This is a genomic window from Sporocytophaga myxococcoides DSM 11118, from assembly GCF_000426725.1.
GTDB classification, from domain to species: domain Bacteria; phylum Bacteroidota; class Bacteroidia; order Cytophagales; family Cytophagaceae; genus Sporocytophaga; species Sporocytophaga myxococcoides.
Genome location: NZ_AUFX01000013.1, coordinates 115,343 through 158,475 on the forward strand (window position 1 = coordinate 115,343; position 43,133 = coordinate 158,475).

Sequence of the window (43,133 nt, forward strand, 5' to 3'; positions counted from 1 at the left end):
TTATTTTCTATAACTTCTGCCAGGTTTCTTTCCTCCTTATTACCTGTCACCACTACTGGCAATCCTAATGAGTTTATCATTAAAAGGGTAGCTTCAGAAAATTTCTCCAGACAGAACATTCTCTTTTCTTCACTGGCTCCGGGGTGTATAACAATATATTCATTTTCCATAATCCCCTTTCTCTTCATTAGTTCTGTCAGGTTTGTATCATAATATTCAGGAAGACAAATATTCAATTCTTTATTTGTGGTAAAACTTCCCGTATATCCTACCAAATCCAGCTGTCTTGTAACTTCATGTTTTATTTCTGTAAGAGGCTCTGTTTCCGGTACCCAGTCAGAAATGAGTTTATAAGGATTTTCACGACAATACCCTAATACTCTTGGAATTCCTGCCAGATGGCATAGCATAGCTGCTGGCAAAGGATTCTGACTATATACTGTAAAAATTATTGCACCATCATACTTTTCGTTTCTCAAGAATTCAATCATTTCTAAAGTTTGCATAGTAGAGATTTCACCTATATTTTTAACCCAAGGTGTGTCGAATACTATGATGCGGTCAATAGTAGGAATAAATTGCGCAATTGCTTTTCCTGAAGAAGAAGTTAGTAAAGTAATTTTTCTCTCCGGAAAACCTTCTTTTAAAGCTTTAAAAGCTGGGGTTGTCATAAGGACATCCCCCATGTTATCCAGACGAATGCACAGTATATTCCTAATATTCTGCCAATCTTTAAAATTTTCCATTTGATTCTATTTACGCATTTATCATACATTTATACAGCTTTAGAAGAAGGGCTGGAATCTTTAATTTTATTTATAATATTCGTTGTCGATTTATCTTCAATAAAACCTACGACCCTCACTTCTCCTCCAAACTCATTTACAATACTTGCTTCAGGAATGATTTTTGTCTTATAATCTCCACCTTTGACAAAAAAATCAGGTTTTATTGCCTGAATTATTTTTGAAGGTGAATCTTCTTCAAAAGATATTATAAAGTCAATTGTTGCTAAACCTGACAATACACTGATTCGATCTTCCAGACTATTTATCGGACGATCCTCCCCTTTAAGTCTTTTAATACTTATATCACTATTTAAGCCTACAATTAATATATCACCGAAACTCTTCGCCTGATTTAAAAGATCTATGTGTCCCTTGTGAAGAATATCAAAGCAGCCATTAGTAAAAACAATTTTTTTTCCGCTTACTCTGAATTTTTCAATTTTGCCAACAAGGCTTAACAACGAATTGAAATATTTTGGATTTCCACTAAAATAGCCTTTCAGTTCCTCAGCGCTGCAGCTACATGTTCCTTCTTTCTGAACAACAATTGATGCTGCAGCTGAGGCAATTTCCAAGGCTGCTTTGGCATCATTTTTACAACACAAAGAAAGTGCGAATGCACTTATAAATGTATCTCCTGCGCCTATGGCATTTCTATTGTCTCCAGGTATAGCTTTAATCCAAAAAGGTTCTTTACCTTTTTCAAATAAGAAAGATCCATCTGCATCCATTGTAGATATTACAACTTCAGCACCTGTAACTTCAAGCAATTTTTCACCTTTGACAGATACCTGTTTAATTCTGGCATTGTTAGTTATTTTAGAAAGATTTAAAAGGGTTACAGTCTCTTCATAATTTGGCTTTACAGCCTTAGGCTGTATGGATTTAAATTTTTTTAAATCTTTTGAGTCTATGACGAATATTTTTTCTTTTTCTGACTTTAGTTTCCTTAGATGCTTTATAACTGATTCAGTTAAAATTCCATACCCATAGTCAGAAAGTATAACAGCGTCAACACTATGATAAATCTTTTTTATTCTATCATATAATACTGATTCGGTTTCCGAAGAAATAGAATCTGTATTTCCTTCGTCAATTCTTAGAAGTATCGAGGATGATGCGGTGACTCTCCTTTTTGATAAAGTACTTCTATTTTTTTCCTGGATAATATAATCGGTATTAATCTTATTACTTTTAAGTACATCGATAAGCTCTTTACCATCATTATCTTTACCGAGCACTGTAATAAAAATTACCTCAGCACCTAATGCTGAACAATTTATTGCTGTATTGGCAGCTCCGCCGCATTCGTGAATTTGCTCTTCAACATTAATAATAGGAACCGGAGCTTCCCTGCTAAGACGCTCAGAATAACCTTTTATATATGTATCGAGAATGGCATCTCCAACGATCAATATTTTTTTACCCTCAAAATTCCCTATCAAATTATAGTATTGATTATTCATACCTTAAGCTTTCTGTTTAAATCAACAATACTTTCCAATGCATCTTTCAAATTCTCAGCAACAAAGTCTGGTCTCCTATATGGACCTAACAGCCATTCTGTTTCATTCCCATTGTTTATGAGTATCGTTTTACAACCGGCCCTGCTACCTGCTTCCACATCATTAAGAATATCTCCTATCATCCATGAATTGGATAAATTTATATCATGAATGTTGGCCGCTGTTAATATCATGCCTTCTTTAGGCTTTCTGCAACTACAGTCTCTTCGGTATTCAGGGTGAGTACTACCTGGATGATGAGGACAATAATAATAACCATCTAACCGGATTGAAAATCGATTTAAATAGGTGAATAAATATTCACCTACATTTTTAACTTCTTCTTCTTTGCAATATCCCAGGCCAACTCCAGACTGATTGGTAACCACTATAATTTTAAACCCCATGTCCTGTAATTCTTTTAGCCCCTTAAACGCATTTTCAAAAACAACAATTTTTTTTGTATCCACATTGTAGGGAATGTCTTTTATCAGTGTCCCATCTTTGTCAAGAAATATTGCCCTTTCCATACCAGTATGTTATTAAGGCCATGAAGTTTCACGCATTGGAATAACCATTACTTCAGGAATAACAGATCCTTCAGGCTGCATCAAAACATGTCTTACAGTAAATGCAACGTTTTTCGGATCTTGTAACAGGTTAGGATCTACATCAGGGAAGCGTTCAAGAATAAAAGGTGTCTGCATACCTCCAGCTACAACAGCAGTAACTTTTAGATTGTCTTTTCTTGCTTCGACATGCAAGGCATGACTAAAACCTAAAAGTCCCCATTTACTTGCATGGTAAGCTGATGCGTTTGCCCAGGTTCTCTTTGCTGCTGTTGATACGATATTTACAATATGCCCTTTACCATTTTTTAGCAAATGAGGATAAGAAGCCTTTGCAACATTAAAAGGTCCGGAAAGGTTTACCTTGATTACCCGATTCCATTCTTCATAAGTCAGCTCGTCTACTGATTTGGTATAGTCAACACCAGCATTATTAATGACAACATCCAGCTTCCCATGATCCTTAATAATTGCAGCAATTACATGCTCCACATTTTCCTGATCACCGACATCCATTTTATAGTCACATGCTCTTCCTCCCGAGCTATTGATTTCGTTTACAATTTTTTTAAGATTATCCTGGTTTATATCAACGGGGATAATAATTGCATCATCAATGGCTAACATCTTACCTATTGCCGCTCCCAGCCCCTGACCCCCTCCAGTTACGAGAATTACTTTATCCTTTAGCATAACTTTAAATTTGATTTAATTTCTTTTCTTTTAATGTTTTTGATTTCCCAATGTTCCCCCAAAATTCGCTTATAGAATTTTGAATTTTTCCGAAACGGCTAAACTGTGCCCCAAGTATTTCTTCATAGATTTCAGATACCATTTTGCCTACCCGATCCCACGTGAATAATGTATTTACTCTTTTTACAGAGTTGAAGCAAAACCTTTTCATCAACCCCTTATCTGATGAAAGGTCATACAACCTTTTACCCAGTAGTTCAGGATCGTTGGGTGGAACAAGAAATCCTGTTTCGCCATGTTCTACGCTGTATTTGATCCCTCCCACATTAGATCCTATTACAGGTGTCCCGCATGCCATAGACTCCAATGGTGTAATGCCAAATGGTTCATACCACGGCGTAGTTACAAAAACATCTGCAGCGTTATAATAATGTTTTAATACTTCCCTTTTCTTTCTTCCGGTAAAGAAAACATTTGAAAGAACATTCTCATTTCTTGCCAAATCCATAAGTCTTGATATTTCAGGAGTTTTAGAAGGATCAGGATCATCTGATTCCCCTCCGACAATAACCAATCTTACAGGATCATCCTTTAGCTTCAACAACTCTTTCAAACCAAGCACAACATTATCTATGCCTTTCCGTTTTACCAGCCTTCCCAATTGCAGAATTAAAAACTCTGAAGGATTAAAACCCAGCTTTAACTTTGATTGATATTTGTCAATAGGAAAGAATTCTGCTTTATCAAAACCACATGGTACGATACGAACTTTATCAGTATCTGCCATATAATGAATAACCAAGTCTTCCATATCCTGGGGACATTCGGCTATAATAATATCTGCATCCTTAGCTACCTGTTCTTCAATACTGAAGCGCTCATCAGGAAATCCATCATCTTTCCCCTGATACAATCTTCTGATTCTTCCCAATGCATGAAAAGTAATAACAAATGGAATTGAAAGTATATTTTTGATTAATGAGGCAACATATCCGGACATCCAGAAATGAGCGTGTATCAATTCATAGTTGATTTTATTTGAATCAATAAAATGAATCATTCCTGATGCAAATTCATCCATATAGACAAAGATATTCTCCTTAGGAAGAATTACTTTGGGCCCTGCTTTTATATGTACTATTCTAACACCTGGTTCCATCAAAATTACCTGACCTGTATCTGCATTGTCCCACCTTGTAAAAATATCAACTTCGTAGCCATACTGAACAAGTTTTGATGCAAGTCTTGAAACATAAACATTTTGTCCTCCACTATCTACCCCCCCTATTAAAGCAAGAGGAGAAGCGTGCTCACTTATAAATGCTACTTTTCTTTTCATAACTTTAAACCTCGATCTCCTCTCTGTTTTTCAATACTGCATTAAAAGTATCAAGCCAGTCAAGCTTAAATCTCTCTATACTAAATTTAGATAAAGCAATAGACTTTGCTCCATCCCCAAGTAATTTGGCTTTCTGAGGATCATTCAACAAAGATTTCATTTTGGCAATAAGGAAATCTACATCCGTATGAATATATCCAGATATATCGTTTACAATAGTTACAGGCATTTCAGTGCTTGCCAATCCAATGATCGGAATCCCAACCATCATTGCTTCACAAACAGAAAGCCCCAGACTGGTATATCTTATTGGATTAAAAAAGAACCGATATTGAGATATGAAAGATGCAACTTCCGTATTTTTAATCTCGCCAAGTCCGCCTACTTCGTGAGATCCCATACCTATGATATCTATCGGAACTTCATTTCTGACCTTATGAAATATGTCAAGCCCCAATCTTCTTCCTCTTTTCACAATGCCGTTTATTACAACTATACCCTTGTCAAGTTCTCCACTGTAACTTACATGAGGAGGTACAAGCACACCATGCTCAATTACCTTAGAAGGTGTTCTGTTATTATCCCACATAAGATTGTTGTAGTGAGTTACATGAACCAGCAGCATCTGAGGATCATCTACGATATGTTTGGTATCCGTAGGTACATCTCTTGGTGGATCATGCTCAAGATATATCTTAGGTAAAGCACGTTGTTCCGGGCTTAAAATTTCGTGCTGATCCTGTAGGTAACTCTTCTTTGATTGAAAAAGAATTATATCAAAGTCCATTTCTTTTACCTTTTCAACAGGAACATTATGAACGTTACTTCCCCAAGGAAACGAATCAGTTTTTCCACCATAACCTTCTTCTCCACCAGGTTTTACAGGAAGATAAAATTCTGCATTTGACTGAGTAAGGTAATACAGATAACTTCCATGAATATGCCATGTAAATATTTTTAAAGGCTTTCCTTTATTTATCGTCATACTTATATATTTTAATCGATCCCACTTCCAACCAAATTGTATTTCTATGACATAAGTATATCTTCTGTTCTTTTTAATACATATCTAAAATTCTTTGCTTGATGAGGCAAAATAATTTGATGAATCTTTTTGTTAAGAGGAGCCCATCTTTTTGGATCTGAGTTAAGAAATATCACAAGACTTTTGGTTCTGGTTGCAGATGCAAGATGTGAAACTCCAGTATCATTAGAGAATAGTAATTTTGCATTTCTGATCAAAGAAGTGAGAACTCCAAGACATGTTTTCTCAACCAAGTCTATAGGCCTGTATTTCATAAGGCCCTTAACTTCCATGGCTATCTTTTTCTCTTCTTTGGTTCCTGTCAGCACTACTTTGTATCCTTTTTTAGAAATCATATCTCCAATGTTTGCAAAATTTTCAGGCTTCCATCTTCTGGTAGTATCTCTTGAACCCGGATGCAGAACTACATAATCCCCAGGATTTAATTTATACTTTTCAACCAGATTATTGAATAAAATATTTTCATCCTCTTTAAGAGGAAATTCCAACATCTTACCATTTGCCTTAATTCCCAGGAACTTCATTAGAGAAAGATGTCTATCTATCTCCGACAACCCTTCAGGATATTCCATATACAATTCATTATTTGGACAATAATCTCCTGACTTAAAATATCCTGCTGTCCTCTTCGCTCCAAACATCTCCACCATCGGATTTACAATTGATCCATTACCTTGCATCTGAATGATCAGATCAAATTCAGATGTAAGGACCTTATCAGCAAATTTTATAAATTCAACAGGTTTATATTCTTGTTCTGGTAACCCGGGGAAACCTGGAAAATTAATAAATCCTGAAAAGTACATTGGATATCTGTCGACAAAAGCTTTAGCCCAAGGCAGGCCGATTAATGTAATTTCTGAATCAGGGAGATATTTCTTTAATGCTCTTACTGCAGGTATTGCACATAACATATCTCCCAACTGCAGTGCTCTGAAAATTGCTATTCTCTTTGGATTCAGTCCCCTCAAATCTCTCATGCTTGTATTCCTCTCTATTGTTTCAATTATTTAATCAGATCATTTGTTATTTCTAAGGAAGAACAAGGGTGTACTAAACAAAAAGAGATAGAATAGAAATATGATATACTGCCTTTGAAGATTTTAAATACTTAAGTATTTATCGTGTTAATGTCATTGCTGCTTTGTAAACTTCTTCCACTGATATAGATTCTATGAATGATTGTTGATGTTGACACTTTTCAGTATGAGGTTCAAAGGGATAAGGATCAACAGGAGCTATGCCACAAACAGAACACTTAATATCCCACCCTATAACAGGTCTATGTTTCTCTCTTGTAAGTGGTGCCCAGTTGATAAGGTTCGGAGCCCAGTACAATCCTACCGTTTTTGCTTGTGCAGCTATAGCTACATGAAGGGCTCCTGTATCTATAGAAATAACAAGAGAAGATATATTATATAAAGCAGCAAGCCCTCCTATTGAAAACTTGCCAGAAGAATTATAAATATCAATACCAGACATATTAACAATCTCGTCATTGTATTTCTTATCTTCTTCGGAGCCTGTCAGTATTACGATGAAACCAGAATTAACAAGAAGTTTGCTCAGATCAGAGAACTTCTCTTTTGTCCACATTCTTCGTATATCTTTCCCACATGTGTGAATAGCAATAAACCTGTTTTTGATATTATTTGCATTTAAAAAATCTTTAGCCTCTGAATAATCTCTCTGAAACAGATTGATTTTAGGCGGAGATAGATATAACGGAGCACCAGCCAGAGAAGCTACCTCCAGATATCTGATAAGTTCTGATTGATAGTAATGAAAGCTAAGGCTACAATCTGGTTGATCAGAATCCTCACAACTTAAACCAATTGTATATTTTGAATTTAACCTCTTCAAGAATGGAATAGCAGCGTTTCCCTTTCCTTGAAAACTAATAACCAAATCAAAATTTTCCTTTTTGATGGATGTAAAGAATGACTCTACTTCTATAGAATTCTCAGTCATTCCAGGTTCTTCCCTCAAACCGTTCATTACAGGAATGACAATAACACGGTTTATACACGTTCTCTTTAAACCGCCTTCATTTTTCTCTTCCAAAAAAAATTTGTGCCACTCCTTCCCCAATAAAATAATTTCAGCATTGGGAAAGAAATGGCTCAAAGATTGAATCGCAGGAAGTGTAACAATAAAATCTCCAAGAGCATTTGCCCTGAGAATTCCTATCTTTTTCACTTCCTTTTTATCAATACTCCCCGAAGGAAAACCGTACTTCACTATAGTTATTTTTATTTGACTTTTTCTTTAATCAATTTTTCTTTTTGATATAAACCAACAAGTTCCGCTTCTTCAATTATGTGTCTCTTCGCTAATTTAAGAACAGTCTCTTTATTAGACTCAGGAGCAATAGCCAGTACAATATCCAAGGCATATAGTTTAAATACATACCTGTGTATATTTTCCGGAGGACATGGACCTTCATAACCAAATGTATTGCCGTTACATAATCCCTCAATGGAACCAGGAGAAACCATTCCTTCCTCAAAACCATTAGAAGTTGCGGGTATATTAAAAACAAGCCAATGAACCCATGGAATGTTCCCCTCAGTGTCAGCATCTTCTACAGTTAAAACAAGGGTAGATGCATTTGATGGAATATCTATAAATTGCAAAGGTGGACTGATATTTGGGCCTTCACAAGTATACTTCTTTGGAATACTTACTCCATTTTTAAATTCTGAACTTAAAAGTTTCATAACTTCTCCCTTTTATATTAATCTTATAAAAAGAAAACATGGTAATAATGCTTATGTTATTTGTATTCAGTTTAGGCCTGAAGATGTGTTAGATCATTGAATTTTTCAATACAAAAAAAGGGAGAACGATATTTTACCACATATAACCCCATGTTACTATGATCAAAAAGATTCATATTGACAAGATCAAGCTCAAACAGAGTCGCTAAAAGAATCCTCATAATCCTGCCGTGAATACAGATAAGGATATAATCATCAGATAGATTGGACATTAAGCGTTCTACAAATGGTTTGATTCGCGCAGATACTTCAATTGGGCTCTCTCCTTCTGGCATCTTAATATCTATTTTACCTTCTTTCCATTCACGAGTCAATTTATTATAAGTACCGACAGGATCTGAACTAGAAGCTACTCCATCATATATACCATAACTGATTTCAACAAGTTGAGCACATGCTTCATGAGGAATTCCTTGCTTAATAAATAGTTCAACAGACTGAATACTTCTTTTAAGTGTTGAAGTATATAATTTTGTAAATGGAATATCTTTATAGGTTTCATAAAAGCATTTTGACTGCCAAAGCCCTTTGTCATTTAGCGGAAGGTCTACTCCTGAACCTTGCAAAATGTGACAAGCATTATTATCAGTCTCTCCATGCCTTACTATATATATAGTTTTCTCCTTCATGTTGTTACTTTCCCGTAAGTGAATTTGGAGCATCAACCGGCTTGGACTCCGGAGAGCCCTTTTGACGCAGGAATATTGAGAGTATTACAATTGAAAATACAGATATAAATTCACTCTGCCAGTTTTGAAAGGATTCAAACCATAATTGATTATTTGCAAGATATTCCACAAAGGTTTCCACAGGTCTGCCTAACAATTCCTGTTCTTTGTTATATTCGTTATGACTTCCTACTGCGTGCAGAAAAAAAGAAATAAGAAACAAAAAAAGAAATGCAAGTGTCAATGAGTTCTTATACCATTTAAGCCATATTCCTCCCTTTTTAACAGGCCATGGAGCTTCTGAATGAGCAACAGGCATTCGATCTACCTCTTCTTCTTTTGTCAAAGATTTAGATTCTGCTGATCCTTTTTGCTTTAGAAAAACAGTAAGCCATACATATGTTCCCATTTGTAGAAATTCACTTTCCCAATTCTCAAAAGTAGTTTGAATGAAATGACCTGATAAGAGATAAGAACTCAACCCCATTTCTTCCCCACCTAAATCAGCCAGTTCTTCATTATATTCCTTCCAGCCTGTAAGTATCTGACCTGTAATAAAAATTAGAAAAAACAGAAAGAGACAAATGGATAGACCGTTTCTTTTGATAAATGAGGCGTTTTCGTTTTTCATATCTTGGCAAATAAAAATTTAACAAAATTTAAACCTCATTTGTTTTGCTTAAGGAAGAGACACATAAGCCCTTTTCTTTTATAACCTCGTATATGCCCCATAAAATCAGGTGGAAATTTCTGATCCTTTTCATTTTCTCGTATTCAATTAAGGCGACAGCTCAGAAAAACCTAATTGATGTACCCACTTCAGAAATTGTGGAATATAAAAAAACATTCCTTCAAACACAGAGCAGCATCACTAACAGGAATATCTCAACTTCTATAATTGCAACTCTTGGATTAAAGAATAATTGGGAAACGGGATTAATGTTCAATCAACTGACGGTACACACAAGGTCCAATAGCAGAAAACTTAATATTGATAAAGAAGAGCCATCTCAAAATCCTGATGTCTTTTTGCATATACAAAAAATTTTCCGAATAAATGATTGGTATAAAGTGGTATTGGAAGTCGATCAGGAATAAGTATTAATAGTCTTTCTAAGCCATCATTTGTAAATTTTTCATTTTTAAATAACAGGTTTACAATTCCTGATACAAAAAATTTTGTGGTAATTGGGGCTTATTATGGCAATCAGGAATATATAGGACATAACAACAATATCGGAATGCTTCTGGGTTTGCAAAAAGTTCTTATTAAAGACAAATTGACTTTTATTGCAGATTATATTACAGGTCAAAACGCTGTAAGTGTAATTAATTCAGGATTACAAGTTAGTCTGAACGAAAATTGGAAAATAGCTTTAGCAGCAGAATTTCCTGCTCCTCATAGTGATAATCATCATGGCATGATCATCCAGTTTTCCAGACATTAATCTCATATACATTCATATAAACATTAAGGAAAAACAATTTAAAACCAGGATCTGTTTTTTCTAGTAATAATCGTAGATACAATTATGACAAAAAAACTTAAAAACCTGGAAGATCTTTTTGAATATGAACTTAAAGATCTATATAGTGCGGAAAGACAATTGATTCAGGCTTTACCAAAAATGGCCAAAGAAGCCAAGAACCCAACTTTAAAAGAAGCCTTTGAATCTCATCTTGAGGAAACTAAAGGACAAAAAGAAAGACTTGACAGGGTTTTCGCACTTCTAAATATAAAACATGGCAATACTAAATGCCTTGCAATGGAAGGTCTCATTGAAGAAGGAAAAGACTTGATTGACGAAGATGCCACTCCTGAAGTGAAAGACGCAGGCCTTATTGCTGCTGCTCAGAAAATAGAACATTACGAAATTTCCGGATATGGAACTGTAGTCCATTATGCTGAAAAACTTGGGCATAAAGAAATACATCAATTGCTTTCTGAAACATTGAATGAAGAAAAGAAAGCTGACACAAAGCTTAATGATTTAGCGAAGAAATCAGTCAATCAAAAAGCAATTGTATAATATACAATAATGCTAACATCCTAAAAAATGACCTTGAAATAAAACTCAAGGTCATTTTTTTGCCTTAACGTCAGATTAAAACAAGGCCAATTATGTTCCATATTAAAGTGGTACTATATAAACTTCGATTGTTATGTCAAATACAAATAGAAAACTGGGATTGGCAATGGTTGGACTGGGAAAATATAGTACCGGTCAGTTAATGCCTGCAATAGTTCAAAGCGAATCATTCAGATTGAGAGGTATTGTTACAGGCTCTGAAGAAAAAGCTCAGGAGTACTCCACCAAATATGACATACCAGAAAAAAACATATATAATTACGAAAATTTCGATTCAATAAAGGACAACCCAGATATTGATATTGTGTACATAGCATTGCCAAATTCAATGCATGAAGAATATGTGATAAGGGCAGCTTTAGCGGGCAAACATGTGATAACAGAAAAGCCTATGGCCACATCTGTAAAGCAATGTGAAAGAATGATCAATACATGTAAAAATGCTAATGTTCAATTATTTGTCGGATACAGGCTTCATTTTGAGCCTCACCACCTGGAAGCTATGAAGGTAGGACAAACCGAAGCAAAGGGCAAACTAAAGAAAATAATAGGAAGCTTTGGATTTAAGATAGAAGACAATGGTCAATGGAGGCTTCAAAAGGACCTTGCCGGAGGAGGCTCTCTGTTAGATGTAGGAATATATGTAATACAAGCTGCAAGGTATGTAGTTGGAAAAAATCCTATTGCAATCAAAAATGTAAAAATTGAGAATACCATTTTTGACCGACCAAGTGAAGTAGATGGTGATGTCACTTGGGAAATGGAGTTTCCTGATAATGTTATTGCTTTTTGCAGTTCAAGCTATACAAAAGAATCTGACAAATTATTTATAGAAGCAGAGAAAGGTTGGATTGAAATAAGTCCAGCTTATTACTATTATGGTTTGAAAGGCGCAACAGAACAAGGCACTCTCAAGATGGAAAGGATCAATCAGCAGAAAGCCCAGATGGAAGGAATTGCTGATACAATTATTAACGGCATTCATAACAGAGCTTCAGGGATAGAAGGGCTCATCGATGTTCAGATAATTGAAGCCATTTACAAATCAGCTAAAACAGGAGAAAAAGTAACACTGGAATATAATATTAAGGAATATATCCATGCCCGTTAGCTGTCTGTATAAATGCCAGATAAAAAAGGAAACACTTAGTCTCCTTTTTTATCTTATATTATGTCATATTAGATATCCCTTCTTGTTAAAGAAGTCTAATCAACTTTTTTATATACCTGACTTCTTTATGTTATTAATTGCATCAGAATCAGCGATACTCTTCATAAAGATATCAGCCAAATCTTTGTTCCAAAATAGACCGAGAATTGTCTGATCTTCACATTGAAGATATACACCATAGCTATCAATTTCTTCGCCTTCCACATCGGAACTTATGTCATCTACAGCTTTGTCAACAAAGAGTTCTCCTTTTTTACGTTCTACTCGATATTCAGAAACTTCACCAGTTCCTTTTTGAACTTCCTTTTTTTGATTCCATAGCTTAGTTATTTCATAATACTCATACTCAGCAATATAACAAACTTGATTTTGGAAAGAGTTCTTCTATATAAATCAACAGTTTATATTTTAAGATATTCCGGTGCATTAATTCTTCTATCAGGAATTGTAGTTTCAAGTTCCTGATGATAAACACCACTGGGAAAAACTCCGCAACCTCCATGCTTCTTCATCACCCTTAACTGAGCAAGTACATCTTCTCCACAATGATGAACAGGTAAATCTTTCCAGAAAGAAAACCCTCCTACGTCCCTCAATTTTCTTGTATCATACATTACACAACCTCCTACCCAGGCTATTTTATATGGTTTGGGAGATTCGGAATGAAACTTTTCATGTCTTTGAACATGCAATATATTTGCGGCATTATGCAATTGATATCTTAGCCATTCCTTTGTTCCTGGCTCAATAGTTTCGGGACTAACCTTTTCCTCCCATAATTCCATTGCTTGTTCATATGGTCTCTCATCATTCAGATATGAGAGTCCTATCACTGCATTTCCGGTAAAACCACATTGTTCTTTAATCAACACATCTTTTAAATTCTTTATGACATATGACTCTAATATAAGGTCATCGTCCAGATAGAGACAATATTCATTATTGGCATGATCAAGCAAAAATTGTCTTTGATGTGCAAGACCTCTCGTAGGTAAATTTTTAAGGATGGTTACAGAAGTTCCACGAGAACGATGTAAATTTATTACTGCCTGAAGTGATGTACTTTCCTCATTACAATTATCCTTAGATTGGTCTGAAATAATAATTTCGTATTCTTGTTCTGTTTGAAAAAAAAGGCTGGTCAAAAGTACTGCAAGTGCATCAGGTCTATGATATGTAGGGATCAGGATAGTAATCAGGTTCATGTATTTTAAAATTGTACCACTGCTCTAACCATGAGTACTATCAAAGGTTTTTTAGTATAAGAAATTGAAGAAATAATGTCTTATCTGAATGAAATCTACCAGCCCCCCGCTCGATCCAAAGGTCTCATAGTACCGTTAATACCATCTCTCGCCGGAATAACTGAAAAGTTCTCTTAATATTCCATTCTGAAAGTCCTTTGATAAGGTAACCGGTTACATTTTGCTGAGGATGTAGTTAAGGAAATTTGTTAACCTAATGATCAAGAGGATTGTTTACAGAAACTTTTTCCGGATAAGAGCCTGTTTTAATTTAGGATGGAAGTTTAAAATGATAATAGTATGATAGATCCTGATAAAAAAGTAGAAAAAGATAAGGCTAAGAATGCGAACCTTTATCAAAGCTCTCAGCATCCCCAGCACTTTGAAAATGAGGGAGGAGAATATATTGAAGCTGACCCTAATGAAAGGAAAAAAGATGAACCTACTAAAGGCGACGACAAAAAGTAAAGCCTATTTTAATAAAAAGAAAAGTGTATTAAAAAGAAGGCTAAGAGTAATTGTCTGAACATTATGGATACAGGTTTTATTAAAAAAGTATATTCTTATTTCAAGGATGAGGTGCCCAAAGTTGTAGTAATCACAGGAGCATCTGCAGGTCTGGGAAGAAGTATTGTGAGAGAATATGCAAAATTAGGTTGTTCCATAGCACTTCTGGCCAGAGGAGAAGACGGACTATTAGGAGCAAAGGAAGAAGTCGAGAACCTGGGGGGACAAGCTTTGATAAAACAAGTAGATGTTGCTGATGCTGCTAAAGTCGAAGAAGTCGCTGAGGAAATTGAGAATCAGCTAGGCCCTATAGATGTTTGGATAAATAATGCTATGGTCAGTGTTTTTTCACCAATAAGCGAAATGTTGCCTGAAGAATACAAGCGTGTTACAGAGGTAACATATCTTGGTCAGGTATATGGGACATTGGCTGCATTAAAACGCATGCGCAAAAGGAATAAAGGTTCAATTATTTTTGTAGGTTCCGCACTAGCTTACAGAGGTATACCACTACAATCCGCATACTGTGCTGCAAAGCACGCCATTGAAGGATTTTATGATGCTCTTAGGGCCGAATTGATCCATGATAAGAGCAAAATTAAGACATGCATGGTACAATTGCCTGCCATGAATACCACACAATTCGAACTGGTAAAAAGCCGTCTTCCCCATAAAGCCAAGCCAATGGGAAAGATATACCAGCCTGAGGTAGCTGCGAGAGCCATTGTATATGCTGCGAAGCATAACAGAAGAGAAATATATGTTGGCTATCCTACTGTTTATTCGATATTGGGAAACAAGATTGCCCCTTGGCTTGGAGATTATGTTCTTGCTAAAGAAGGTTATACAGGACAACAAACAGATATCAAAGAAAACCCTGAAAGATTAAATAATTTATATACTCCTGTCCCAGGCGATCATGGATCACACGGTTCTTTTGACAATGAGGCTGCATCTAAAAGCACAGAAGTCTGGCTTAGCATGAATAAAAGTAAAGTTTTTATAGGATTAGGAGTTATTACTACCATTGCCTGGATACTAAAATTGAAAATGAGCCGCACTCCTAAGTTAAAACAGCCTGTCCTGAACAATTTTGCAGTGTAGAAGTTTGTATGATGCACTTCAAGATTTTTTTATATGAATAACGACCATATTCTGGCAGAACCTCTTGTCTTAAATAACAGGACACAAAATGATGTCAAAGAAGATATTTTAGCTCCACTTACTAATAAAGCTCTAATCAACTGGCAGATAGCGTTCGCAATATCTGTTTTGATGATCCTGACCGGAGGTTATTGTCTTGCTATGACATGGTGGGATGGCGTGGGGATGTGGGGAGAAGACAAGACCATTAATTGGGCCTGGGATATTACAAATTTTGTCTGGTGGATAGGAATCGGTCATGCCGGCACTTTAATATCTGCCATACTCCTATTGTTTCGGGCTAAATGGAGAAACTCCATCAACAGAGCTGCTGAAGCAATGACCATCTGTGCTGTACTGTGCTCAGCTCTATTTATTGCCGCTCACCTCGGAAGACCATGGCTTTTGTACTATATAATACCTTATCCGAACAGACAGGAAATCTGGGTAAACTTTAATTCTCCACTTGTCTGGGATGCATTTGCAGTAACAACGTATCTAACTGTTTCTGTTGTTTATTGGTATTTTGGACTGATACCTGATCTTGCCTTACTTGCAAACAGAAGCAAGGGTATTGTTAAAAAGGTATATGATTTACTGAGCTTTGGCTGGAACAACAATATAGAGCTTTGGAGACGCTATGAGCCAATGATGCTTGTATTGGCAGGAATGGCAACGGCATTGGTTGTTTCAGTACATTCCGTTGTTTCAATGGACTTCTCCACAGGCATTGTTCCAGGATGGCATTCAACTATATTTCCACCTTATTTTGTTGCAGGAGCAATCCATTCAGGTTTTGCAATGGTACTCACTTTAATGATTCTAGTCAGGAAATTAATGAAACTGGAAAGTTACATTACAATATTGCATATAGAGAACATGAATAAAATAGTCCTCTTTATGGCAGGGCTAGTAGGGATTGCTTATTTGACAGAAGTTTTTACTGCCTTTTATTCAGGTAATGGCTTTGAGATCTATCAAATGCTATATAAGTTAATGGGTAATTATGCTAAGTATTATTTTATGATCAACTTGTTTAATTTTATACTCCCCCAATTATTATGGAAAAAAAGTTTAAGACGAAATATCTTATTTAGTTTTATTCTTTCCATTATTGTAAATGTTGGTATGTGGATGGAAAGATATGTGATAATCGTGGTCTCGCTATCAAGAGATTTTCTACCTTCTTCCTGGTCTGTATTCACACCTACAATTTACGATATCGGCGTCTTTATTTTCTCTCTCGGACTATTCTTTTTTATGTTCCTTTTATTTATCAGATACCTCCCTGTAATAAATATTTCGGAAGTGAGGGCCATGGTTTAACTTTTAAAATCATAATATAATCAAAGAATAAAATCTTTAACATATATCCGATAACCTGAAACTGATTTAGTTTATGAGTGATAAAGACAAAGACTTAAAGGGCAACGATGATAAGTTAAGCTTATACAGCTCTTTGTTCTTTAAGATAATGTTTAACAATGCAAAGGCTACATCTATAGTAATAATGGACACTGAAGGTGTTATTATAGATGTTAATGAGGCTTTTATCAGAACTTTTGGATATTCGAAAGAAGATTTAATTGATAAAAATTTTTCAATTCTCTTTATAGAAAAAGATAGAAATAATGCTGTCCCTCAGAAAGAATTATCAAGAACAATCAGAACAGGTTCTTCTCTTGACAATAATTATATCTTGCACAAGAATGGCTCTCAATTGTGGGTACATGGAGAAAACATCTATACAAAGGATGATAAGAACAGAACTTTTCTTATAAAACTTATACAGGATATTACTGAGCAAAAGGTATTGGAACATGAATTACAACAGAGAAACAGTGATTTAAAAAAGATAATAAATGATCGGAATAATTTTGTTTATACTGTTTCACATGATTTGATCACACCTATTAACAGTATAGAAGGATTAATCAAATACCTTGAATCTGTCATTAGTGATTCATCTGAATCAAAGTTTTTCATAGGAAAGATATACCATTTAATTGCGAGCTTCCGGAATAAAATCCGGGAACTGTCTTCCATTGCCCGAGAACAGGAGACTGAAAAGATACAAGTTGATGATATTAATATAGATGAGCTTTATGAAGAGGTATTAACAGATTTTAAAGATGATATAGAAAAAATTAAAATTGAATTTATAAAAAACTTTAACGATGCCCCAATCATAAGATTTTCAAAAAAGAATTTAAGAAGCATTTTAACCAACCTTTTATCTAATGCCATAAAATATAGATCACCTGACAAAAATTCTGCTGTTCATATTACTACAAAGAAAATGGAGGGTGCATATATTTTACTAAAGATAAGAGATAATGGTATAGGTATACCTAAAGAAGTCCAGGAGCACATATTTCAAATGTACAAACGAGGTCATCATCATGTGGAAGGATCAGGAATGGGAATGGCTATAATTAAAAGAATAGTAGAAAATGAAGGAGGAAAAGTAGAACTGGAAAGCACGCCTGGAGAAGGAACAACAGTCAAAGTGTATTTTCCGATTTGAAAAAGCTTTAATTTTTATACTTTATGCTTTATACTTTGATGTAAATTTTAAATATACTTCCCTTTCCTACTTCACTATCAATTTCAATTTTACCTCCATTATTATCAATAATCTTTTTTACAATATTCATACCCACTCCGGAACCCTCAATCTCTGGATTTAGTCTTTGGTATAACGCTCCAACTTTTTCCTTGTCTTCTTCTTTTATACCTAAACCATTATCCTTTACCTTTAATATAATATAGTTATTTATTTTCTCCGTACTTACAAATATTTCTGGCACTCTGTCTGTAGCTTTAAATTTTATTGCATTAGATAAAAGGTTATGCATGATGCTCCTTAGATTTTTTCTGGAAAATTTTATGGTGGGAGTCATTGAAAAGTCTGACGAAATAGAAGCTTCAGTTTTTTTAATCTCTTCTTTTAAATTAAACTTTACCTCTTCAAATAATTCTTCAAATTCAACAGGAACAAGTATTCCGCCCTCTTTTTCAATTTTAGCAATGGTCGAAAGGTCATTAATAGTACCCTTAAATTTATCGATGGATTCTCTCATCATTTGAACTGTTTCATAAGTTTCCGGAGGGGATCCAGCGTTATTCTCCATTACCGAAATTAAGCCTTCAATATTATTTATAGGTGCCTTCAAATCGTGAGAAGCAGTATAAACAAAAGTATCAAGATCCTTATTCACTTTATTTAACTGCTCATTTTTATCACTGAGATTTTCTTTCATTTTCTTTTCCTCAGTAACATCCTGAAAAACAATAAGGATCTTTTGCATTTTCTTCCCTTCCTCAATTATTTGTTGGGCGTTTAATTGAAAAAATTTTTGCCCATCAGGAAGAGTAAACTCTATTTCATAACCTTTAATTAAGGAACTTTCCGGAAGGATTTTTTCCAATAAATCCCTGAATTTATCAATATTTGAAGTAAAATATTCAATTTCAAAAAAAGACTTTTTATTGATCTCCTCTTGATTAGGATTGAAGAACTTATGAAATGAATTATTTGCCATTAGAATCTCCAGATTACTATCCAGAACGACTAAAGGGTTATCGATGGTTTCAAGGACACTTTCAGAAAACTTTTTTGAATGTTGAAGCGAATCTTCAAGCTGTTTCTGTTTATTGATGTCATAAATATATTTTATAAAATAAATCTCACCTCCATCATCGACAATTATGCTTTCACCCTGGCACCATATAAGACTTCCATCTTTATGAATAATATAATTATTATCTAAGCCAGAACCTTTTTCTTTTGCTGCCTCCAGTTCTTTCCAAGGTTTATTTGCCTTCAGATCTTCTTCCGAAAAGAGAATAGAAAAATTTTTACCAATAAGATCATCCGCACTATATCCCAATTGTTCCTCTATCCCATGGCTCATTTCCATAACTATACCATCTTTATCAAGAAGAAGTATACAAGCCAATCTTGAATTCTCAAGCATTGAATCCAGAAATGTAGATTTGTTTATGCGGATATTATTTGCGCTATGAGCTTTTGCCATATTTAAACGATCAGATATCTTATAATCAACACTTTTTATACAAATTATGCCTATTGATAACTACTGATAAGATATTCTGTTAAGAAACTCAGCATCTTTATAACAGAAGTGCACAATTTCTAAATAAATCCTCCTACCTTATGGCTTGATGCTTCACAAAGACATTTTCTCCTATCCGCCCTCTTTGATTAAAAAAATAAAAAATGCAAATTTATGTTCCAAACTACCTCTAACCCGTAATTTCTACAATCTGCAACAACAGGCAACTAACTGTAAAACAAACAACTAACCTGCCAAATGAAATTACAATTCATACAACCAAGACAAGAGCTAAAGCCCTATATTACAAAGATTTGGTTGTTTGAAAACAACAGCGGATTTATAAATCACGGGACATTGATTGCTCCAAATGCCAGAGCGAAAATTATTATCCCATACAAAAGTGAACTAACAACAACTGACAACAAAAAGACAGGCATTTGCAATGAAGGTGATATCTATTTTATCGGAATAAGAGATGTGCCGGTTACACTTGGAACTCCAAAGGGAGCAACTGGTTCAATCGGTATTGAATTGACTACGGACGGTGCCTACAAATTTATAAATGTCCCGATGTATCAACTTACCAACAATCTATTTTCCTTTTCAGATTTGTATGGAAAAGACTCAAAAGAGTTGTACCCAAAAATCACAGACGAAGATGACCCAAAATTAAAGGTCAATATCATTCAGGAATTCCTTATTAAGCAACTCTCTAAGGACACAAAAAACAATCTGTTAGTAAACTACTCAGTCGGTTTAATTTCGTCCCTGCATGGATTAACAACCATAAATGAGCTGGAGAAAAAGACAGGTTATTCAAAACGCTATCTGGATTTACTTTTTAAAAATTACCTGGGTATTTCGCCGAAAACACTAGCGACAATCTATCGTTTTCAACATTTCTACAAACATTTTTCAACGAATGAAATTAATTCCGATGACTTATATTACGATCAGTCACATCTTATAAAGGAGTTCAGACGCTATACGGGCTATTCCCCAAAACAATTTTCAAAATTCAACAATGATTTTGGGAAGCATTTTTAGGCTATTTCCCTTTTTTACAATTTTGCAGGATATCGTTTGATTTATTTTACCATCGAAAAATTTAGTCAAACAATCAGAATAACAATCCATGAGCAAAAAAATCAGTTCAGAAACCAATGCTATCAATTGGTTCGAAATTGCAGTGAAAGATATTTCCAGAGCAAAAAAATTCTATGAATTAATATTAGAAACAGAATTATCAGAAATGGAAATGATGGGTATGAAGATGGCTATGTTCCCATCTGATAGTAGTAATGGGAAAGTTGGAGGTGCATTAGTTCAAAGTGAGATGCACACACCAAGTGCTGCAGGTTCAGTAGTTTATCTTAATGGAAATCCTGATATTCAATTGGTACTAAACCGAATTGAAAAATCTGGAGGAAAAATTACAATGCCTAAAACCTTAATAGACGAACAAACGGGATATATGGCATTCTTCACAGATACTGAAGGAAACAATATCGGATTACATTCAAACAATTAAAAAAATCAAATTAGAATATAATGAAAGCAGTAGTTATCGGAGAATCATCAGGAGCTTCTATGGACGTGATCATGGCTGTTTATCCAAGACATAAAGTAGTTGTTGAAAAATACATCAATAGAGGCGACGTGATTGGTATTGGACCTTTTAGTGACAGGGGAAATATGGCCATTTTCAAAACGCGGGCAGCAGCAGAAGAGTTTGTAAAAGAAGACCCATTTATTCTTGAAGGACTTGTTAAATCTTTTGTCATCCGAAATTGGGATGACACTTTGCTTCCTTCTTAAGGGGTAAACATTGATCTAATCCTTGATGTCATTATTAGAATTTATACTCTATAAATAAAGAGAGACGCCATGCTGGCGTCTCTACAAATTCAATTTTAATTTTTAAAAGTCTTACAACTTATAACTTCATACTTAAAACTTTTTCCTATTGTCTTATCATTTTCTTTACAAGGAATGCATCTTCTTTGTTAAGCAAGTTGACATAGTATAAACCAGGCTTCAATGAGCTGGTGTTAATCATTATAGAATTCTCGCCTTTCCCTACTTTCAATTTCTCTTCAGAGATCATGATACCATTGTTATCATATACCCTCAAAGAACCATTAAAAGCAATATCAGCATTAAAGGTAAGTGTGGTTTGATCAGTTGCAGGATTTGGGCTGATATTTGCAGATTCTTTAATCGAAGTATGCTGATCTGCAATTCCTGTTACACTTTGAGTAGCAGTGAAACTACCCAACATTCCCATAGCTGCGTGAGGGGTGCACTCATAAGAATATTCTCCTTCAGTTTTAACAATGTAATCAAACTCATCGCCGCTTTTTGCAATGACAGCATCCCATGATTGTGCTGCCGCTGGAATACTTGTTGATGTAGTTGTATGAAATCCGCTTACCCATTTAAACCTAATTGTATCTCCAACAATTACATTTAAATTAATTGGTGCAAATTTATTGCCGCTTTGTCCAACTAGTACAACATGAATCGCTGCATTACTTGAAAAAATGACTAATGAAAATAAGAGAGCTGTAAATATTTTTTTCATGGTAAAATAATGTTTATAAGGTTATAGATTAAATACATCCTATGTAAAAGAAATATTTTAAAATTAATATTTTCCATGCTAATGATCCCAGAATCATTGACAATATAATTATATACATTTCTGTTAGCATCAATTAAAAGATAAATTTTCTTTATTCATGTCACCTACACTTAAATCAAGATAAAGTAACCCTCAAAATTAAAATATGTTTAAACATAAAACACATCTATTCCATCTTAAGCAGCCAGACTCACCGGATGAAAGCTTTCTAATTCATAATGTATCGCGCAAATGGTGGAGGTTTGAACTTTGAGGTCTTTGATAATATATTTTAAATAAATATTTTATCAGAGAGAAAATATATGGGCTAGGATCTTATACACAAAGTTTAGTGTAAGTGGATGGTTAAGTCAGTTCAATTCCAAAATAATTATTGAGATATGTAAATTATTCCTCAGACTCATATGAATTCTCAATAATCATTTTTTGAGCATTCAGTATTCCCTCATATTTACTAAAATATTCATCTTTATTTTGCTCATAAAACTTGGGATCTTTGCTATAATCATAAGACATTCGATCCCTCAGTCTTCTCAATTCAAATAAGAAAACGTCATAGCTTTTAGCTTTATCCTTTAGATCAAATAATCCTTCTATAGATGCCGTAAATGCTATGAATGCACTTATAAACAGTATTAAATTCGAAGAAGCCACTTCCAATTCCTCAGGCTTCTTCCAGCCTACAATAATTGTAATTGAAGCACTTCCGAAAAATGTCAAAACTCTGGAAAACTTATAGAAAGCTGCATATCTTCTTTTTTTGTTTCTGGTTTTATCAATCCACAATTGTACACTTTTATAGGTCCGGTCATTATTTAGCTCATTTGCTTTCATTTGTTTGAGTAGTTAATTTCCTTCGTTGAAATTGCTTCGGATTGGTTAAACTTACTTTTGCCGAATTCAATTAATTAGTACTCAATTATCTACAAAGAAGAATGTTTAGAACTTATGACTTAGAACTTTTTATACATTAAAAATTCTTCATTTCAATTGGTCTCAATGAGAAGCATTTCCGTCCCCTCCAGAAACTTCCCCACTTACCCAACTATAAGCCCGAACGCTAAAAACGGAGATTTTAAATCAGAGAAAATTGGATTATATTCATACCTTTTTAAGGTGTTGATAAAGGAGTTATGAGAGAAAAGGAAATAAAGTATTTTCTTTTTGATAAGAATCAGGAAATGGTAAATGCCTGGAAAGGATTCTTCGGAGAACAGTCTGATGTTGAAATTATCCTTGGTGATTTTAATTCGATCAAATGTGATACTATTGTGAGTCCCGCAAATTCATTCGGATTTATGGATGGAGGCATAGACTATGCTATTTCAGACAGACTGGGATGGGGACTACAAATCAAACTACAGCAAATAATTAAAGACCTTCCGGAAGGAGAATTATTAGTTGGGCAAGCATTGATATTGGACACTGAAGACAAAGACATTCCTTATTTAATATCAGCACCAACTATGAGGATACCTACAAACTTTAACATTGCGACATCTATAAATGCCTATTTAGCTATAAAAGCAACTTTAATAAAAGTTAAATCACATCACAAGATGAATAGGATCGCCATTCCCGGCTTTTGCACAGGAACTGGACGGATGAATAAATTGATAGCAGCCAAACAAATGTTTATGGCTTATAAGGAAATTGTATCGGGAGAAAGAATGGATTTCAAAGAATTTGGAGAAGCGCAAAAATATCATTTCGGATTAAATCCTGAAGGAATGATATGGATACATTGAAAGTGCTATATGCTCAACTATCGGACTTGAAATCTACCGAAAACTAAAATGTACCAACATATTTTTGAAAAGGTGAACTACGAAGAATTAAGTAAGGACAACAAAATAAAATCAATTGTACGACACCTTTCCGACAAGTTTGGAGGACAAAATTTTAAGATCAAAGACTATTGGGACGGGGATCTGTGCGCAATTGGAATGACAGACAATGAAGAAAAATATTTGATTTATGTTTCAGTTTTCGGTGATAATGACTTTTATGTGTCCCTTGAAAATTTAAGATCCGAGGATGATTCTGATTCACCTTATGAACCTGCTGGTGATTTTAATGACGTGACGTGAATCTAGAGTACCTTGAAAAAATCTTCGTTAGACATTTACGACTCTAAAACCAATCCTCACAGACTAACGTCTACTCCATGAAAACCTGCATTCTCTCCTTCTTTATTTTATTGACTGTTCAAAAAAAGCCTTCAACTATAATAATTGAAGGCTTTATTATCCAATTCAAACTCCAATGAATTACTGCAATTCTTCTATCTGTTCATTTTCATTCACGTCTTCAAGATAGTTGACGTTGGAAAAATTAAATCCGAATAGATTTAAAAAGTCTGATTTATAACCTTGTAAGTCACCAATTGATGGCAGAGTTTCGCTAGTAGCCTGCTCCCATAATTCAGCCACTTTATCCTGAACATCAGCTCTCATTTCCCAATCGTCTATTCTGATTCTCCCTTTATCATCAGTAGGTATTTCCAGTCCAGTATACAAACGTTCTCTGAACAAACGATCTATCTGCTCAATACATCCTTCATGGATCCCTTTTTCCTTCATTGTTTTGTACAGAAGCGAGATGTATAGAGGAATTACAGGAATAGCAGAACTCGCCTGAGTTACCAATGCTTTGTTCACAGAAACATATGCCTTTCCGTTTATCTTTTTTAACGTATCGGTTATTTTAAAAGCTGTCTGCTCAAGATGATCTTTGGCTTTTCCAATTGTTCCTTTGCGGTAAACCGGCTCGGTAAGTGCAGGTCCTATGTATGAGTATGCTACAGTTGTTGCATTGTCAGACAGTGCTCCCGCATTTAAAAGGGCATCCATCCACATTTGCCAGTCCTCGCCACCCATTACAGCTACAGTATTTTCAATATCTTCTTCAGTAGAAGGGTTTATAGAAATGCTGGAAACAACGCCAGTATGAAAGTCTACTGTTTTATTGGTATAATTTTGTCCTATAGGTTTTAGTACTGAGCGATGGGTAATCCCGGTTTTAGGGTTGGTTCTCACCGGAGAGGCCAAGCTGTATATTACAAGGTCGACTTTACCCAGATCCTTTTTTATAAGATCAATGGTTTTATTTTTGATATCATCTGAAAAAGCATCACCATTTATACTTTTTGCATAAAGGCCTGCTTTTTTTGCTTCTTTCTGAAAGGCTGCACTGTTATACCATCCTGGTGAAGCTGTTTTGCCTTCCGCTGGCGCCTTTTCAAAGAAAACTCCAATTGTGGAGGCTCCGGCTCCAAAAGCACTTACAATTCTTGATGCAAGGCCAAAGCCAGTTGAAGCACCTATTACAAGTACTTTTTTAGGCCCCTTAATCTGTCCTTTAGGTTGTGTGTACTGTATTTGATTTAATACGTTTGCCTCGCATCCTTTTGGATGAGCTGTCAAACATATAAACCCTCTCATTCTCGGTTCAATTATCATATCTGATTATAATGTTAAACGTCCTAACTCCGAAATATAAGGAAAATACTTAAAATAAAGACAAACTTCGGTTTAGAATTAGCAGGTATGGGTGTCTAATAGGTTAGTTTGAAATTAAGCTGCACCTTTCAACAAAACCTTAACCACTTGTAAATCTTTAATATACAGTGTAAAATTATATTTAATGAGGTTCTAATAAATAAGACATCACAGCAAACAGAGTCTCTTGCATTTTATTTTCCAGTCAAATTTCCTTCCCGGTCCAACTTAATGATAAGATTAGTAAAGAAATCCGTTTTGCTCGTCGATTGGGTAATCGGAATTAGTAATAGAAGAAAGCAGCAACAGTTTGGGCAATAGCAACAATTTTTTTCTACAAAGATCTTGCTCTCACCCACACTGTTGCTGAATTCTAATGACCGTGCCCTTCCTCCTCCGAATTATTTAATATTGAAAGTAAAGCATACGCCCCTTTAATTACAACATTAGTATCTCCAGTCTCAAAACCTTCCGGTAAATGAACTTCTGTATATCCATTCTGAGATACACCTTTCTTAACTTCTACTGATTTGAAAGAATATTCTTCTGAAACGCCTTTTTTCTCTTTGTCTTCCTCCGCTTTATCATTTTCCTTATGCTGCCTGATTTCTTCATGCTTATCATGACCATCACCTTTAATGAATATAAAGTATTTTCCTCCGGAAGAAATCACAGCTTCATCTGGTAATGCTGTTGTCAGATTATCTGTAATCTCAATAAATGCTTTCAGATAAGTGTTGGGTAAAAGATTCCTGTCTTCTTTATCTAAGTGCGCATGTACCCTTACTGTTCTGTCTTCCCCAATCTTTCTATTTATAAGATAAACAGTAGCTGTTCTCACCTTGTGCTCTTCATTTACCAGTTGAAATTTTATTTTCTGACCTTCTTTCACTTTAAAAATATCCTTTTCAAAAACGGTGAGCTCTGCATGCAAATGGTCAGTATCCACAATCTCACAGATCAGATCTTGCGGATTGACATATTTTCCGATATTTATATTAACAGCGGTAACATAACCACTAATAGGTGAAACAATTGAGACAATGCTTTTGATTGTTCCATTTTCAACCGTAGATGGATTGATACCAAGAATAGACAACTTCTCCAGCAACCCCTCATGCATGGCTTTAAGACTTTGGTATTCCGCGGTTACCTGCTGTAAAGTTTTTTGAGAAGCTACATTGTCCCTTGCCAATTCTTCCTGCCTCTTATATTCCTGTTCGGCGAAGACAAGTTTACTCTTATTATTAAGATAGTCCTGTTGAATCTGTATAAAATCAGGATTTTGTATAGTCACTAAAACTTCTCCCTTCTTAACCTTCATACCTTGCAGCAGATTGGTTGATTTTACAAATCCACCCATCATAGCTGCAACTGTAACAAGGTTCTGAGGAGGCACATCCAATAAGCCATTTACCGGCAAAGTCGAACTGATATTTTTCATTTCAACTTTGCCAAAAACAATACCGGCATTCTTATACTGACTGGCAGTTAGTTCAACATTGTTTTCTTCCTCATGATGCTCTTCATTTTTATTCTCCGTATCTAAGTTACAGCCAGAGATAAAAAACATGTATGTAAATGCAATGATATATATAAACTTGTTCATGACGTAAATTATTTATTACCAATCAGGTATTCTATAAAAATAATGGCGTGATTATACTGATTTAAAACATTCAGATAGCCTTGCTCAATAGTAACTGCTCTGGCAATACCCTGGGAAAACTCCAGATATCCTATATTACCAGTGCGATAATTTTTCCAGGCGCTATTTTCCAGAACCTGAGCTGTAGGTAATACATTGCCTTCATAATTCGCCAGACTTACCTTGTATTTCTCATACTGCTGATAAGCATTCTCATATTCTCCCTGAAGATTCCTTTCAAAAGCTTTATGACTGGTCTTGGCTGCGTTTAAAGAAGCTTCTGTTGCCTTTATTCTGGACATTTGAGGTTTAATCCATAATGGCACAGAAACACCAACCATTACCCCTTGAAACCGTTGGCCTTTGCCCGCAATAACAGACAGATCTTGATAATCTGTAGCTCCATAAAGGGTTTGGGAAAAGTATCCAACATTTAAATCCGGAAGCATCCTTGCCTTTTGAAGTACCTTATTGGCATTAGCCACTTGCACTTGTTGCTGAAAGTAATTTAAGGTAGGATTAGCCCCTATTGCACCTGTGTCTTCCATTAAAACCATAGGTCTTTTATCCAATGATGATTCTATTGAAGTAACAGGCTCTGCACTATTTAATAGGGTCTGAAGCTGTGTCTCATAAATCTTTATATCAGCATTCACCTGAGTGATATAAGTTCGGTTTTCATAAAACTGGCTTTGTGCAGTAGCTTTTTCAAGTGTATTGGTTTCTCCTGTCTTTAAACGAAGATCTGCAGCATTCAGAAAGTTCGAGTAAAGCGTATCCAGCTTAAACTGCAATTGCATTCTGGCTTTGGCAAACCTCAGATTATAATAGGCAACTTTAATCCTATAGTCCAGGTCATTCTTTGTTACAGCAAGATTATACTCTGCACTTTTCGTCGTAGCTTTGTAATATTGAGCCTGACGGTGCATAACCATTGGGAAAGGAATATCCTGAGACAAGGTTACGTTATTGTCATTATAAAAACTATTATACTGACCATACATAAGTGTCGCATTCGTCTTAGCGATCTCTGTTGCCGTTCCTTTCAGTGCTTTATTATACTCTACCTCATACTGAGCAGACTTAATCGAGTTATTCTGTTCATGAGCCATTTGCAGCGCTTGTTCTAAAGTAATGCTCTTGGGTGTTGTTTGTGCTTCTGCACTACTACTGGATAAAAACAAAAATACTGGAATCATCAAGATCATTGCAGCAGGTGAAACTTTCTTAAATCCAGTCTCTGAGAAAATATAGAGTATAGGTAAAATAAGTAAAGTAAGCAAGGTCGCTGATATTAAACCTCCAATTACCACAGTAGCAAGAGGCTTTTGTACTTCTGCTCCGGAACCCTGAGAAAGCGCCATAGGCAGGAAGCCAAGCGAGGCAACCAAAGCAGTCATTAATACCGGACGTAAACGAATTTCAGTTCCTTTTCTGACTATCTCATACAGATCAGTCAGGCCACTGAATTTCAATCTGTTAAACTCACCTATAAGAACTATTCCATTAAGTACTGCTACTCCAAAAAGTGCGATAAAACCAACACCTGCCGAAATACTGAAAGGCATATCCCGCAAATACAATGCTAAGACTCCCCCAATTGCAGAAAGCGGAATGGCAGTAAAAATCAGTATGCTTTGTTTTACAGAATCAAAAGTAAAGTACAGCAATATGAATATTAGGCCTAATGCAATCGGCACAGCTATGCTTAATCTTTCCTTTGCTTCAATAAGATTTTTAAACTGACCACCATAGGTAATGTAATAACCCGGGGGAAGCTTCATTTGCTTATCCACCTTTAACTTGATCTCTTCTACTATACTTTCCACGTCTCTTCCCCTCACATTAAATGCCACTATAATTCTCCTTTTGGTATCGTCTCTTTGAATCTGATTAGGTCCTACTTTGAACTCTATATTAGCTACTTGTGATAGAGGTATCTGATTACCTTTTGGGGTAGTAACATAAATTTGTCTTACATCATCTATACTCTGTCTGTCCACTTTATCCAGCCTTACAACCATATCAAATCGTCTTTCTCCCTCATAGACAAGGCCTGTAGCTTCCCCGGCAAAAGCAGTTCGTATAATCCTGTTCATTTCATCAATGTTTAATCCGAACTGAGCTATTTTATCTCTGTCAAAGGAAACTACAATCTGTGGTAGCCCTGTAACTTTTTCTACATACAAATCCTTTGCACCCTCTATCGGGGAAACAATCCTGCCCAGCTTATTGGCCTGCTCGGTAAGAATGTCAAGGTCTTCACCATAAATCTTTATTGCCACATCTTGTCTGGCGCCTGTCATCAATTCATTAAAGCGCATCTGGATAGGTTGCTGAAAACCGAAATTCACTCCGGGTAATTCATCTTCGAGAACATCTTGCATTTTATTGGCCAATTCATCTCTGTTTGAAGCACTTGTCCATTCATCTTTGTCTTTCAGAATGATCATAAGATCGCAGGCTTCAATAGGCATTGGATCTGTGGGTATTTCGCTCGAGCCTACTTTACCTATCACCTCTTTCACTTCGGGAAATTGTTTTTTCAAAATCTCTCCAGCTTTTAATGAAGTGTTGATCGTTTCCTGCATGGAGCTTCCCATTAATACCCTTGTCTCTACAGCAAAGTCTCCTTCATCAAGAGTAGGAATAAATTCTCCTCCCATATTCAAAAACAGTAACAGGCTTCCACCAAACAGTAAAAATGCTATCAAGGAAACAACGATCTTCTTTCTCAAAGCAAATTCCCTTAGAGGGTGATATACCTTCTGAAAAAACTCCATAATCCTGTCAGAAATATTTTTCTTATGTTCTTCTTTTTTACTCAAACACAGAGCCGACATCATAGGCACATATGTAAGTGAAAGTATAAAAGCTCCCAGAATAGCAAATGATACTGTCTGAGCCATAGGCTTAAACATTTTCCCTTCAATGCCAACAAGAGCAAGTATAGGAAGATAAACGATCAGGATTATAATTTCTCCGAATGCAGCAGAACTTCTGATCTTGGAAGCAGCATCATAAACCTCTGCATCCATCTCCTCCTGTGATAATCTATGCGTATATCCCCTTCCTGTTATGTGATGTAAGGTTGCTTCTACAATAATTACGGCACCATCCACGATTAATCCGAAATCAATAGCACCAAGAGACATCAGATTTCCTGATACTCCAAAAAGGTTCATCATCGAAATAGCAAACAACATGGCTAGCGGGATCACAGAAGCTACCACTAAACCAGCTCTGAAATTGCCCAACATTAATACGAGGACAAAAATCACTATCAGAGCGCCTTCAATCAGATTTTTTGAAACAGTGTGAATGGCATTGTCTACAAGTTTTGTTCTGTCGAGAAAAGCTTCAACCTCAATGCCTTCAGGCAAGGATTTACTGATTTGCTCAATTCGCTCTTTTACATTACCAATAACTTCATTGGAATTCGCCCCTTTTAACATCATCACAATACCACCGACTGCTTCACCCTGATCATTGCGAGTCATAGCACCATAACGAATTGCGTGTCCAAACTGAACAGTTCCAACATCTCTTATTAATACAGGTGTTCCATTAGCTGTATTCTTGACAACGATCTTTTTAATATCTTCCAAACCTCCGGCGAGTCCTTCGGTTCTTATAAAGTAGGCATTGGGTAGCTTGTCAATATATGCTCCGCCCGCATTCTGATTATTGGTTTCCAGAGCTGCAAAAACCTCCCCTATGGTAATGTTCATGCTGCGAAGTTTTTCAGGATCAATCGCTACCTCAAATTGTTTAAGATATCCGCCAAAACTGCTTATATCTGCAACTCCTTTTGTACCCAGCATCTGCCTGCGTACTATCCAGTCCTGAATTGTACGCAGTTCCATTGTTGAATATTTCTTTTCATATCCTTTTTGAGGATGAAGTACATATTGATAGATTTCCCCTAAACCTGTTGTAATAGGGCTTAAATCAGGGATGCCGACACCTTTGGGAATCTGTTCTATAGCAGTCTTTAATCTTTCTGAAACCTGTTGTCTTGCCCAATAAATATCAGTCTCATCTGTAAAAACAATTGTAACTACAGAAAGGCCAAATCTGGAAATTGAACGGATCTCAATAATCCCTGGAATATTAGCCATACTGATCTCGACAGGAAAGCTGATTAACCTTTCTACCTCCTGAGCAGCAAGAGAGGGACTCGTAGTAATGACCTGGACCTGATTATTTGTAATGTCTGGTACAGCATCTATCGGGAGCCGTGTTGCAGACCAGCAGCCCCAGATAATAAGCGCAATAGTTAACATCCCGACAATTAACTTATGCTTTATCGAGAAATATATAATTTTATCTAACATAGATAGATTCTAATTTAAATAGTGCCTCCTCATGGATAGACTTCCATGCTGTTTACCCCATAAGGTGAACAGCCCAGGGTAGCATGAATATTATCCGGAAAGTTAGCGTGTACTTTCGTCTTCTTTGATTTTAATTGTTTTTCAGAATAAATGAATGGCAAATGTATGTAACCAGTTTTCCAGTTACAATCTATAAGCAGATTCAATTTTCCGAATTAGTTGTAATTAGGAAAGCTTTGGCGGTTGCCAGAATGAATGGTAATAAGAAGAATTAAACTGAGAGTAGTAAGGAACATTGCCACGTGGCTCAACTGTCTTTATACTCTGACTAAAAAATACAGGGATATTAACTCCTACAAACGAACAGCCACAGCAGGAACAAATACAAAAAGGGCTACATAAGTCACCCTCATCTTCACTGTGATCATGCATTCCGGAAATAGACACAGAAGATTTTTCTCCTTCGCAGGTAAAAGAATCCAAACATGGCATTATTGACAAAGCCATGACATAGAAACTTATTATAAAAACGAAAATCTTCATATCGCTAATTTAACAAAAACACGAACAAATCAATATTTTTGGGAAAATTATCTACGATATCAACGGATTATCCTCACTGATATTATGTTATTTTTATACTACACAATCAGTTAATAAAAAAAGCATAACACCCAAAACATCCCTCATCTAACCCTTTTTGTGCAATATTTAAAATATCATCAATATATTTTTGTAAAATTTTTTATTAAGTGATTTCCTAATCTCATGACTCCTTGATTTGTGTCCATTAGTTTATTGAGTAAAAAAAAAAACGATCTGTATAAATGTAGATCGTTTTTCATAAAATGTTTAGGCTCGTATCAATTTGCTATTGATACGAGCCTTTTTTGTTTATAATAATATTTTAGTATCTGTATTCGTCGGACTTGTAAGGCCCTTCTACTTTAACACCGATATAGTTAGCTTGGTCTGTTGACAAAGTATCTAATTCAACACCAATTTTAGAAAGGTGCAAACGAGCTACTTTCTCATCCAGATGTTTAGGAAGTGTGTAAACTTTGTTTTCATAGTTAGAACCATTTGTCCAAAGTTCCAACTGTGCTAATGTCTGGTTAGTGAAAGAGTTGGACATTACGAAAGACGGGTGACCAGTAGCGCATCCAAGGTTTACCAAACGGCCTTCAGCAAGAATTAGAATATCTTTGCCTTTGATTGTATACTTGTCAACCTGAGGTTTGATCTCGATTTTAGACTTACCATGATTTGCGTTTAGCCAAGCCATATCAATTTCGTTATCGAAGTGACCGATATTGCAAACGATAGCCTTATCTTTCATAGATTCAAAATGACGGCCAACGATAATATTAAAGTTACCTGTAGCTGTAACGATAATATCAGCACGTTTCACAGCATCATCCATTTTCTTAACTTCATAACCATCCATAGCTGCCTGCAATGCACAGATCGGATCTATCTCTGTAACAATTACACGAGCACCTGCTCCACGCAATGAAGCTGCAGAGCCTTTTCCTACATCACCATAACCAGCAACTACAGCAACTTTACCAGCCATCATCACATCTGTAGCACGACGGATAGAATCTACCAATGATTCTTTACATCCATATTTGTTGTCAAACTTAGATTTAGTAACTGAATCATTGATATTAATTGCAGGCAAAGGTAATTTACCTTTTTTCACACGCTCATGTAAGCGTAATACTCCGGTAGTTGTTTCTTCTGATATACCTTTGATATTTGGTACTAATTCAGGATATCTATCAAGTACCATATTCGTCAAATCTCCACCATCATCAAGGATCATGTTCAATGGCTTTCTGTCCTCCCCGAAGAACAATGTCTGCTCAATACACCAGTCAAATTCTTCTTCATTCATACCTTTCCAGGCATAAACAGAAACACCGGCAGCAGCATTTTTACAACAACTCTGAGAAAGGCCATTTTGCGCGCTTTAAAGGAGACAGAATTCCCAACCGCCCATATTATTTTGCCAATGCAGGGGCTGATTACTGTTTTAAAAATATAATAAGCAAAGACGATAAAATTTTACTTTACTGGCATCTCAGATACACACATCAATATTTTCTTAGCTGGGAAAGTCTCGGTGACAGGTCATCTAAACAGGTGATTCCTGATCAGACACTACAGAACATAGGTATAAGTTACAGTATGCCTATCAAAGATAAACCCTCAACGCTGAGTGTAGAAATACAAAACTTTACCAATAAAAAAGCTTATGATTTTTTTGGAGTACAACGTCCCGGACGCGCAGTATTTATGAAGGTCATTACACAATTTTAATGTAGCCAAAATTCAATACTATACAAGCATATTTAAATCTCTTTACTAAACATTATTAAACATCATATATTATTCAAATGAAAAAGTTACAGTTTTCCAGTACTATGTTTTTTCTGCTCGGGCTATTCATATGTTTGAGCTTCAGTTCATGTAAAAAGAAGGATGATCCTTCACCAAGTGGAAGTAGTGAAACTGCCTATTTGTACACAGGAAGATATACTACACCCGACGGAAGAAAATTTTTAATGGGAGCCTTCCCTGCTGTCCCAACTTCCAATCCTGATATGTCCAAACTTACTGAACTTACAGGTACAAGTGTAGCGACATTTACCTATAATGGCTTTGTATATAGCTGGGATGGTGAAGCTTCTACAATGACAAAATGGAAGGTGGAAGATAATTTGCAATTAACCAAATTAGATATCCTGAGCTTTGTAAACACAGGGATATCCGGAAATAATTTCGGAGCAGCATTTTTCTCAGAGACTGAAGCATATCTACCTGGCTTAAGACAAAATATAATGGTAAAATGGAATCCTGCTGATATGACCATTACTGAATCAATCAATGTACAATCTCCCAATACAACCTATGAAGCATGGAACTGGAGAACCTATATTTCAGGTGATAATCTGGTAATTCCTCTGGAGCTAAATGATTTTGATAAACTTACCGTAGAATCTAAAGTGATTGTGGCAATATTTAATACAAAAAATAAAACAATCACTTATGCGGAAGATAATAGAGTCCCTGGGAATAGCATGATGTTTCCTGATGAGAACGGAAATCTCTATTCATATCCATCGGCTACTACACCTTTTATGGAACATTATGGTCCTGACAACAACTATCCTGCACAAGGTGGTATGATCAGAATCAATAAAGGAGAAAGTAGTTTTGATCCAAACTTCTATGTAAATGTTATGGAAGTAACTGGTGGTGCTGCAATAATGGGAATGTTTTATGCAGGCAATAATAACTGGCTTGTAAAGCAATATAAGAGTGAGTCTGATTTTCCTGCAACTGAGGATTTATGGGATTTCTGGAATAAAGAATTAGAATTCAAATTAATGAATCATGATGCTAAAACTTCTGTGGCATTTCCCGGCAAAAGCAATGGTTATTCAGGGAACAATAGCTGGTTTATTGTAGATGGTAAATATTATCATCAAAACCCAAATAAGGTTACTGGCAATACAGAAATTGGTACTATCAGTGCAAATGGATGGGAGAAAATTTATGAAATTCAAGGTGGCGATTTGAGTGACCTTGCGAGAATCAGATAATGTCAATTAAGAAAAACATAAAAATTATACATCGCTGGCTCGGATTTATATCCGGGCTGGTGGTGTTTATTGTGGCGCTTACAGGTGCGATATATGCTTTTGAAGAGGAAATCTCAGATTTGATATATCCATATCAGACTATTCCGATTCAAAAAGCTCCGGAAATATCTATTGAAACTATTAAAGAAGCTTGTTCTCCTTACTTAGATCATATTAATGCAATTTATTTTGAAGGAAAGGGCAGGCCTATAGCCGTAAGAGAAATAGGAAAAAATTCCAACGGTCAGCGCTATAACAAATATTTATATCTCAATCCATATACTGCAGAGGTAGTTCATAAAAAATTTGATAACTCTAAATCCTTTTTTGATATAGTTATTGGTTTGCACATAAATTTATTATTGGGAGATGTAGGTTCTTACATAGTAAAATATGGGACACTTATCTTTTTAATAATACTTTTATCCGGAATTTACCTGTGGTGGCCTAAAAATAAAAAGGGAGTAAAGCAGCGATTTACTTTGGATTGGAAAAATTCTACCAAGTGGAAACGCAAGAACTTTGACCTGCATACAGTTCTTGGTTTTTATGCTTCTGTATTTGTATTGTTTGCTGCCATAACCGGATTAGCCTGGACTTTTGACTGGATGGACAAGGCAATATATGCTACAGCTACATTTGGAAAACCTTATAAAACCTGGGAAGAAACACTTTCAGTATCGGATACTTTACTACACCCCATCTCATCTATTGAAGATCTTGTAATGGATAAAGCTATTAAGGATTTAAATGGAGCTTATATAAGTAAACGATTTTACATTCCATCATCTACAACAGAAGCTTTCAGAATTTACTTCACTCCCGAAAAAGGAACCAATTATAAAGATATCTTATATTATTATGACCAGCGCACAGGTCGTTTATTGAAAAAAGAAACTCCGGAAGATAAAAACAATGGAGAATATTTAAGAGACATGTATTATGATATCCATGTGGGGCAATTGCTTGGATTTCCTGGAAGGGTAGCCATGTTTTTCGCATGCCTGATTACAGCCAGCCTTCCTGTTACCGGATTTATAATTTGGTGGGGACGGCGAAATAAGAAAAATAGAACCTCCAATAAATCATCTTCAAAATCCAGGCCTTCATTACAACACAATTAAGATAAAGAGGAACAGCTATCCAGCGAATGCCTGCTCAGAAGGCTGCGCGCTTTTATAAAGCGTGCAATTTATGTTAGAGGGATTTATTATTACAATTAAGAATCATGTTGATAGTGCGTATTCTCATTTGTAATGAAAGAAGATGAGAGAGGATTTTAATCTCATGGCATATTGCAAATGCCCTCAACACCAAAGCCGCAATAGATTGCAAAGCTATTGCATATCTCAAAAAAGAGAAACTACCTATATCTCCTGCTGTTGCTCATACTGTTGCTCCTCTCCTCCAAGTCCAATGCAAATACCTTCCGGGGAGTCAATTGGAAAATTCAATTTTAGGTATAAATTAGCAGAGGAACTTAGATATTATTTTTTCATTAATCAGTAAGCATATGACTTCAGCAATAAAATTCATTAAAGGAAACCTGGCGGCTACTTTAATAGGGCTTTTATTCCTGCTGGTATCCTGTAAAAAAGAGAAGCAAGATATCCCGGCATGGGATATAGTAACTGGAGATTATAAAGGACTTTTATATATTTCAAAGCCCAAAGATTCTTTAGGTGTGGCGCAACCATATTATGATCAAACTGTCCAAATTCATAAGGTGGGAACTGATGAATATAGATTTACCCCCTCAAATTCAAGTATACCTTCTTTTAACTTTAAGTATGACAGCAAAACCTCAATGAGCTCAGGAGTTATTTATAATGAATATTATTATAATATATACACGCAAACCAATAATGGAGTAACGGTAACTTCAAATAGTCTGGTATATGATAAAACAAACCCTAAGATAGGCTTTTCTATTTTTAACGGGACTGGTGATACTCTCTGGTTGTATACTGGTAATAAACAATAGCCGCAATCGTTATTTCAAATTTTTAGAAGAGATTCTCCTATACCTCTTGATGTTGCTTATACTCTTGCTCCTGTCCCCTATAGTCATCGTTTGATTTGCCTTATACTTGGCTTATTAGAATAAGATTAAGGAGGATTCTCGAGAATAGCAATTGCATTGTTACTACATCTATTCTCTCGAATGCCTGCTCAGTTTAATCAGTATTTTACAAAACGTTTGTTCAACTTCACATTGTTGGAAAGGATCCGAAGAAAGTAAAGACCAGGTTTAAAATTGCTGATATCCAAATTATAATTATTCTCTCCTGATATTAGGTTTTCCTGGTACACTACTTCTCCATTAACATCGATTATATCAAAGTTGGTTACTCCATATAAATCGATTTCAAAGCTTAAGTCTATATAATCAGAGGCAGGATTTGGGTAAAGAACAATTCCGTTATTTTTATAAAACTCATTTTGCAATGCTGTTAATCCCTGGAAAGTACAAGAAAAATTCTCAGCAAATGCATAAACTCCTTCACATATATTCCTGTCTTTATTGATCGACCAGGTCATAAGCCCTGCCAGATCTGGATATGAAGAAGTAAGTGTATAGGTGAAATCCGAAGGTTTTGATATTTTCCCTTGTATATACTTCACAGCTCTGCATACATCTTCAGGGCTATTATAACCACTGCCTGTTCCCAGATTACAACTGTTTGATTTGGCTGGAAGGCCAATCGCTACCTTAGATGATGGAAAACCATTATAAACACCTTTGTTCTTCAACAAAGGAAAACCTTTAATAATACTTTCTGTCATGGAAGTGATATAATCCGGATCACTATCATCGTAATAGATTATTCCGTCAATTGCAAAAGTACCTCCACCTGCTCCACCTGCATTGTAATACTGGCAATGAAGCAAGTCTATATCGTCTTTTAATTGCTCGATAATAGGTAACATGGCACCTCCGTTAAGATTATTAATCTGATAAGAACTCAATGCTCCCATCAGGTAAACTGTCTCAGGCGCCATTGTCAATAACATCTTTTTACCAGTAGCATTTTGGTAATCAATCATCAGTGTCTTTATTGCCTCTATAAGGTTTGTCTGAGCAGGTGCAGGATCATCCATAGTCCACGAATTTCCAAAAGCCATTGAGCTTGATTCAAAATCTATATCGATACCATCGAATTTATAATTATAACTTTGAAGAATATAGATCACAGAATTTATAAATTCCTGTTTCGCTTCCTCATTATCCAGCCTGATGGGATCATTGCCTCCCCCCAGGCTTAATATTACAACCTTTCCTTTTGAATGGAGTGCATCAATATCTGTCATAAATGAATTCTTTTCATAATCCCATGGCAGACTGAATGTGATCTTGGATAACGAAGAACCTTCAGTAGTGCCAAAGGCTAGCTGTATCACATTGTAAGCATCATGAACATCAGTTAGTTTAAGGCCTGTTGACCAGTTCTGCCAATAGCCCACCAATGCAGGTTTAGGAATCTGAGAGAATGCCCTGAAGTTAAAACTAAATGAGAGCACGAAAAGAACTTTATAAAACAGCAGTTTTCTGTAATTCATATCAATCCTTAATATCATCCATTACGGATATTCAATCTAATTAGATTTTCAACCATTTTAAAGAAAAATTAAATTAATAGAGGAAATTAAATCATTGTGAATGAGTTACAAGATCCCAATAATTATTCAGGCTGAAGAAATACAGTGTCCTATAGTCCTCGTTTGATTTACCTCACGCTTGGCTATTTAAAATATGATTAACAAGGATTCAAGAGAATAGCGATTGCAATGCTACTTTAAATCTTAAAAAATAGAACCTACCTCTACCTATATGTCTTGCTGTTGCTCAAACTTTGCTACTCTTCCTTCCCAGCCGGAAGATTATTCTGTTGTCAACTCCATAGTTTCATTTGGAAGGTCCTAAAAGACATTCTTTTATTACAGATTACGGAGAATATTTTAGGTAAGCAGTGATTGAAAATTCCGTCCAGTGCAGACATGGATGGAGAGAAGCTTTTTTTAAGGCGTACCAGCTATCCATCTTAATACATTCTTGCATTACACTATAGCCTTATCTCAACTCAGATACAACCATAGCTTTAAACGATCGCATCAGGATCTTTATCCAACCCGATTCTTTCAAGAAACTGATTATTAAAAACGTTCATTGATTCCCCTAAAAGAGATTTTCTAATCTTCATCCATTTATTAATTCTCTCTTCTCCATACATTTTTCTCACCATCTGAGGTGTCATATTGTAATTAAGCTTTCCCCAGTGTAACGTAAAGGGCACGCCCAGTTCATCCAGTTTCTGACAGGTGTTGATAAAAAAGGCTCTGGTTATTCTAGAATCCATGCCATCTAACTCCATGACACAGCTCTTTTCAAATCTTGTAAAACCTAATAATGCTTTTGTACCTTTTACAAATCTAAAACCTATGGCTCCGCTGAAAGGGTTTTCCTTATTGATTTTGATGACAGCTTCAAGTACTTTGGAAGTATGCTCTGAATCTATACAAAATGCAAAACTTGCAAGTTTTCCTCTGTATGCAGTATTTCTGAATGTCTCCCCTACCGTACCCGTAAGCGGATCTGTAACAGCATATGCAAGCGGAAACAATTTATTGACAAGAGGAGGAATAATATGATCTGCTAACGGTCCTGCTGCATCAAGCACTTTTTGTATGAGTCCCAACGTATCGTCACCATAATAAAAGCCATTTTCATCTCTAGGGATTTTAGTATAATCTTCCCTGTATTGCAATTTATAAATCAGACGAAGGTATACTCCTTTTGTTTCATTATCTGGTTCAAAACTATGAGGATTTACTACAACGTCAAGATGATATATCTGAGGCTGATCCGGGCTCTGCGGATAGGGTAACAGTGAAGCAATACCTGAAAAATCTCTTTGATTGATAAGCTTTTTAACGGCATCAGCATAAGGTACATTTGGAAGCTTGTGTTGTTCAAGAAGAAATACAGGCTCCACTTCAAGCAATACACCATGTATAAATCCAAAGCTTCCGAAACTCACCACTGCTGCATTAAATGCATCATCGTCCCTTATAAGTTCTGCTCCAAGCCATTGAATAAAATTATCAGAAGCAACAGGGTTTGAACTTCTTTCCAGCCACACATGAGAGTCTGGCCCCGTAATAATATGAAGCCCGACTATAGTATCATGTACTGCCCCCAGTTTAAAAGCACCTCCGTGAGTACCTGTAGACGTGGCTCCTGCAATAGTTTGACCGTTACTGTTACCTGAAGCTCTGAGCGAACGTTTCGGGTTACTTTCTTTTTCCAGCTTTTCATTCAGATCAAGTATACTTACTCCACATTGGGTAAAAAAAAGATTCTCAGGTTTCTTTCCCTGCCCAAACCAAGCCTCATCAATAAATGATTTTCCCATATTAAATGTAAGCCTCAGAGACTTGGTATCTATTACTCCACCTTCTGATATGGCCACATCAGAGAATGACCATCCGCTCCCCATAGCTCTTAGCTGAATGTTATTCTCCAACGCATATTTGATAAGCCATTGAAAATTTGATGTGGTAGCCCTGTATTTGGCTGTACCATCCGGAGCAGATTCAGGAAGACGTAATTTAAAACTTGTATGCTTTTTAAAAGTATGGGTAAAGTTCTGATGTATATTTTCCCACTTTCCCAGCTCTAGAGGCTCAATTCCTTCAGGTAGATTCATTTTGAATTAATGTTTTCGTTTAAAAAATTATTCTCCCAATTGTTCGGTCGGTATGGATTTAGGATTACAGGTCCATTCGACCTTAAGTGGCACTGCTATCCCCAGTGTTGCTGCTGATATCAGTATATAGCCAATATTCGTCTTTACAGTCACGCTGGTCATTGCCCCGGATTCACATTTGGGATTAATATCTTTAGACTGCACGAGCCCCCAGGCATAAGTCCAGGCCGTTTTCCTGTTAGCAGGATTGTTAACCATAGTATCACTGTCATACTTTGATACAATCCTTGTAGTCATACAACTTTGTAAAGTCAAAGAGATGGTCACCAATGTGACCAGGAACAAAGATCTATTGGTGCGATAAGAAAATAAATAAATGCTCATGGGTGGATATTTTATTCTGATAAAAACTCAGGCCTAATATAAAGGACAGAATAATGAAAATCAAAAAGTTAATCTAGCAATAGATAAGCAATGTATATAAGTCCGAAACTATACTGCCATTCTAAGCCTGCGAAGTATCTGATAGTTACAAAATGATTTGCAATTTCAATCATCAGTCTGCCAGATAGGTTAATTTCATCCTTTTTGAAAGTTCAGATGCTTCACAACTTCAGCAGGAACTGTGTATAGATTTTCTTTGGTGATGGCTATGAAGGTGGCAGGTCTTGGAAAGCACTAATGAGAGATTTTAATTCATTTTTAGCATAATTTTATCTCGTAACCAATAGAACTTCTTATATTTGATTAAAAAGAATCAGAAAAGATCATGAAGAATACCTCATCTCTTATGAAGAGAAAATTGCTCAACCTACTAATTGCAGTACTTTTTGGATACTCATTATACTTTTTATATTTATTGGTAAAATTGCTTATTACTTTATATGAAAATAGAGATCAGGTGCAATTCAATATGAGTATTACTAAACAGCTTGTTATTGAATTCGTAATGATTGTATTAACTGCTTCTTTCGGTTATATAATTTTCAGGATAAGAAAAAATATAACGAAATAAGAACTGTACCTACTGCTTCGTGATTTGTCTCTCGACTGGCCACAATTTCCCTTGGGCTAAAACCTTTCCGATAGTCCTTGTTTGCTATAACTTACACTCGGCTAAAACCATTAAATGAAGCATAATGCGCAATCAACCTGCATTATAAACGCTTTTTTTCACAAGATCTGATTTATCCGTATATTAGAAATACTTTATTATGGATAAAATTAAAAATCTTAAGAATTTTGCTGCTTTCTTACTTGATAAAGATCTTTTAAAAGAAGCCGTACTTATGAATATTGAATCAGCAAGAGAGCATCATAGTAGTATTATTGAAAAATTAGGACCTAATACAGAAGAAGAAATTATTCAAATTTTCACCAAAAGTTTTGAAATTTTTTTAAAAGATCTTTCAAATAATAAAGGCTTTGACAATATCCTTGACTCATTTGAAAACTGGGAAAAAAATAATCACAATCTTACTTCTTCCAATATTCAGGCAACTGATATTATGATGGCTTTTGAAATCAGGAAAGATGTGTTAACGAGATTAATACCCATTTATACAAGTGCTATGGATCAAAACTTACAGCTTAGGGATGAAATTGATACTTTATTTTTTCTTGCCAGGAAGACGGGTATGACCTATATTAAAAAAAGAAATTAGCCATTTGTATTTCTGGTTTCGGTAATATTGAATGTATTGTCAGGTCTTCCGACCATAGCCGTCAACTTAACTGTTTATAATTTTATAAATCGCTTTATTCATTTATTTACAATCCTGAAGGGATTGAATATTTATAGAAAAGTGGATGTAGCATTGATGCGACCCCAACAGGGTCGTATGCTATTTTCCAGGTATTATCTATAAACATATGACCTCTTCGAGGTCTGACCTTTCCTCAAAAAATCTTAATAAACTGAAAAATGAGGTAACCATGTTATTTAAACTCAATACATAAAATTTAAAATGACAATTAATTTAGGCTCAAGCAAAGTCATGAACTTAATAATTGATGCCATCG

Annotated in this window: 41 protein-coding genes and 1 pseudogene (1 of these 42 cut by a window edge); 18 read left to right on the top strand and 24 right to left on the bottom strand. The window is 35.5% G+C overall.

Features of this window, described 5'->3' with window-relative positions; all coding sequences use genetic code 11:
- From K350_RS29215 to K350_RS0116735, 11 genes are all read right to left on the bottom strand, one after another.
- On the bottom strand, positions 1–746 hold the 5' portion of the coding sequence (locus K350_RS29215; protein ID WP_051313224.1) for a glycosyltransferase family 9 protein. 373 nt of this gene lie to the left of the window's left edge; the window shows 746 of its 1,119 coding nt (coding positions 1–746); it begins with the start codon at positions 744–746; the stop codon falls past the left edge of the window.
- A 29-nt stretch (positions 747–775) separates the two neighbouring features.
- Positions 776–2,254: a D-glycero-beta-D-manno-heptose 1-phosphate adenylyltransferase gene (gene rfaE2 / locus K350_RS0116690; protein WP_028980884.1), complete on the bottom strand. Its 1,479-nt coding sequence runs from the start codon at positions 2,252–2,254 to the stop codon at positions 776–778.
- Complete coding sequence (locus K350_RS0116695; protein WP_028980885.1) at positions 2,251–2,823, bottom strand: D-glycero-alpha-D-manno-heptose-1,7-bisphosphate 7-phosphatase; 573 nt, start codon at positions 2,821–2,823, stop codon at positions 2,251–2,253. The genes rfaE2 and K350_RS0116695 overlap by 4 nt, the downstream gene beginning before the upstream one ends.
- 12 nt (positions 2,824–2,835) lie before the next feature.
- Positions 2,836–3,555: an SDR family oxidoreductase gene (locus K350_RS0116700; protein WP_037576091.1), complete on the bottom strand. Its 720-nt coding sequence runs from the start codon at positions 3,553–3,555 to the stop codon at positions 2,836–2,838.
- A 4-nt stretch (positions 3,556–3,559) separates the two neighbouring features.
- Positions 3,560–4,894: a glycosyltransferase gene (locus K350_RS29220; RefSeq protein ID WP_051313225.1), complete on the bottom strand. Its 1,335-nt coding sequence runs from the start codon at positions 4,892–4,894 to the stop codon at positions 3,560–3,562.
- Between the two features lie 4 nt (positions 4,895–4,898).
- Positions 4,899–5,879 (bottom strand): glycosyltransferase, encoded by a 981-nt coding sequence (locus K350_RS0116710; protein WP_028980887.1) that lies wholly within the window; start codon positions 5,877–5,879, stop codon positions 4,899–4,901.
- A 44-nt stretch (positions 5,880–5,923) separates the two neighbouring features.
- Positions 5,924–6,919 (bottom strand): glycosyltransferase family 9 protein, encoded by a 996-nt coding sequence (locus tag K350_RS0116715; RefSeq protein ID WP_037576093.1) that lies wholly within the window; start codon positions 6,917–6,919, stop codon positions 5,924–5,926.
- Between the two features lie 139 nt (positions 6,920–7,058).
- A complete protein-coding gene (locus K350_RS0116720) occupies positions 7,059–8,180 on the bottom strand; it encodes a glycosyltransferase family 9 protein (RefSeq protein WP_081671043.1) in 1,122 nt (373 codons plus the stop codon).
- An 11-nt stretch (positions 8,181–8,191) separates the two neighbouring features.
- On the bottom strand, positions 8,192–8,659 hold the full coding sequence (locus K350_RS0116725; RefSeq protein WP_028980890.1) for a YbhB/YbcL family Raf kinase inhibitor-like protein: 468 nt from the start codon (positions 8,657–8,659) through the stop codon (positions 8,192–8,194).
- A gap of 71 nt (positions 8,660–8,730) precedes the next feature.
- On the bottom strand, positions 8,731–9,348 hold the full coding sequence (locus K350_RS0116730) for a histidine phosphatase family protein (RefSeq protein ID WP_028980891.1): 618 nt from the start codon (positions 9,346–9,348) through the stop codon (positions 8,731–8,733).
- Between the two features lie 4 nt (positions 9,349–9,352).
- Positions 9,353–10,018: a DUF6766 family protein gene (locus K350_RS0116735; RefSeq protein WP_028980892.1), complete on the bottom strand. Its 666-nt coding sequence runs from the start codon at positions 10,016–10,018 to the stop codon at positions 9,353–9,355.
- Positions 10,019–10,110: 92 nt separating this feature from the next.
- Here K350_RS0116735 and K350_RS0116740 point away from each other — a divergent pair, with 92 nt between their 5' ends.
- From K350_RS0116740 to K350_RS29225, 4 genes are all read left to right on the top strand, one after another.
- Positions 10,111–10,485: a hypothetical protein gene (locus tag K350_RS0116740; protein WP_028980893.1), complete on the top strand. Its 375-nt coding sequence runs from the start codon at positions 10,111–10,113 to the stop codon at positions 10,483–10,485.
- A gap of 83 nt (positions 10,486–10,568) precedes the next feature.
- On the top strand, positions 10,569–10,835 hold the full coding sequence (locus K350_RS0116745) for a hypothetical protein (protein ID WP_028980894.1): 267 nt from the start codon (positions 10,569–10,571) through the stop codon (positions 10,833–10,835).
- Positions 10,836–10,919: 84 nt separating this feature from the next.
- Entirely contained in the window at positions 10,920–11,417 is a 498-nt protein-coding gene (locus K350_RS0116750) for a YciE/YciF ferroxidase family protein (RefSeq protein WP_037576095.1), read from the top strand.
- A gap of 133 nt (positions 11,418–11,550) precedes the next feature.
- Positions 11,551–12,588, top strand: a complete 1,038-nt coding sequence (locus K350_RS29225; RefSeq protein ID WP_051313226.1) for a Gfo/Idh/MocA family protein — start codon at positions 11,551–11,553, stop codon at positions 12,586–12,588.
- A 108-nt stretch (positions 12,589–12,696) separates the two neighbouring features.
- Here the strand turns inward: K350_RS29225 and K350_RS32405 are convergent, their stop codons facing one another.
- The gene (locus K350_RS32405; protein ID WP_156027071.1) at positions 12,697–12,852 is read right to left on the bottom strand and encodes a hypothetical protein; all 156 of its coding nucleotides are present in this window, start codon (positions 12,850–12,852) and stop codon (positions 12,697–12,699) included.
- A 197-nt stretch (positions 12,853–13,049) separates the two neighbouring features.
- The gene (locus K350_RS0116765; RefSeq protein ID WP_037576098.1) at positions 13,050–13,853 is read right to left on the bottom strand and encodes a glycosyltransferase family 2 protein; all 804 of its coding nucleotides are present in this window, start codon (positions 13,851–13,853) and stop codon (positions 13,050–13,052) included.
- Positions 13,854–14,192: 339 nt separating this feature from the next.
- On the opposite strand from K350_RS0116765, the gene K350_RS32410 reads away from it, so the two are divergent.
- From K350_RS32410 to K350_RS29235, 4 genes are all read left to right on the top strand, one after another.
- A complete protein-coding gene (locus K350_RS32410) occupies positions 14,193–14,360 on the top strand; it encodes a hypothetical protein (protein WP_156027072.1) in 168 nt (55 codons plus the stop codon).
- Between the two features lie 63 nt (positions 14,361–14,423).
- Positions 14,424–15,503 (top strand): SDR family oxidoreductase, encoded by a 1,080-nt coding sequence (locus tag K350_RS29230; RefSeq protein WP_051313227.1) that lies wholly within the window; start codon positions 14,424–14,426, stop codon positions 15,501–15,503.
- Positions 15,504–15,536: 33 nt separating this feature from the next.
- Positions 15,537–16,868, top strand: a complete 1,332-nt coding sequence (gene nrfD / locus K350_RS0116780; RefSeq protein ID WP_028980897.1) for an NrfD/PsrC family molybdoenzyme membrane anchor subunit — start codon at positions 15,537–15,539, stop codon at positions 16,866–16,868.
- A 73-nt stretch (positions 16,869–16,941) separates the two neighbouring features.
- The gene (locus tag K350_RS29235; protein ID WP_051313228.1) at positions 16,942–18,069 is read left to right on the top strand and encodes a PAS domain-containing sensor histidine kinase; all 1,128 of its coding nucleotides are present in this window, start codon (positions 16,942–16,944) and stop codon (positions 18,067–18,069) included.
- 28 nt (positions 18,070–18,097) lie between these two features.
- Here K350_RS29235 and K350_RS31415 read toward each other — a convergent pair whose 3' ends face one another.
- Positions 18,098–19,582, bottom strand: a complete 1,485-nt coding sequence (locus K350_RS31415; RefSeq protein WP_051313229.1) for a PAS domain-containing sensor histidine kinase — start codon at positions 19,580–19,582, stop codon at positions 18,098–18,100.
- A gap of 297 nt (positions 19,583–19,879) precedes the next feature.
- Here K350_RS31415 and K350_RS0116795 point away from each other — a divergent pair, with 297 nt between their 5' ends.
- The 3 genes from K350_RS0116795 to K350_RS0116805 all read left to right on the top strand — a co-directional run bounded on the left by K350_RS0116795 (position 19,880) and on the right by K350_RS0116805 (position 21,442).
- The gene (locus K350_RS0116795; protein ID WP_028980898.1) at positions 19,880–20,671 is read left to right on the top strand and encodes a helix-turn-helix domain-containing protein; all 792 of its coding nucleotides are present in this window, start codon (positions 19,880–19,882) and stop codon (positions 20,669–20,671) included.
- Positions 20,672–20,759: 88 nt separating this feature from the next.
- The gene (locus K350_RS0116800; RefSeq protein ID WP_037576101.1) at positions 20,760–21,155 is read left to right on the top strand and encodes a VOC family protein; all 396 of its coding nucleotides are present in this window, start codon (positions 20,760–20,762) and stop codon (positions 21,153–21,155) included.
- Positions 21,156–21,175: 20 nt separating this feature from the next.
- Positions 21,176–21,442: a YciI family protein gene (locus K350_RS0116805; RefSeq protein WP_051313231.1), complete on the top strand. Its 267-nt coding sequence runs from the start codon at positions 21,176–21,178 to the stop codon at positions 21,440–21,442.
- Positions 21,443–21,587: 145 nt separating this feature from the next.
- On the opposite strand, the gene K350_RS31420 is transcribed toward K350_RS0116805, so the two are convergent.
- Positions 21,588–22,208: a T9SS type A sorting domain-containing protein gene (locus K350_RS31420; RefSeq protein ID WP_028980901.1), complete on the bottom strand. Its 621-nt coding sequence runs from the start codon at positions 22,206–22,208 to the stop codon at positions 21,588–21,590.
- Between the two features lie 447 nt (positions 22,209–22,655).
- On the bottom strand, positions 22,656–23,102 hold the full coding sequence (locus K350_RS0116815) for an SLATT domain-containing protein (RefSeq protein WP_028980902.1): 447 nt from the start codon (positions 23,100–23,102) through the stop codon (positions 22,656–22,658).
- Between the two features lie 299 nt (positions 23,103–23,401).
- Between K350_RS0116815 and K350_RS29250 the strand changes: the two genes are divergently transcribed.
- Both K350_RS29250 and K350_RS0116830 read left to right on the top strand, forming a co-directional pair.
- Positions 23,402–24,016: a macro domain-containing protein gene (locus K350_RS29250; protein ID WP_081671045.1), complete on the top strand. Its 615-nt coding sequence runs from the start codon at positions 23,402–23,404 to the stop codon at positions 24,014–24,016.
- Between the two features lie 48 nt (positions 24,017–24,064).
- Positions 24,065–24,358, top strand: a complete 294-nt coding sequence (locus K350_RS0116830) for a hypothetical protein (protein ID WP_028980903.1) — start codon at positions 24,065–24,067, stop codon at positions 24,356–24,358.
- A gap of 180 nt (positions 24,359–24,538) precedes the next feature.
- Here K350_RS0116830 and fabV read toward each other — a convergent pair whose 3' ends face one another.
- The 5 genes and pseudogenes from fabV to K350_RS29265 all read right to left on the bottom strand — a co-directional run.
- On the bottom strand, positions 24,539–25,729 hold the full coding sequence (gene fabV / locus K350_RS0116835; RefSeq protein WP_028980904.1) for an enoyl-ACP reductase FabV: 1,191 nt from the start codon (positions 25,727–25,729) through the stop codon (positions 24,539–24,541).
- Positions 25,730–26,141: 412 nt separating this feature from the next.
- Positions 26,142–27,377, bottom strand: coding sequence for an efflux RND transporter periplasmic adaptor subunit (locus tag K350_RS0116840; RefSeq protein WP_028980905.1), 1,236 nt, complete (start codon positions 27,375–27,377; stop codon positions 26,142–26,144).
- Positions 27,378–27,385: 8 nt separating this feature from the next.
- Entirely contained in the window at positions 27,386–31,753 is a 4,368-nt protein-coding gene (locus K350_RS0116845) for a CusA/CzcA family heavy metal efflux RND transporter (protein ID WP_028980906.1), read from the bottom strand.
- A 225-nt stretch (positions 31,754–31,978) separates the two neighbouring features.
- Positions 31,979–32,296, bottom strand: coding sequence for a DUF6660 family protein (locus tag K350_RS29255; RefSeq protein WP_156027073.1), 318 nt, complete (start codon positions 32,294–32,296; stop codon positions 31,979–31,981).
- Between the two features lie 364 nt (positions 32,297–32,660).
- Positions 32,661–33,689, bottom strand: a pseudogene (locus tag K350_RS29265) (adenosylhomocysteinase); the annotation flags it as partial.
- Between K350_RS29265 and K350_RS32415 the strand changes: the two are divergent.
- From K350_RS32415 to K350_RS0116875, 4 genes are all read left to right on the top strand, one after another.
- Positions 33,614–34,078, top strand: a complete 465-nt coding sequence (locus K350_RS32415; RefSeq protein ID WP_162144186.1) for a TonB-dependent receptor — start codon at positions 33,614–33,616, stop codon at positions 34,076–34,078. The pseudogene K350_RS29265 and the gene K350_RS32415 overlap by 76 nt on opposite strands.
- A gap of 77 nt (positions 34,079–34,155) precedes the next feature.
- Positions 34,156–35,364 carry a DUF4374 domain-containing protein gene (locus tag K350_RS0116865; protein WP_028980907.1) on the top strand — a complete coding sequence of 403 codons (1,209 nt, stop codon included), beginning with the start codon at positions 34,156–34,158 and terminating at the stop codon, positions 35,362–35,364.
- Positions 35,364–36,527, top strand: a complete 1,164-nt coding sequence (locus tag K350_RS0116870) for a PepSY-associated TM helix domain-containing protein (protein ID WP_028980908.1) — start codon at positions 35,364–35,366, stop codon at positions 36,525–36,527. Before K350_RS0116865 ends, K350_RS0116870 begins: the two co-directional genes overlap by 1 nt.
- 389 nt (positions 36,528–36,916) lie before the next feature.
- Entirely contained in the window at positions 36,917–37,387 is a 471-nt protein-coding gene (locus K350_RS0116875) for a hypothetical protein (protein ID WP_028980909.1), read from the top strand.
- 197 nt (positions 37,388–37,584) lie between these two features.
- Here the strand turns inward: K350_RS0116875 and K350_RS0116880 are convergent, their stop codons facing one another.
- The 3 genes from K350_RS0116880 to K350_RS0116890 all read right to left on the bottom strand — a co-directional run bounded on the left by K350_RS0116880 (position 37,585) and on the right by K350_RS0116890 (position 41,495).
- Positions 37,585–38,964, bottom strand: a complete 1,380-nt coding sequence (locus tag K350_RS0116880) for a T9SS type A sorting domain-containing protein (RefSeq protein WP_162144187.1) — start codon at positions 38,962–38,964, stop codon at positions 37,585–37,587.
- Positions 38,965–39,503: 539 nt separating this feature from the next.
- On the bottom strand, positions 39,504–41,111 hold the full coding sequence (locus tag K350_RS0116885) for an FAD-binding protein (RefSeq protein WP_028980911.1): 1,608 nt from the start codon (positions 41,109–41,111) through the stop codon (positions 39,504–39,506).
- 27 nt (positions 41,112–41,138) lie between these two features.
- Complete coding sequence (locus K350_RS0116890) at positions 41,139–41,495, bottom strand: hypothetical protein (protein ID WP_156027075.1); 357 nt, start codon at positions 41,493–41,495, stop codon at positions 41,139–41,141.
- An 830-nt stretch (positions 41,496–42,325) separates the two neighbouring features.
- Here K350_RS0116890 and K350_RS0116900 point away from each other — a divergent pair.
- On the top strand, positions 42,326–42,775 hold the full coding sequence (locus tag K350_RS0116900) for a hypothetical protein (protein WP_028980914.1): 450 nt from the start codon (positions 42,326–42,328) through the stop codon (positions 42,773–42,775).
- Positions 42,776–43,133: the final 358 nt, after the last annotated feature.

Bases quoted from the DNA above. Each gene is read 5' to 3' on its own strand.
- rfaE2 (WP_028980884.1), bottom strand. From the start codon at position 2,254: ATGAATAATCAATACTATAATTTGATAGGGAATTTTGAGGGTAAAAAA.
- K350_RS0116695 (WP_028980885.1), bottom strand. From the start codon at position 2,823: ATGGAAAGGGCAATATTTCTTGACAAAGATGGGACACTGATAAAAGAC.
- K350_RS0116700 (WP_037576091.1), bottom strand. From the start codon at position 3,555: ATGCTAAAGGATAAAGTAATTCTCGTAACTGGAGGGGGTCAGGGGCTG.
- K350_RS29220 (WP_051313225.1), bottom strand. From the start codon at position 4,894: ATGAAAAGAAAAGTAGCATTTATAAGTGAGCACGCTTCTCCTCTTGCT.
- K350_RS0116710 (WP_028980887.1), bottom strand. From the start codon at position 5,879: ATGACGATAAATAAAGGAAAGCCTTTAAAAATATTTACATGGCATATT.
- K350_RS0116715 (WP_037576093.1), bottom strand. From the start codon at position 6,919: ATGAGAGATTTGAGGGGACTGAATCCAAAGAGAATAGCAATTTTCAGA.
- K350_RS0116725 (WP_028980890.1), bottom strand. From the start codon at position 8,659: ATGAAACTTTTAAGTTCAGAATTTAAAAATGGAGTAAGTATTCCAAAG.
- K350_RS0116730 (WP_028980891.1), bottom strand. From the start codon at position 9,348: ATGAAGGAGAAAACTATATATATAGTAAGGCATGGAGAGACTGATAAT.
- K350_RS0116735 (WP_028980892.1), bottom strand. From the start codon at position 10,018: ATGAAAAACGAAAACGCCTCATTTATCAAAAGAAACGGTCTATCCATT.
- K350_RS0116740 (WP_028980893.1), top strand. From the start codon at position 10,111: ATGCCCCATAAAATCAGGTGGAAATTTCTGATCCTTTTCATTTTCTCG.
- K350_RS0116750 (WP_037576095.1), top strand. From the start codon at position 10,920: ATGACAAAAAAACTTAAAAACCTGGAAGATCTTTTTGAATATGAACTT.
- K350_RS29225 (WP_051313226.1), top strand. From the start codon at position 11,551: ATGTCAAATACAAATAGAAAACTGGGATTGGCAATGGTTGGACTGGGA.
- K350_RS0116765 (WP_037576098.1), bottom strand. From the start codon at position 13,853: ATGAACCTGATTACTATCCTGATCCCTACATATCATAGACCTGATGCA.
- K350_RS32410 (WP_156027072.1), top strand. From the start codon at position 14,193: ATGATAGATCCTGATAAAAAAGTAGAAAAAGATAAGGCTAAGAATGCG.
- K350_RS29230 (WP_051313227.1), top strand. From the start codon at position 14,424: ATGGATACAGGTTTTATTAAAAAAGTATATTCTTATTTCAAGGATGAG.
- nrfD (WP_028980897.1), top strand. From the start codon at position 15,537: ATGAATAACGACCATATTCTGGCAGAACCTCTTGTCTTAAATAACAGG.
- K350_RS29235 (WP_051313228.1), top strand. From the start codon at position 16,942: ATGAGTGATAAAGACAAAGACTTAAAGGGCAACGATGATAAGTTAAGC.
- K350_RS31415 (WP_051313229.1), bottom strand. From the start codon at position 19,582: ATGGCAAAAGCTCATAGCGCAAATAATATCCGCATAAACAAATCTACA.
- K350_RS0116795 (WP_028980898.1), top strand. From the start codon at position 19,880: ATGAAATTACAATTCATACAACCAAGACAAGAGCTAAAGCCCTATATT.
- K350_RS0116800 (WP_037576101.1), top strand. From the start codon at position 20,760: ATGAGCAAAAAAATCAGTTCAGAAACCAATGCTATCAATTGGTTCGAA.
- K350_RS0116805 (WP_051313231.1), top strand. From the start codon at position 21,176: ATGAAAGCAGTAGTTATCGGAGAATCATCAGGAGCTTCTATGGACGTG.
- K350_RS31420 (WP_028980901.1), bottom strand. From the start codon at position 22,208: ATGAAAAAAATATTTACAGCTCTCTTATTTTCATTAGTCATTTTTTCA.
- K350_RS0116815 (WP_028980902.1), bottom strand. From the start codon at position 23,102: ATGAAAGCAAATGAGCTAAATAATGACCGGACCTATAAAAGTGTACAA.
- K350_RS29250 (WP_081671045.1), top strand. From the start codon at position 23,402: ATGAGAGAAAAGGAAATAAAGTATTTTCTTTTTGATAAGAATCAGGAA.
- K350_RS0116830 (WP_028980903.1), top strand. From the start codon at position 24,065: ATGTACCAACATATTTTTGAAAAGGTGAACTACGAAGAATTAAGTAAG.
- fabV (WP_028980904.1), bottom strand. From the start codon at position 25,729: ATGATAATTGAACCGAGAATGAGAGGGTTTATATGTTTGACAGCTCAT.
- K350_RS0116840 (WP_028980905.1), bottom strand. From the start codon at position 27,377: ATGAACAAGTTTATATATATCATTGCATTTACATACATGTTTTTTATC.
- K350_RS0116845 (WP_028980906.1), bottom strand. From the start codon at position 31,753: ATGTTAGATAAAATTATATATTTCTCGATAAAGCATAAGTTAATTGTC.
- K350_RS29255 (WP_156027073.1), bottom strand. From the start codon at position 32,296: ATGAAGATTTTCGTTTTTATAATAAGTTTCTATGTCATGGCTTTGTCA.
- K350_RS32415 (WP_162144186.1), top strand. From the start codon at position 33,614: ATGTCTGCTCAATACACCAGTCAAATTCTTCTTCATTCATACCTTTCC.
- K350_RS0116865 (WP_028980907.1), top strand. From the start codon at position 34,156: ATGAAAAAGTTACAGTTTTCCAGTACTATGTTTTTTCTGCTCGGGCTA.
- K350_RS0116870 (WP_028980908.1), top strand. From the start codon at position 35,364: ATGTCAATTAAGAAAAACATAAAAATTATACATCGCTGGCTCGGATTT.
- K350_RS0116875 (WP_028980909.1), top strand. From the start codon at position 36,917: ATGACTTCAGCAATAAAATTCATTAAAGGAAACCTGGCGGCTACTTTA.
- K350_RS0116880 (WP_162144187.1), bottom strand. From the start codon at position 38,964: ATGAATTACAGAAAACTGCTGTTTTATAAAGTTCTTTTCGTGCTCTCA.
- K350_RS0116885 (WP_028980911.1), bottom strand. From the start codon at position 41,111: ATGAATCTACCTGAAGGAATTGAGCCTCTAGAGCTGGGAAAGTGGGAA.
- K350_RS0116890 (WP_156027075.1), bottom strand. From the start codon at position 41,495: ATGAGCATTTATTTATTTTCTTATCGCACCAATAGATCTTTGTTCCTG.
- K350_RS0116900 (WP_028980914.1), top strand. From the start codon at position 42,326: ATGGATAAAATTAAAAATCTTAAGAATTTTGCTGCTTTCTTACTTGAT.